Here is a 55959-nt window from a genome sequence, read left to right as displayed (position 1 = left end):
CGGTGATGTTCCGAAGCGTCCCGAAGACGGCGCGGACCCGGTCGGCCTCGGCGGAGGCCGACCGCGGGAGCGAGACGAGCAGCCCGTAGACGAGCGCGGCGTACGCGGCCGCGGCGACGCCGAACAGGACCCACGAGACGGTTCCGACGGTAGCGACGGCGGCGATTCCGCCCGCGATGATGACCACGTCGACCGCGATCAGGCCGCCGAGCAGCCGGCGCGACGGGCGGGCGAGCAGCCCGAGGTACAACAGGAGCAGCGGCGTCGTTATCAGCCAGTCGACGTAGCGGGCGACCGGGAGGTCGCCGCCCGGCGTCGGCACGGTGCCGAAGCCGAGCGCCATCGCGAGGTACGCGAGCGCCGCGACGCCGGTAACGCCGGCGAGCGTCCCGTAGTAGACCGCGTGCGACTCGCCGGTCTCCGAGGACCGGGAGTACCACGCCCACAGCGGGGGGACCGTGCCGGCGCCCATCGCGAGCAGCCCGATCCACGCCCAGACGGTGGTGTCGGCGAGCATCTCAGTTCACCCCCTCCCCGTCCGGGAAGTCGAAGGAGCCGTCCGCGTCCCCCGCGTCGGTCCCGCCCTCGGTCCCCCCGTCGGAGACCGCGGTGGCGGACGCGTCGGGGCCCGCGCCGTCGGACGGTCCGCCGGACGCGGCGCCGAGGCCGTCGTCGGCCGCGAACTCGAAGTCCTCGACCGCGTCGCGCAGCGCGAGCGCGCGGTCGGAAAGCGACTCGGCGGCGGTTTCGACCGCGCCGAGGGTCCGCTCCTGTTCGTCGACCGCGCCGGTCACGTCGCCGGCCGCGCTCGCGGTCTGTGCGCTGATCGCGGAGACGTCCTCCACGTGCCCGACCACCGCGTCCACGGAGTCGGCCTGCGTCTCGGTCGCTCGGGTGATCTCGGTCATGCTCGTGTCGGTCCGCTCGGAGGCCTCCGCGAGGCGTTCGAGCGCGTCGATCGACGTCTCGACGGTGTCGACGCCGGCGGAGATCCGCTGTTCGGTGCGTTCCATCGCCGCGGCGCCCGTCTCCGCGCGCTCCTGGACGGCGTGGATCCGCGCTTCGATCTCGCTCGCCGACTCCTGCGTCTCCTCGGCCAGCGCCTTGACCTCCTCGGCGACGACCGCGAAGCCGGCGCCGTCGGCGCCGGACCGGGCCGCCTCGATGGAGGCGTTCAGCGCGAGCAGGTTCGTCTGCTCGGCGATCTCCGAGATAGTGTCGACGACCTCGCCGATCTCCTCGACCTCCTCGGCGAGCGCCTCGACCTCCGCGGTCGTCTCCGCGGTCGTCTCCTCGACCGCGTCCATCTCCGCGAGCGCCTCCTCGGCGGCCTCGCGGCCCTCCTCGCCGACCGCGGCGGCGTGCTCCGCGGTCTCCGCCACGTCGGTGACGGTGGAGGCGACCTCCTCGGCCGACGACGCGAGGTTCTCGGCCTCGTCGGTCGCCGCCTGCAGGTCGTCGCGCTGGGTGCGCGCCCCCTCCGCGATCTCCTCGACCGCGTCGCTCACGGTCCCGGTCGTCGTCCGCAGGTTCTCCGTGCGGTCGTCGACGGTGCCGGCCACGTCGGCGGTGTCCTCGGCGACGGTCGCGACGGAGGCGACCGTCCCCTCGAGCTCGTCGGCCATCTCGTTGAACGCGGCGCCGACCCGCGCCATCGCCTCGTTGTCGCTGTCGGGGTCGACGCGCTGGGTCAGGTCGCCGTCGGCCAGCGCGCGCATCGCCGACTCGTACTCGGTCGCCTTGCGCTCGACCGTCTCGGCGCGTTCGGTCGCCTCTCGGCGGGCCCGCTCCGCCTCCTCGCGGGCGTCCTCGGCGTCGTCGATCTCGGACCGGAGCGACGTTCGCATGGCGTCGAACGCCCGGAACAGCCGCCCGATCTCGTCGGTGCGTCCCGTCTCTAACCGCACGTCGAGGTCCCCCTCGGCCATTCGCTCGGCCTTGGCCGTGAGCTGTCGCAGGGAGATAACCGTGTTCGATCCGACGGTGACGCCGATGAGCGCGAGCCCGATCACCGTCAACAGCGTCATCCCGATGAGTCCGGAGCGCACCTCTGCGCCCGCGGCCCCGACCTCGTCCGCGCGGAGGTAGACGATGACCCCGTATGAAACTGAGACCCCCATGACACCGATCAGCGACAGCGCGAGCTTCGCGCCGTAACTGGACCGGATGCCGGAGGACGATCCCTCTTGCATAGTGTAAGGGAAAACTGGGATCGTATCGACATAATAACTGTCTCCCGAATATTGCGTGTGATAACGCTGTGGTACCGATATCGGTCGTCGAAGCGAGGACGGCCGCAGTCGGGAGCAAAAGCGGCCTCAGCCGAGGAGCGAGGGCAACCTCAGCCGAGGAGGTACCGCGCCCACGGGTACCGCTCGACGAGGGGCCGACCGCCGACCTCGTACTCCTCGACGATCGCGTCGAGCCCGAGGATCCGCCCGGCGCCGAAGGCGGCGACCGAGAGGAACACGAGCATGTACGCGAAGTCGCCGTTGATGTAGCCGTGCGCGATGTCCCAGTTCCCGAGGTAGAACAGGAGCATCATGAACGCGCCCCAGAACGCGGCGAGCCGGGTAAGCAGGCCGACTATCACGCCAAGCCCGATGAGGACCTCTCCCCACGGCACCGCGACGTTCACGAAGTCGACGAACAGCGCGTTCTCACCCATCGCGGCGAACAGGCCGGCCGCCGGGCTCCCGTTCGCGGCGGGCGCGTTCTGAAGGTATCCCGCGGCGTTGAACTCGCCGCTGAGGACCTTTTCGAGGCCGCTCTGGAAGAAGGCGAGTCCGATCATCAGCCGCAGCGCCAGGATGAACCAGACGCTGAGGGTGTGGATCCGTCCCTCCACCGATACGCCACCGATCGTGCTTCGCAGCGCGACTTCTTTGGATGACATACGTCCCTGACTCTCGGAGGAGGGTTAAAAATGGATCAGCCTTCTCAGGCGGTGCGATCCGCTCGGAACCGGTACGTTGAGGGCGTCGCCGCCCGCGTGGGAGAACATGGCGAACGCCTTCGACAGGCTCGGGTACGGGACGTACAAGCTGGCCGACGGCGAGGAGTGCGTCTCCGGCGTCGCCCACGCGATCGAGACGGGGTACCGACACGTCGATACGGCGCAGGGGTACGACAACGAGGCGTCGGTGTCTGCGGGGATCGACAGCACCGACGTCGACCGCGACGAGCTGTTCGTCGCGACGAAGCTCTCGACGGACAACCTCTCGTACGACGACGCGACCGCGACCGCGCGGGTGAGCCGCGACCGGCTCGGCGTCGACTCGATCGACCTCCTGTACGTCCACTGGCCGATCAATACCTACGATCCCGAGGAGACCCTCCCCGCGCTCGACGACCTCGTCGACGACGGCGTCGTCGACCGGATCGGGCTCTCGAACTTCCGACCCGACCAGCTCGACGAGGCCATCGACCGGCTGGATCACGACGTGTTCGCGCATCAGGTGGAGTGCCACCCGCTGCTCCAACAGGAGGAGCTGCGTGAGTACGCGGTCGAGCACGACCACTGGCTCGTGGCCTACTCGCCGATCGCGCGCAACCGCGTCGCCGACGTGGACGTGTTAAAAGAGATCGCCGCGAACCACGACGCGAGCCCGGCGCAGGTGAGCCTCGCGTGGCTGCTCTCGAAGGAGCGCGTCGCTCCGATCCCGAAGGCGGCGGACGTCGATCACGTCGAAGCCAACTGGGCGGCCCGCGAGATCGACCTGACCGACGAGGAGATCGCGCGGATCGACGCGCTCGACCGCGGCGAGCGGGTCGTCGACTTCGAGGAGGCGTCGTGGAACCAGGCGTGAGCGCGCCGCGGAACCGGCGGTGATCCGGCGGTCCGGACGGTCTCGGGAGGCCGTGTATTCCGGGCGATCCCGAGGGGGCGCGTATTCCGGGCGATCCCGAGAGTCCGTATATAGCCGTACGGACCCGTACGGGTCGCTATACGGCCCTCATAGTCGATTTTACGTGCCGAGCCGTCGATCCCGTACCCGTGACCGACACCGAGACCGACTCCCCCGGACGGCCCGTCCTGCTGGCCGCGACGCCGAGCGCGGAGCGGGTGGAGCGGTGGCTCCGGACGCTGGCGCTCTTGGCCGGCGCGCTCGGCCTGCTGGTCGGGCTGTTCACGCTGGAGCTCGTCGTCCGGCTGTGACCGAGCGCGGGTTCGGGCGCCGCCCGGGCGGAACTGAACGCGCGGACGCACCGAACCGGACCGCAGACGCCGCGTCGACTCGGGTTTCACTTCCGCTTTCGGGCGCGTTTTTAAAAGGCGTCGGCACGACGAGTCGGGTATGAGCCAGTCCACGTTCGACGACGACGACCTGTTCGGCGAGGCCGCCGAGGAGACCCGTGCCGAGGTCCGAGAGCACCTGCAGGCCGCGCGCGCGGAGCTTCCCGACGCGGACGCCGTGTGGGAGACGGACGCGGACAACGTGCTCGGCGCCCTCAACGGGCTGAAGTCGGCGCTTGACGTCGGCGACGCGGTCGACAGCGTCCGCTCGGCGAAGAAGGCGTACGTGCTCGGCGAGCGCGCCGACGCCTTCGAGGACGCCGAGGATTTAAAAGCGGAGATCGAGGAGCTGGAGTCGCTCGTCGGCGACATCGAGGCCGCCGCAGAGGAGGTCGCCTCGCTCACCGGGACCGTCCCCGCGATCCGCGGCGCGCTGCAGGACGCGGCGGAGGCGAGCGAGGACGAGAGCGAGGAAGACGAGGAGTAGCGCCGCCTCGTTACCTCCGTTCTTTTAAACCGACTCCCGTTCGACGACCGCCGCCGCGAGCTCCGCGAGCGCGTCGCTCGCGAGGTCGAGCAGGATCTCGCCCCGCTCCGCGCCGCCCGCGCTCGGGTCGCCGACGACGCCGTTGTCGGTGAACTCGTCGGCGTCGTGCGCGAGGTTCACGCCCGAGACCCACTCGCCCCAGCGGTCCGCGGCGCCCTCGCGGGCGGCCTCGATCCGGTCTTCCCGAACGAGCGCCGGGTTCGTCGCGCGCAGCAGCGCCGTCTCCAGCGGGCCGGCGTGGCCCATGTCGCCCGCGTGCTCGCCGACCGCCTCGAACCAGGTGAACGCGACCGCGTAGCCGTCGTGAGCGTCGTCGCGGGAGAACCGGCGGGCGACCTCGGCGAGCGCCTCGACGTTGCCGCCGTGCCCGTTGACGAACACGACGCGGTCGATCCCGTGGTCCGGCAGCGATTCGGCCGCCTCGCGGACGTACGCCCGGAACGTCTCCGGGGAGACCCACATCGTCCCGTCGAACGCGCGGTGCTCCTCCGCGACGCCGACGGGGATCGGCGGGGCGACGGCGACCGCGGCGGGCTCTCGCTCGTCGCCTCCCCGCTCCACCGCCTCGTAGGCCGCCGCGCCGGCCTCCGCGACCGCGACCGCGTCGAGCGTGTCGGTCCCGAGGGGCGCGTGCGGGCCGTGCTGTTCGGTGCTGCCGACGGGGACGAACGCGACGTCGACGTCGGCGTCGCGCACGTCGGTCCAGGTTGCGTCCGCGAGTCGCATACGGGCCGGTCGGCGGGACGCGCCGTATAGGCGACGGTCCGCAATCGCGACTGCGAGGCGTAATCGACCGCGAGCGCAGAGCGTAATCGACCGCGTTCTACGCGAGCCCGGCGGAACGTGTGCTCCGCACGGGCGGGGGTATTAATCCGACGGGCGATGAGAAACCATCCATGAGCAACGACAACGAGGATCAAGCCCGGGCGTACGGGGTGACGTTCGGACCGTTGAAGCGGGCGCTCCGCGAGCACCGGTACCCGGTGACGGTCGGCGAGCTGATCGAGCAGTACGGGGGGTTCGAGCTGGAGACCGCGGCGGAGGACCGACGGCTGGAGGCGGCGCTTCAGGGGTGCGAGGCGACGACGTTCTCCGAGCCGTGGGAGGTCCGGGACGCGATCCTCGACAGGCTCGGCGACGACGCGGTGGTCGGGTATCGCGGCGAGCCGGCGGACGGGGAGGGCGACGACCGCGAGGCACCGGAGATCGACCGCGCGGGCAACTGGAGCCGGCTGTCGGAGTAGCCCGCCGCTCTCGGCGCCTCAGTCGTCGTCGCTCTCGGCGTTCTCGATCAGGCGCGCGGTGCGCTCCTGCGCGCGGTCGATGAACTCCTGCGGGAGCTCGTCGATCTCGCCGGCCTGCACGCCCCAGAGGTGCGCGTACAGCCCGCCGTTGTCCAACAGCTCCTCGTGGGTGCCGCGCTCGACGACCTCGCCGCCCTCCAACACGAGGATGGTGTCCGCGTCCTTGATCGTCGAGAGGCGGTGCGCGATCGCGAACGTGGTGCGGTCGGCGGTGAGCCGGTCCAGCGAGCGCTGGATCAGCATCTCCGTCTCGGTGTCCACGTCCGAGGTCGCCTCGTCGAGGATGAGGAGGTCGGGGTCCTTCAGCACCGCCCGCGCGATGGTGACGCGCTGGCGCTGGCCCCCCGAGAGCTTCACGCCGCGCTCGCCGACCATCGTGTCGTAGCCGTCGGGGAGGTTCTCGATGAACTCGTGGGCCTCCGCGGCCCGCGCGGCCTCGCGGACCTCCTCGTCGGTCGCCTCGAAGGTGCCGTAGGTGATGTTCTCGCGGACGGTGCCGTAGAACAGGTACGACGACTGGCCGACGTAGCCGATCGACCGGCGGAGCGACTTCAGCGTCACGTCGCGCACGTCCTGTCCGTCGATCCGGATGGACCCCTCGTCGACGTCGTACATCCGGAGCAGCAGCTTGAGCACCGTGGACTTCCCGGCGCCGGTCGGGCCGACTAAGGCGAGGGTCTCGCCGCCCTCGACCTCGAAGTCGATGTCGGAGACGATGGTCTCCTCGTCGTACCCGAAGCTCACGTCGTCGTAGACCACGTCGCCGTCGCCGACGACGAGGTCCTCGGCGTCGGGGTCCTCGGCGAGCCGCGAGGGCTCGTCCATCAGCCCGAAGATCCGCGCCGAGGAGGCGCGGGCGCGCTGGTACATGTTGATGATCTGCCCGAACTGCGCCATCGGCCAGATGAACCGCTGCGTGTAGAGGATGAAGACGACGAACATCCCGACCGAGAGGTCGCCGGTGAACGGGCCCGGCGGCGCGTCCTGGAACACCCACAGCCCGCCGACGATGAACGTGACCACGAAGCCGATACCGGCGAGCACGCGGAGCCCGGGGAAGAACTTGATCCGGGTCTTGATCGCGTCCCAGTTGGCGTCGAAGTAGTCCATCGACACGTCGTCGACGCGGTCGGACTCGTACGGCTCCGTGTTCGACGACTTGATCACCTGAATGCCCCCGAGGTTGTTCTCCAGCCGGGAGTTCATCTTCCCGACCGACGACCTGACCTCCGCGTACTTCGGCTGGATGGTCTTGATGAAGAGATAGGTGAACCCGCCGATGATCGGCACCGGCAGCAGCGCGACTAAGGCGAGTTGCCAGTTGATCCAGAAGAGCAGCACGCCGATGCCGACGACCATCACGGAGAGCCGGAACAGGGAGTTCATCCCGTCGTTCAGGAACCGTTCGAGGCGGTTCACGTCGTTCGAGAGGATGGACATCATCTCCCCCGTCTGCTTGTCGGAGAAGAACTCCATGTTGAGCCGCTGCATCTTGTCGTAGGTGTCGGTCCGCACGTCGTGCTGGATGTTCTGCGCGAAGGCGTTGAACCCCCAGTTGCGGATCCAGTGGAAGGCGGCCCCGATGCCGAACGCGCCGCCGATGACGGCGATGGTGAACCAGAACTGCTCGGTCTGTCCCGTCGGGAGCCACGCGTCGGGTAAGAGGACGAGCGGGATCTGCTCGCTGAAGGGCGCGTCCTCGTAGAACACGGCGTCGATGGCGATCCCGAGCATGAGCGGCGGGAGGAGGTCCAGGAGCCGCGCGAAGACGCTGGCGAGGATGCCGACGGTGACCTGCGGGAGGTAGTCGCGACCGTACGCGAGGAACAGCCGTTTCATCGGGTTCTCGATCTTGTCCCGCTGTTCCTCGAAGGGGTCGTCTTCCTCCCATTCGACGCTACTCATTAGCCTTTCTTATCGTATCGCGCGGCAAATAGGTTTCCTTCGAACCGAAATGCATCGGCGGAAATCTCCGGTAACGGGCGCCAGAACGGGAGATCGGAGGATCGAAACGGAGCAACTCCGGGGGGCGGGACGCGGTTTCGGACGCGGGTCACACCGCGCGGCGCTCCACGTCCGGGTCGACGCCGGCGGCGTCCAGATCCTCGCGGATGCGCCGCCGGAGGGGGTCGGGAACCCGCTCGCGGGGAACGGGGGCGGCCGTGGACGTGCCCGCGTCCGAGTCAGTCGCGTCCGAGTCAGTCGCGTCCGAGTCGAGGTCCGCGTCCGGCCCTGCGGTCGGCACCGTCCAGTAGAGGACGCGCTCCGCGTCGGCGTAGAACTCCACGGCGAACCGGTCGCCCCCGCCGTCGTAGTGGACGCGGGCCGCGTCGCCCTCGGCGCGCCACCCTTCCTGTCCGACCAGCGCGGCGATCGAGTCGTGCACGGTCGGGTTCGGGTCGGCGGACACATGTCGGTGTCGCCGGCGGCTCGTGGCGATCGGGAGCGTCGCTACTCGCCGGCCTCCCGGGCGCCCTCTCATCGATACCGGTTTACAAACCCCGCTCCCACACCCGTGTATGTCCCTTCGCGTCACGTTCCTCGGGACGGGCGGCGCCGTCCCCACCACCGAGCGCGCACCGAGCGCACTGTTCGTCAACCGCGAGGGCGACCGCCTCCTGTTCGACTGCGGAGAGGGCACGCAGCGCGGCATGATGCGGCACGGGACCGGGTTCGGGATCGACCACCTGTTCGTCTCGCACCTCCACGGCGACCACGTCCTCGGGATTCCGGGGCTGGTCCAGACGCTCGGGTTCAACGACCGGACGGAGCCCCTGACGATCCACTGCCCGCCGGGGACCGGAGACGACCTCCGCGACCTGGTGCACGCGGTCGGGCACGACCCCGCGTTCCGGATCCGGATCGAGGAGGTCTCGCCCGGCGAGGTCGCGCTCGACGCCGACGGCTACGAGGTCCGCGCGTTCGAGACGGTCCACCGGACCGTCTCGCAGGGATACGTCCTGGAGGAGGACGACCGCCCCGGCCGGTTCGACCGGCCGAAGGCCGAGGAACTCGGCGTCCCCGTCGGGCCGAAGTTCGGGCGGCTTCACGCGGGCGAGCCGGTGGAAGCAGAGGACGGGTCAGTCGTCGAGCCCGACCAGGTGGTCGGGCCGCCGCGGCCCGGCCGGAAGCTCGTCTACACCGCCGATACCCGCCCGCGGGAGGGGACCGTCGAGGCCGCGGCGGACGCCGACCTGCTCGTCCACGACGCCACCTTCGCCGACGACATGGCGGACCGCGCCCGCGACACTGCCCACTCGACCGGCCGGGAGGCCGGATCGGTCGCCGAGCGCGCCGGCGCGAAGCGGCTCGCGTTAGTGCACATCTCCTCGCGGTACGCCGCGGACGCCTCGCCGATCCGCCGCGAGGCGCGGGAGGCGTTCGACGGCGAGTGTCTCCTCCCCGACGACGGCGACCTGATCGAGGTGCCGTTCCCCGACGTCGAGGGGTGAGGGTCCCCTCCGGCGGGTCGACGAGCGAGGCTCGTCCCGAACAGCATCACCCGGAGGCCGATCACGGAGGAGCGACGGTCTCCCCGGCGTCAACGCTCCTGCCGAGGTTTTTTGTTTCTGGTCCCGAGACACGAGAGGGATCATGGCGTCACCGGAGACCGCCGACGGCGACTCGACAGACGGGGAGAGGCTCCGTGCGGTCCGGGAGCGGTTCGACCGGGTCGACCGCGAGATAACGCGGCGGATGAACCGGCTCGGGATCCCGGCGCTGCGCGTCGCGCTCGGTGTCGTCTTCGTCTGGTTCGGCGGGCTGAAGGTGATCGGCGGGAGCCCGGCCGCGGACCTCGTCGCCGCGACCGTGTACGTGGTTCCGGCGGAGGTGTTCGTCCCGATCTTGGGCGTCTGGGAGGTGCTCATCGGACTGTGCCTGCTGTACCGCCCGCTGATCCGGGTCGGCATCCTGCTCCTGTTCCTCCAGATGCCGGGGACCTTCCTCCCGGTGGTGTTGCTCCCGGACGTCGTGTTCGCCACGTTCCCCCACGAGCTGACCGTGGAGGGGCAGTACATCGTCAAGAACCTCGTGATCATCGGGGCGGCGCTGGTCGTCGGCGGGACCGTCCGCGGGGACGAGGAGGAAGGTGAGCAGGAAGAGGAAGGGAAGCAGGAGATGAAGGAAGGGAAGCAGGAAGAGGAAGGGCAGCAAAAGGAGAAAGAGGGGAAACAGGAGGAGGAACGGAAGCAGGAGAAAGAGAAGGAGGAGAGGTAGCCCGCGGGGCGAGCCGGTCGCCGGACCGCGGGCCGCCGCGGGTCGGGCGCCGGACCGCGCTCGCCGCGGGTCGGGAAACCTTGATGGGTCGCGGCGACGACCCACCGCGTATGTCCGCAGACTGCATCTTCTGTTCGATCGTCGACGGCGACATCCCGGCCCGGACCGTCCACGAGACCGACGACGTGCTGGCGTTCCTCGACGCCAGTCCGCTCGCGCGCGGGCACACCCTCGTGATCCCGAAGTCGCACGCGCAACACGTCGGCGACCTCGACGACGGCCTCGCGAACGACCTCTTCGCGGCCGTGACGGAGCTCACGCCGCGCGTGCAGGCCGCCGTCGACGCCGACGGCGCCAACGTCGGGATCAACGACGGCGAGGCGGCCGGACAGGAGGTCCCGCACGTCCACATTCACATCATCCCGCGGTTCGAGGGCGACGGCGGCGCGCCCCTCCACGCGGTCGGCGGCGACCGGCCCGACCTCTCCGACGACGAGCTGGACGCGATCGCGGCGGACGTGTCGGCCGCGCTCGACGGCTGACGGGCACGACCCCCGGAGGCCCCCGCTCTCGCCGGCCTTCGCGGCCCTTAAGAATCGGACGGCGGGAGGCGGGAGCATGCAGGCGACGACGCTCGCGCTCGTCGGGGCGACCGGCGGCGCGGGGACGACGCGAACCGCGGTCGAACTGGCGGCACTCGGCGCGCGGGACGGCCGCGACGTGGCGGTCGTCGACGCCGCGTTCACGACGCAGGGCCTCTCCGAGTACGTCTCCGGCCGGATCGGGACCGACCTCACGGCGCTCGTCACCGACGAGGCCGGCGCGTCGCTGTCGGCGGCGACCTATCCGATCGCCGCGGACCGCGGGGGCGCCACCGATGCCGACGACACCCCGGCCCTCCCGGGTCGCGTCGACGCGACCCCGGCCCGCGCACCCTTCGAGCGGGTCGCGCGGGCGAAGACCGCGGAGGCGGCCCGGAAGCTCGAACGGCGGATCGACGAGGCCGCGACGAACTACGACGCCGTGATCGTCGACGCCGCGCCGGTCGGCTCGAACGAGGCGGTCGCGGGGGTCACCGCCGCGGACCGGACGGCGGCGGTGTTCCCGGCGACGACGCACGGGCGCGACGCCCTCCAGCGGCTCCGCGGCCGCGTCGCCGACGTGGGCGCCGGGGTGGACCGGTCGATCGCGGTGGCACGGGGCGTCGACGGCGAGGACGGTGAGGCGGGAACGGAGAGCGACGCCGACGTCCGCCTCCCGCCGACCGATCCGGAGGTCGCGAGCGCGCCGACGGCGGCGACGGGGGAGGGAGAGTACGCGCGCGCCGTCGCGGCGGCGTTCGAGGACGCCTTCGACGCGACGGTCGGGATCGAGTTCGAGGAGCCCGGGCTGGTTGATCGCCTGACCCCCTGAGCGGGGCGGAGAGAAACGGAGAGGAAGCGAGGAGAAACGGCGGAAGAGCGCGCCGCTCAGCGGAGCCCGTCGGGCGATCCGAGCGCGCCGCCGAGCGCGTCATCCTCGCCGCGGGCGGATCCGGCCGAGCCGGTGGAGCCGCCGGAGCCGCCGAGCTGGGCGGAGCCGGCGACGTGGGCGTCAACTGCCTCGGCGACGGCGGCGGGCGGGTCGTGGGTCTCGACGTACGTCGCCAGCGCGAACTCCGCCTCGTCGCCGCCCGCGAGCGCGAGCGCCTCGCTGCGCGCGAGCCGGCCGTCCAGCCAGTCGCGGACCGCGCCCCGGCGGCTCGGCGCGAGGGGACAGACGCCCTCGACGCCGCAGCGGTGGAGCGCCTTCGCCCCCGTCATCGGCGTCACGCCGGCCTCGCGGGCGGCGTCGCCGACGCTCCGGCCGGCGGTGTAAGCGTCGACGAGCGTGGCCGTCGCCTCGGGCGTGCACGGGAGGTCGTCCGCGTGCTCCGCGAGCCGGTCGGCGAGCGGCGTCTCCGTGTCGTCCGCGACGGCGACCCCGCGGTCGCGCTGGCTCGCGGTCACTTCGAGGCCGTCCGCGATCTCCGACAGCGTCATGCGAACACCTCGCTTGTCCGAGTGGTTAAAACCACCGTACTGCAGCAGGGTAATCTCAAAAACCACCGATCGGTTACCGGTCGGTTCGAGCGCGCCGATCCGGCCAATCGACCCCGAATTCTCCCGGGTTTAAGTAAGGCATCGGGCCCGAGTTCGACGTGTGATGAGTGAGGCACGCTCGACCCAGACCCGTTCGCCCCGCGCCGAGACCGACGACGCCGCGACCGCGGACCGCGCCGCGACCGCGGACCGCGCCGAAACGACCGACCGAACCGAAACCGCCGACCGCGCCGCAGCGACCGACGCGGACGAGACCGCGGCCGTCGACGAGACCGCCGCCCGCGAGACCTGTCCCGAGTGCGGCGGTCGGACCCGCGTCGACAGCGCGGAGCGCGTCTGCACCGACTGCGGGCTCGTCGTCGAGGCCGACCGGATCGACCACGGTCCCGAGTGGCGGTCGTTCGCCGACGACGACACGAACCCCAAGCGCACCGGCGCGCCGCTGACGCGCTCGCGCCACGACCGCGGGCTCTCGACGGAGATCGGTCGGTCCACGAAGGTGAAGGGGCGCAAGCGCCGGCGGCTCGCCCGGATGCGGACCCAGCACAACCGCGCGCAGATCTCGACGAAGCGCGACCGCAACAAGGTGTACGCGTACACTGAGATCCGGCGGCTCACCGGCGCCTTGGGGCTTCCCGACAGCGTCCGGGACACGGCCTGCACGCTGTTCGACTCCGCGCAGGAGGAGAGCCTGCTCCGCGGCCGGTCGCTGGAGGGCTTCGCGGCCGCCTGCCTGTACGTCGCCTGCCGCACCGCCGACGTGGCCCGGACCGTCGGCGAGATCTGCGCCGAGGCGAAGGCGACGGAGGACGAGCATCAGGCCGCCTTCGACGCGATGAACCGGGAGCTCGGGCTACCGATCGCGCCGACCGGCCCGGCCGAATACCTCCCGCGGTTCGCCAGCGACCTCGACTGCGGCGCCGACGTGGAGCGCCGCGCCGGCGAGCTGGCCGAGCGCGCCGTCGAGGAGGGGATCGCGAACGGCCGCAACCCGGTCGGGGTCGCCGCCGCCTGCCTGTACACCGCGGCCCGCGAGCTTGGCGCGGAGTGCACCCAGCAGGAGGCCGCCGACGCCGCCGACGTGACGCCCGTGACCGTCCGCCGGACGTACGTGGACCTGACCGACGAGTGAGACCGGAGATCGACCCGACCGTGGAGTGATCGGAGCGATCGTCAGCTTCTGTACCGCGAGTCGAAACCGACGAGCGCGAGCTATCGGTCTACCGATCGGACCGTGAGGCGTCGAAACCGGCCGTCCACCGGCCTCTGACCGCGAGGTGGACCTGCGAGATGACGCCCAAGAGCGGCAGTTCGAGCAGCGGCCCGATCACGAGCGCCAGCGCGATCAACGGCTCGTTCGGGAACGCGACGACGGCGATGGCGAGCGCGGTGGGCGAGTTCCGCGAGAGGATTGTGTTGTTGAAACAGACCAACTCGCCGTACGAGAAGTCGAGCAGGCGGCCGGCGGCGAACCCGACCCCGAGGTTGATCGCGTAGAACAGCGCGACCGGGACCGCCATCAGCGCCAACAGGCGGGGGTTCTCGACGATCACCCCGCCCTGCGACGCGAACATCGCCCCGATAGCGAGCGCCAGAAAGACGATCTGGACCGGGCTCAGCCGCGGCAGGAATCGCTCCCTGAACCACGTCTCCCCCTTCGCCCGGGTGAGGCCCCGGCGGGCGACGCCGCCGAGAAGGAGCGGGACGACGAGGACGAGCAGGACGCTCTCCGCGAGGAGGGCGAGCGGCAGGTCGACGAGCGTCCCCGCGAAGGCGTAGAGGTACACCGGCAGCAACACCAGCTGGAGGACGAGGTTGTACGGCAGCAGGGAGGTCGCGAGCGGCACGTCGCCGTCGGCGAGGTCGGTGAACACGAGGTACCAGTCGGTACACGGCGTCACGAGGAGCATGATGAGCCCGACCCAGAGCGCGGGCTGATCGCGGAGGAAAACCGCGCCGAGCCCGACCGCGAGCAGCGGGCTCCACACGAAGTTGACGAGTAAGCTCGACCCCGCGACCCGGCGGTTCCCGAACGCCTCCCGCAGGCTGGACAGCGGGATCCCGACGAACGCGGCGAACAGCATGACCATCAGGAACGGGACGATGAGCCGGTCCGCGACGGGCGCGACGCCCTCGATCTGCCCGGCCGCGAGCCCGACCGCGACGGCGGCGAGGACGAGGGCCGACTGGTACTTCTCGACGGCGTCCATCGTCTCCGTCCTGCGTCGGCGGCGTGCTAAGCCTGTGGGTTCGCGTCGGCGGGGCGGCGAGTAGAAAACGGGAACGCAGCGCGAGAACGACGGCGAAGCCGCCGTTTCGTGACGGTCCGCGGGCGAGCGCGGCGGCGTCAGCGGGGGCCGCCGGTGGGGAACCCGACGGCGGCGACGCCGACGGCGACCGACCGTCGCCGAGGGGGCGACGACGGCCGGTGACCGACGGCGGGCGAGAGGGAGGGCGCGGAGGGCAGAGGGAGTGCCGCGACCGCCCGGCGGGCGTCACGCGTCTGGATCGAGGGGCGATTCCCGTTTCTACGTTAGCCGTGTATAGTCCGGATAAAGCGTACAATTCGTTCCGATCTGAGGAACCGCAACGCGCGTGCTGCGCTCACTCCCCGCCGAGCTTGTGCTGGAACGCGAAGAAGACGCGGCGGCCGGTCTCCGTGAGCCGGACGGTGTCCGATCGGCCCACGTCCTCCAGCTCGACGTAGCCGCGGTCGCGGAGGGGCGAGAGCACGTGCGTCTCCAGCGCGCGGTACTTCGCCGTCCGGCTCGCGCCCGCCTCGCGGAGGAACGCGAGGTCGCGCTCGCGCGCCCACTCGATCAGGTTCCACTTGTCGGTCGTCACGTTGTCGTCGTCGCGGTCGAGGAGCCGGCCGAGCACCGCGACCTGGTCGGTCGTCGGCGCGTCCATCGGGTATAAGGGGAGGTCGACGGTGCGCTCGACGCCCTCGGTGAGCGGCTCCTCGCGCACGTCGTGGCGGTGGCGCTCGGGCTCGACGCTGTAGGGGCGGGCGCCGACGATCATACACGCCATCGCGACGCCGACGGCGGCGATCCGCGGGCCGGTCGAGACGTTGGCGAACAGCCGGTCGCCGTCGTCCTCGCCGGCACCGTGGCGGGCGGCGACCGTCGTCGTCACGCCGAGCACGTCGTACACGTCGGCGAGCTCGACGGGGAGCGCGCGGACCGACGCGAACTCGGCGGCCGCGGTCCACGCGTCGCGCTGGTAGTCGGTGAGCCGGTCGAGGTCGACGCGGGTGTCGGCCGGGTCCGCGGCGTTAGCCGCCTCGAAGTCCACAGCCCCCCGGGCGGCCTCGCGACCGGGGGCGTCCGCGAGCAGGTAGACCACGTCCGCGCCGTGGCGGCGGAGGGGCTCGACGATCCGGTCGCGCTCGTGGCCGAGCGGCGCGACGTGAACGCGCCGTTCGGCGACGCTGGGGACCGATGTGTCCATACAGCCGTTCCCTCCGGCGATCGCTTAAAGGGTGCGTCGCGGGCGCGTTCATGCGGGAAGCGGGAGCGGTCCGGACGGCTCCTCCCGTCCAGACCGCTCCCCATTCCTCGGTACCGATCACGTGACGTGGGGACCCATAGCACGAAAACCGTTAAGCACGGCTGTCGCCTACGAGCGGGTATGAGCGCTGACCGGTCCGCCCTCCGGCGGGCCATCGAGCGCGGCGAACGGGACGGCGGCGAGATCGAGTTCAAGGAGCGGCTGACACGCGAGGTCCACCTGGCTGAGGGCCGGATGGAGTCGCTCGTGGCCCAGCTCCGCCACCGCGTGCTCTCCGGCGACGGGGAGGCGACCTACGTCCTCGGCGTCACCGACGACGGCGGCCTGGCCGGGATCTCCCCCGACGCCTTCTCCGAGACGATGGACGTGCTCTCGCTTCTGGCAGACGAGGCGGACGCCCACATCGCCGACGTGGAGACGTGGAGCGCCGGCTCCGACGGGAACGGGAGCGCCGCGGGGCTCGTCGGACTCGCCACCCTCCGCGACGGCGGGATGTTCGAGACGGACGACGACCACCTCGTGATCGGCACGGCCGGCCACGTCGACCACGGGAAGTCGACGCTCGTCGGCACGCTCGTCACCGGTCGGGCCGACGACGGGCAGGGCGGCACGCGCGGCTTCCTCGACGTCCAGCCGCACGAGGTCGAGCGGGGGCTCTCGGCCGACCTCTCGTACGCCGTCTACGGCTTCGAAGACGGCGGCGCCGAGCCGGTCCGGATGGACAACCCGCACCGCAAGTCCGACCGCGCGCGGATCGTCGAGGAGGCCGACCGGCTGGTCTCGTTCGTCGACACGGTCGGCCACGAGCCGTGGCTGCGGACGACGATCCGCGGGCTCGTCGGCCAGAAGCTCGACTACGGGCTCCTCGTCGTCGCCGCCGACGACGGCCCGACGAAGACCACCCGCGAGCACCTCGGGATCCTGCTGGCGACGGAGCTGCCGACGATCGTCGCGATCACGAAGGCGGACGCCGTGACCGACGAGCGGCTCGCCGCGGTCGAGCGCGAGGCCGAGTCGATGCTGCGGGACGCCGGCCAGACGCCGCTTTTGGTCGACCGTCACGGGATCGACACGGCGGTCGCGGAGGTCGGCGACGGCGTCGTTCCCCTGCTCCGGACCAGCGCGGTGACGAAGGCGGGGATCGAGACGCTCGACCGGCTGTTCGAGGCGCTCCCGAAGCGGGCGACGCCCGACCGAGAGGCGTTCCGGATGTACGTCGACCGCAGCTACAAAGTGACCGGCGTCGGCGCGGTGGCGTCCGGCACGGTCAACTCCGGCACGGTGGAGGCCGGCGACGAGCTCCTCCTCGGGCCGATGGCCGACGGCTCCTTCCGCGAGGTCGAGGTCAGGTCGATCGAGATGCACTACCACCGGGTCGACAAGGCGACGGCCGGCCGGATCGTCGGGATCGCATTGAAGGGCGTCGACGAGGCGGAGATCGAGCGGGGGATGGCCCTGGTGCCCCGCGGGAGCGACCCCCGGCCGGTCCGCGAGTTCGAGGCCGAGGTGATGGTGCTGAACCACCCCACGCGGATCCAAGAGGGGTACGAGCCCGTCGTCCACGTCGAGACCGTCTCCGAGGCGGCCGTCTTCGCCCCCGAGGGGGGGCGGCTCCTCCCCGGCGACACGGGACGGACCGCGGTCCGGTTCAAGTTCCGCCCGTACCTGATCGAGGAGGGCCAGCGGTTCGTCTTCCGCGAGGGGTCGAGCAAGGGGGTCGGAACCGTCCGGTCGATCGGGGGGGACGGCGGGAACGAGGGCGACGAGAATCAGGACACCGGGAACCGAGACGGCGGGAACGAGGGCGGCGTCCGCGACGGAATCGGCTCCGAGGAGTGACCCGGTCGGTCAGGCGCCGCCGTCGTCCGGGGCGTCGGCGACGGTGGCGACGCTCGTAGCGGCGTCCTTGTTCGGCGGCGCGACGAGGGGCTCGAACTCCTCGTAGCGGAACCGCCCGAGAGTCTCTCCAGAGATGGTCTTGAAGTGGCTGTACAGCGCGCCCTCGTCGAGGGCGGACTGCGTCATCCCCTCCGCCATCGTCATGTCGTACTTACACGGGACGAGGATCGACCGCTCTTCCTCCGGGTCGATCAGCTCGATGGCGACGTACATCACCCCGTCGATGGCGTCCCCGTACACGAGGTACTCGGAGAACGCCTCCTCGTCGTACGCCTCGACGAACGCGTCGGCGTAGTTGTTCGGGACCACGTGCATCAGCCCGAACCGGTCGTGCTCTTTCATGTCCCGGCTGACCGTGTCGGTGTGGGGGACCATGACGACGGTCGTCTCCCACCCGTCCTCGCGGCGTTCCTCCGCGAGCAGGTCGGTCTCTTCGAGCGTCTGCTCCCACGCGGTGATGTGCTCCTCGCCGAACCGCTGTCGCTGACGGACGAAGGCGTCCTCCTCGGGGTCCATTGCTGTGTGCGACTGGTCGGGGGAGGAAGATAACTCTTTTCGACCCGCTCAGGCGACGCCGAAGACCGTTTCCATCAGAAGCGAGCCCGCGAGCGTGACGACGCCCGCGAGGAACACCTTTCCGGCGACGCAGACCCGCTCCGGCGGCGCCGGGAGCCGGATCCATCGGACCGGCGGAACCGCACGCACGAGCCCCTCGAGCCGCGTGCCCCGCGCGCTCACCGCCGGTCCGTCGAGGTCGTCGACGGAGGTCGGCCACAGCCGCACCGTGGCGTAGCCGACGAGGAGCCATCCGGCGACGAACGCCAGGAACTTCCCGCGGACGAACCCGCCGCCGGTCGCGAGCCCGAGCGCCACCGCCCCGAGCGTCGCGGCGCCCGCCAGCGCCAGCGCGTACGCGAGCGCGTCGAGCCACGCGCGGGCGCGAAGCGAGAGCGACCGGGGAACACCCATCGCTAGCTGCGGTCGTCGAGCACGGCCGCCGTCTCTCGGTGCTCGTCGGCGTGGCGGTGACAGTAGCTCAGACGGCCGCTGTCGCTCACCTCGTAGTACTCGGGCTCGACGGGGTCGCCGTCGCCGTCCGGACCGACGCCGTCACAGACGCTCCCGAACTCGGCGTTGAGCCGGTCGAGCGCCTCGCGTTCCTCGTGGGCGCCCGCGGCGTCGGTGACCTCGGAGAGGACGCGCTCGACGTCGTCAGGCACCGCGAGGCCGCCGAACAGCTCGTCGTACGTCTCGTCGATCGTGGCGAAACGGGTCTCCAGCCCGAACCGCTCGCGGACCCGCTCCCGGATCGAGCGGTCGGCGCGCATGCGCTCGCGGATGATCTCGCGGAGCCCGTTGATCCCCGTCCAGATCTCGTCGTCGAGGCCCTCGTACTCGTCGGGCCGGATGCGGACCGGACACCGCGTGCTGAACGGACAGCCCGTCGGCGGGTACCGCGGGTTCGGCGGCGTCCCGTGGAGCGTGATCCGGTCGCGGCTCGCGGTGGGATCCGGCTTCGGGATCGCCGAGAGGAGCGCGTGGGTGTACGGGTTCGCTGGGTCCGTGAACAGCTCCTCGGTCGGCCCGATCTCCATGATGTTCCCGAGGTACATCACCGCGACCCGGTCGCAGATGTGCCGGACGACCGAGAGGTCGTGCGCGATGAACAGGTACGTCAGGTCGAACTCGTCTTGAAGGTCTTCGAGGAGATTGATGATCTCGGCCTGCACCGAGACGTCGAGCGCGCTCACCGGCTCGTCGAGCACGATGAACTCGGGGTTCAACGCGAGCGTCCGGGCGATACCGATCCGCTGGCGCTGTCCGCCCGAGAACTGGTGCGGGTACCGGTAGTAGTGCTCGGGCGAGAGCCCGACCTCGTCCAACAGGGACTTGACGCGCTTCCGGCGGTCGGCGGGCGTCTTCCAGTCGTGGACGTCGAGGGGCTCCCGGATGATCTCGCCGATCGTCATCCGGTCGTTGAGGCTGGAGTCCGGGTCTTGGAACACCATCTGGGCGTTCCGACGCCACTCGTAGAGCTGGTCGCCGCGAAGCTCCGTGATGTCGGTGCCGTCGAACAGGACCTCGCCGTCCGTCGCCTCCTCCAGTTGGATGAGGGTCCGACCGAGGGTGGTCTTCCCGCAGCCGGACTCGCCGACGAGCCCCAGCGTCTCGCCCCGCTTGATGTCGAAGCTGACGCCGTCGACGGCCTTGACGGGACGGTCGCTGAGCAGGCCGCCGGTGTCGTAGTACGTCTTCAGGTCCCGCACCTTCACCATCGTGTCGGACGCGGTCGTCGCCTCATCGCCGGTCGTCGTCGAAGCTGCGTTCTGGCTCATTCTCGATCACCTCGTCGGTCGCGTCCCCGATGACGCGCGACGGCTTCCTCGGTCGAGACGTCGTCGGGGTACAACAGGCACGCCGCCGTGTGGTCGTCCGTCTCCTCGTCGACCGGCGTCGGGACCGGGTGGACCGACTCGCACTCGTCGAACGCCTTGGGGCACCGGGGCGCGAACCGGCAGTACGTCGCCGGCTCGTTCGGCGTCGGAACGTTGCCGTCGATCGTCGACAGCTTGTCGCCGACCTGTCCGCCCGGGATCGAGTCGAGGAGCCCGTTCGTGTACGGGTGTTTCGGGTCCGCGAACAGCGGCTCCACGTCCGCGGACTCGACGATCTCGCCGGCGTACATCACGTTGACTCGGTCGGAGACGTCGGCGATCACGCCCATGTCGTGGGTGATGAACATTACCGCCACGTCCCGCGACTCCTGGATCTCCGCGATCAGGTCCAGGATCTGCGCCTGGATCGTCACGTCGAGCGCGGTGGTCGGCTCGTCGCAGATCAGCATGTCTGGCTCGCAGGCCAGCGCCATCGCGATGACGGCGCGCTGACGCATCCCCCCGGAGAACTGGTGCGGGTACTCGTTGACCCGCCGCCGGGCGTCCGGGATCCCGACCGCTTCGAGCAGCTCCGCGGCCTCCTGCGTCGCCGCCTTCCCGGAGAGCCCCTGGTGGAGCTCCAGCGCCTCCTCGATCTGGTTGCCGACGGTGTACACCGGGTTGAGGCTGGTCAGGGGGTCCTGGAACACCATCGCGATCCGGCCGCCCCGAATCTTGCGCTGGGCCTCACCTGAGAGCCGAGTGATCTCGACGAACCCGTCGCGGATCGACTCGGGCGAGCCGGCGTCGCCGTCGAGGACGAAGACGCACTCGTCGCCGTCCGTGAGCCCGACCTCGTCGGTGTAGCCGGCCGCGGCCACGTCGACCACGGGCACGTCGGCGGGGTCGGCGTAGCCGAACTCCTCGGGGGTCGCGTCGGTCCGGCCGAACACCTCCGCGGGGTCGTACCGCTCGGCGAGGTCCGCGACCGCGACCGTTCGCTTCGCGAACGTCCGGGCGAACTCGCGGACCGCGTCGAGGTCGCGGTAGCGGACGCTGCTCCCGCGGAGCACGCGCCCGGGCGACTCGATCAGCCCCATCAGCGAGCGGGCGGTGACGCTTTTCCCGCTCCCGCTCTCGCCGACGATGCCGACCGTCTGGCCGGAGTCGATCGAGAAGTCGATCCCGTCGACGGCGCGGATCGTCTCCTTGTCGGTGAAGAAGGCGGTCTGGAGGTTCCGAACGTCGATGAGGGGATCGTCGTCGCGAGCCCCGTCGGTCGCCGCGGCCGCGGACGCGGACCGCTCGTCGGCGGCCATCACGCACCACCTCCGGTGGCGGCGGCCTCGCTCTCGTCGACGTCGGCCTCCGGATCGATCGCGTCGCGGATCGCGTCACCGAGCGCGTTGAACGCGACGACGACCAAGACGATCGCGATGCCCGGGATCGTCGCGACGTGCCACGAGGAGGTGGAGACGTACGACTGCCCGCCGTCGATGAGCCGTCCCCACTCGGGGGTCGGCGGGTTGATCCCCAGTCCGAGGAAGGTCAGCGCGGCGGTCGAGATGATGACGCCGCCGATCAGCAGCGATCCGTAGATCAGGATGTAGCCGGCGATGTAGGGTGCCATGTGTTTGCGCATCGTCTGTAAGGGCGTCTGGCCGTAGCTCTTCGCGGCGTCGACCCACTCCTGTTCGGACACCTGCAGCGAGGGGCCGCGTATCGAGCGCCACATCCCCGGCCAGTAGGCGAACGCGAAGATGAGCGCCAACAGGAGGCCGCCGTCGAGCGGCTGTGCGATCGGGTGGTTCGCCTCCTGGAAGACGACGGAGACGAGCATGATGAGCAGCAGCGCCGGGACGGCCTGGATGGTGTCGCTCGCCATCACCGTCACGATGTCGGTGATCCCCTTGTAGTACGACGAGAGGAGCGAGAGGACGACCGCGATGAGCGCCCCGAGCCCGATCGCCGTGATCCCGATGACCAGCGAGGTCCGAGCGCCGTACGAGAGGTGCGTCATCATGTCTTGCCCCCTGTTCGTCGTCCCCAACGGCGCCCACCGGTTGTAGTCGTCGTAGCTCATCGGTCCGATCGTGTTCTGCCCGTCGGAGCGGCTGTCGAGGTTGGCGAACACGTGCGTGGTCGAGGTCACCTCGCCGTTCTCGTCGAGGTACTGGAACTCGTGAGAGTTGGGCTCGTAGATGTTGTGTTGCGCCTCGACCGGGCTCACGGCCGGGGCCCACAGCGCCATCACGACGAACAGGAAGACGATCGCGAAGCCGAACAGCCCCCAGTAGTTGTTCCGGAACCGGCGGACCGTGTCGTCTCGCGGCGTCCAGTCGGCGAGCCGGTAGTGGGTCCGGTAGACGTCGAAGCCGCGCCACAGCCAGACGAGGACCGTCGTCGCGTACGCGAAGACGAGCCCGGTCCGGATCGCCCACGCGGCAGCCGGCGAGAGGCCGAGGAACGTCCCCTCCCAGCCGCCCTCGGGCAGCCGGTGCCCCGCGTTCGGGATCAGTTCCCGGCTCGTGATCGACGGGAGCGAGGAGGCGAGCGCGTCGACGCCGCCGGTGATCGCGCCGATCAGCGCGGAGAACGCGCCGCCGACCGGGGTGTACGCGACGAGCCCCGCGGCGGCGACGACGACGAACGTCAGTTCGGCGCGTTTCGCCCACCGGTGACCCCGCCGGGAGAGGTCGAGGCCGAGGATGTCGACCGCGGCGTCCGGCACGCTCGCGGAGACGGGGACCGTGACCGCGAACGCCATCAGGACCGCCGTGATCGCAGTCGCGACGAACCCGGCCGCGGAGCCGAGCGTCCCCGCCACGTTGTCGCCGACGGAGGTCGGGATGCCCGCGAGGAGCTCGACGGTGAACCCGACGATCCCGAACGCCTGGCCGACGCCGGCGAACACGCGTCCGATCTCGAGCAGGAGCAGGAACACGAGCCCGGCGAGCCACACCATCGCCGGCCGCGGGTTCTCCCGGACGCGGTCGCGGAGCAGCTTGTCGTCGTCCGGTTCCTCGAGTCCGTCCGTGGAATCGCGCTGTCTCGTGCTCATTGGTCGTACCCCACGCGGGGATCGATGACGGTGTACAGGAAGTCTTGGAGGATGTTGAGTCCCAGAATGATCAGCGTGAAGAGGAACAGCAGGGCCCCGGCCATCGGCAGGTCACCCTGCGTGAGCGCCTGGAAGAAGATCCGCCCGAGCCCGTTGATGTTGAAGATCTGCTCGACGATCACGGAGCCGCCGATGAGCAGGAACGCCTCGCTCGTGATCACCGGCAGCAGGGGAATGAGGGCGTTCCGGAAGATGTGCTTCCAGACGATCACGCGGTCGGGGAGTCCCTTCGCCTTCGCGGTCTCGACGAAGTTCGAGTTGACCGTCTCTAACATTGCGGTCCGCCCGATCCGAAGCTCCGCCGCCATCGAGGCCGAGCCGAGGATGATCGCCGCCGGGAGGATGAGCTTGATGTCGATCGCGAGCGCGGTCCAGTCGCTGACGTACGGCACCGGAAGGAACAGGATGTCGGTGGTCGAGAACCACTCGAGGTTCGGGGTGCCGGTGATGCTGATGTTCCGAGACGCGAAGTCCGGACCGAACGCGTACCAGTCGAATCCGAAGGGCCCGCCGCCGTTGCGGGTCCGGCGGAGCACCGCCAGCGCGATCACGCACAGCCAGAAGTTCGGCAGCGCCTGCCAGATGATGCCGCCGAGGGAGGCCGTGTAGTCGCCGAGGGTGTTGGGGTTGAGCCCGGCGTAGAAGCCGAGCGGGATCCCGATGAAAAGCGGCAGGAGGATCGCCCAGAAGCCCAGCCAGAGCGTCGCCGGCGCGGCGTTGATGGCGATGTCGAGGATGTCCCGCTCGGCCTGGACCACCCACGACTGACCGAAGTTGAACGTGATGAAGTCGGTGATGAAGTCCACGTACTGTTCCCACAGCGGATCGTTGAGGCCCAGCCGCTCCCGGAGCTGCGCCCGGTCCGCGGCGCCCGCTTGGGGGCCGAGCCGCGCGGCGACCGGATCGATCGGTCCCGCCCGGAGCATGACGAACAGGAAGGTCAGTACGGCGAACAACACCGGGACGGTGAGCAGTAACCGCTTGACGAAATATTGCCAGCGGCTCATGGTATCTTACGGTCTCTTGGGGTCGTGGTGGGCATGGATCGACTCGATATGAGAGGGTTTCTCGTTCGGTAACTAAATGCTTCGATAACGGGAGGCCGAGCGGGTCTACTCGGCTTCTTCGTTGAGCGCGGTCTGCCAGTCGAGGTAGAACCCGTTGGTGTCGTTGGGCATCGTCGACGTCCGCGTGTTGAGCGGTTCGAGCTGGAACATCCCGTACGGAACGGCGGGCCAGCTCCAGATCCACCCGAGACTGTACATCTCGAGGTCACCGTCCTCCCCGCGGCCCTGCAGGACGGAGAACTGCGACGTCTCGAGCGACATGTTGATCCCGGTCCCGGAGATCAGGTCGCGGATGAGCTCGCCGGCCGTCTGGAACACCTCGCTCTCGTAGGTGGTGAGCGTGATGTCGACCGGGTTGTCGGACGAGATGCCCGCCTCTTCGAGGACGGACTGCGCGCCCTGCGGGTCGCTCTCCCCGCGGCTGTACGGGTAGTCGTCGAGGAAGTCGTTGTAGCCGTCGTTCCCGGTGGGCCAGATGGCCGGCGGGAGGAAGCTGTATGCCGGGGTGCCGCGGCCGGCGAACACCTCTTCGACGATCTGCTCTTTGTTCATCACGTACGCGATCGCCTGACGGACCGCGCGGTCCGTGTTCGCGGCGTTGAACGCGAAGTAGAACGTGCTGATCTCGGAGAGGCCGAGATAGTTGACTTCTTCCTCCAGTTCTCCCGCCGGACCGTACGTCCCGACGTCGCGGCCGCGGTCGTCGGCCTCGGCGTCGATGGCGTCCGCCTCGTAGGCGAACGTCGGCATCTCGAACCGGTCGGCGTTCTGCTCGAGGGCGTAGGTCCACGCCGCCTGGGAGTCCTCGATGATCTCCCAGTTGACGGCGTCGACGCTCGCGACCTCGCCGTAGTAGTCGTCGTTGCGGACGACCGTGACGTCCTCGTCGACGTTGAACACGTCGAGCTCGAAGGGACCGGTCCCGTTCGCGACTTCGGTCGAGAACTCCTGGTGGGTGACCTCGCCGTCGTACCCCTCGATGTCGCCGACGTACCCCTCGGGAATGACCGAGAAGCTGGAGTACGCGATGACGTCGAGCACGTCCGGGTTCGGACCGGTGAGCTGGATCTCGATGGTGTAGTCGTCGATGACTTCGACCGCCAGCGAGTCGGGGACGACGTTCCCATCGTCGTCCGTCTCGGCGTCGATGCCGAGCCCGACGGGCTGATTGAGGGTGAAGCCCGCGCGCTCGGAGTTCTCCGACTCGACGGTGCGGCGCCAGGAGTACTTCACGTCCTGGGCCGTCATCTCGGTGCCGTCGTGGAACTGGACGTCGTCGCGGAGCGTGAACGTCCACGTGGTGCCGTCCTCAGAGACCTCGAACTCCTCTAAGAGCTGGTTTTCGATCTCCGGGACGCCGTTGGGGAACGCCGTCAGGTTCTCGTAGATCTGGGTGATGACGATCGACGACGCCGTGTCGGTCGACATGATCGGGTCCAGCTCGTCGAAGGTGCTGTTGATCAGGTTGAGGTCGCTCTTCCCTTCGACGGTCGTCGTGTTGAGCTGCTGCCAGTGCTTGCCGAGCGCACCGGTCAGCGGCACGTCGACGTAGTCGTACCAGAACAGCTCGGTGAGGCCGTGATACAGCGGGATGAGCACGGCGTCGTCGCGGGCCGCCTCTTCCATCTCGATGTACGCCTCCTGACGGAGCTCCTCGTCTTCCGGGAGGGGGTTATCGACGGCGCGTTCCCAAGCGGCCTGCGCCTTGTCGGCGTTGGTGGGCCCCTGGTCTTCGCCGTCTTCGCCGTCCATTCCGTCTTCGCCGTCTTCGCCGTCCATTCCGTCTTCGCCGTCTTCGCCGTCACTGCCGTCGGAGGGCTCCTGATCGGAACAGCCGGCGAGGCTTACCGCCGCCCCGCCGCCGAGGAGGCCGAGGAGGCGCCGTCGCTTCGTGCTCTCAACTGCCTCACCATTTGCTGGATCGGGCATAGTGTACCGATTTTGGTAGGGTACACTAAAGTCTTCCTCAAAGTTCCTTACAGACTCAGGGAGAATCGCAACTTGAGTAAACAGTTAATTAGTTGTGCCGCTCCCGTCGGTAGCCTCCGACTCACCCTCGACTGCGACCAGCTCCATCAGCGGGTACCCGTCCCGCATCGCCATCCGGGTGCGGACCGTCACGCCCTCGTAGTCGATCCGCATCTCGACGTCCATCAGCGAGCCGGTGAGCTCCGTGTAGCCGTTCTCGTGGTCGATCGCGTCGGCGACGCGGTCGTCGCGGATCTCGACGGTCACCGACTCGCAGTACGGCTGGTTCTCGATCGCCTCCGCCATCGCCGCCTCCAGACTACGCGTGCTCGCCGGGCTGACCGGGGTCCCCGCGAACTGGTGGTACAGCGACCCGAACTTGATCCCGGCCTCGAAACACGCCTGCTGGGCGTCGGTTGCCATGGGCGGACCTCCGGCGGCGGCGGGGAAAGAACGTTCGGAGGCGGAGGGGCCGAGAGCGGCTCCCCCGACCGAACGGTCCGCGTCGCTCCCGAACGGAAGGCGTTAGGTCCGCCCGCCGGAACCGGGTGGTATGAACGCGCTTCGCGTGACGGGCGGCCGGGTGCTCCGACCCGACGGCCGCGTGACCGAGTCGGACGTGACGATCGACCGCGACGCCGGGACGATTGCCGCGGTGGGTGACGAGACGGTGAGCGGCGAGAGGGCGGACGACGCCGACGCGGACCTCCCGTCGACCGCCGACGAGACCCTCGACGCCGACGGCGGGCTCGTGATCCCGGGGCTCGTCAACGCCCACACGCACGTCGCGATGACGCTCCTCCGCGGGTACGCCGACGACAAGCCGCTCGACCCGTGGCTGCGCGAGGACATCTGGCCGGCCGAGGCCGAGCTCACGCCGAACGACATCGAGGCCGGCGCCGAGCTCGGCGTCCTAGAGATGATCCGGTCGGGGACGACCGCGTTCGCGGACATGTACTTCGCGATGGACCGCGTCGCGGACGTGGTCGATCGCGCGGGCGTGCGGGCCCGCCTCGGCCACGGCGTCGTCACCGTGGGCAAAGACGACGCGGACGCCCGCGCCGACGTCGAGGAGAGCCTGGCGGTCGCGAAAGAGCTCGACGGCGCCGCGGACGGGCGGATCCGGACCGCCTTCATGCCCCACTCGCTGACGACGGTCGGCGAGGCGTTCCTCGGCGAGGGCGTCGCCGAGGCCCGCGAGGCGGACATTCCGATCCACCTCCACGCCAACGAGACGACCGACGAGGTCGACCCGATCGTCGACGAGCGCGGGGAGCGACCGATCGCGTACGCCGAGGAGTTGGGCGCGCTCGGCGCGGACGACTTCTTCGCGCACGGCGTTCACCTCGACGGCTCGGAGATCGACCGGCTCGCCGACGCCGGGACCGCCGTCGTCCACTGCCCGGCCTCGAACATGAAGCTCGCGAGCGGGATGGCCCCGGTCCAGCGCCTCCGCGACGCGGGCGTCACGGTCGCGCTCGGCACGGACGGGGCGGCCTCGAACAACGACCTAGACGTGTTCGACGAGATGCGCGACGCCGCAATGCTCGGGAAGCTCGCCGCGGACGACGCGAGCGCGGTGCCCGCCGCGGCGGTCGTGGAGATGGCGACCGCCGGCGGCGCCGACGCCCTCGGGCTCCCCGGCGGGCGGATCGAGCCCGGCGCGGCCGCCGACCTCGCGGTCGTCGACCTCGACGCCCCGCACCTCACGCCGGTCCACGACCCCGTCTCGCACCTCGCGTACGCGGCGCGCGGGAGCGACGTGCGTCACACCGTCTGCGACGGCGAGGTCCTCATGCGCGACCGCGAGGTCCTGACGCTCGACGCCGACGCGGTCCGAGAACGGGCGGCGGCGGCCGCGAACGACCTCGTCGACCGGGTCGGCGAGTAGAGCTCCGGGGGGCGGGACGACCGCGGGCGACGGCGGGAGAGCGCGACGCGAATCGCCGGCCTGGTCGGTTTAAATGGTTCCGCACGGTTCGCAAGATCTGTTTATAAATAGTGCCGGACACCTCTCGTGTCCCCCTATAAATAGTGCCGGCGGCGAGAGGCCGTTCGACGTTCGGGCCGGACCGCCCTCAGAACCGTCGCAGCCGCTCTTCGAGACAGACGGTCGCGATCGACTTCGCGATGGCGGCGCCGCCCTCGATCGGGTCGAGCTTCGTCTCCCCCAGCCGCTCGGCGTACTCGATCGGCTCCTCGCGCACGTCGTAGCCGCGCATCAGCGGGCGGATCAGCAGCTCGGCGGAGAGGCCCGTGTTCTCGGTCCACCCGATGTCCTGCACGACCTCCCGGCGATACGCGCGCATCCCAGTCGTGGTGTCGTGGACGCGCTCGCCCATGAGGACGGACGCGAGCGCCGCGAACGCGTGGTTTCCGAACCGGTTGAACGCCGGCATCGCGTCCGCGCCGTGGTAGAGCCGGTCGCCGCTGACCACGTCGGCCCCGTCGTTGATCTCGGCGAGGAACTCGGGCAGCGCCTCCATCGGATAGGTGTCGTCGCAGTCGGTCGTGACGACGACCGGGCGGTCGGGCGTCAGGACGGCCTCTCGGACGGCGACGCCGTACCCCTGCGGCTCCTGTTCGATCACGGTCGCGCCGCGCTCGCGGGCGATCTCCGGCGTCCGGTCCGAGGAGCCGTCGACGCAGACGACCTCCGCCTTCCCGTCGGTGACGCGCTCGACGTCGTCGAGGACGGTCGCGATCGCCTCCTCCTCGTTGTACGTCCCCATGACGACGCTGAGGTCGTCGAAGGTGTACTCGTCGTCCGTGTCGGTACTCCCGTCGTCGTCCCGCGCGGTCGCGTCGACGTCGACGGAGTCGGCTCCGTCGGTCGCCTCGTCGTCGGGCGCCGTGATCGAACTCATTACCTCCGAGGTGCCGCCCCACCCACTTGAGTTTTTAGGTTTGCCTAAAGCGTTTGTTAGAGCCCCTCTCGAACGTCGTCGGCCACGCGAAGCGCGAGCGCGGCGATCGTCAGCGTGGGGTTCATCGCGCCGCCCGTGGGGAAGACGCTGCTCGAGGCGATCCAGCAGTTGTCCAGGTCGTGGGTCCGGCAGTCGGCGTCGACGACGCCGGCGTCGGGGTCGGCGCTCATCCGGGTCGTGCCCATGTGGTGGTAGGCAGGCCCGGTCGCGTCGGGGCCGGCGACCCATTCGATCTCCGCGCCCAGCTCCTCGAGGACCGACCGCTGGATCTCGTTGGCGCGCTCGATCGTCCGGAGGGCTCGCTCGTCGACGTTCCAGTGGATCTCGGGGACCGGGTTCCCGCGGTCATCGGTGCGGTCGGGATGGAGGGTCACGTAGCTGTCCGACCGGGGGAGCTGTTCGACCAGCCCGCCCATGGCGACGTGAGTGCCGTAGCCGTCGCGGAGCCGCCCTAAGAGGTCGTCGCCCCAGTCGTCGCCGGTGAGGGCCATCTCGACCGGCGAGGGGCCGGCGTAGTTGAGGAACTCCAGCTTGAACGGGCCGACCGCCTCGTCCGCCTCGTCGTAGAACTGGTCGCACGCGCTCGTGTAGAACCCGACGTGGTTCTGGCGGGTGGGCTCGTCGAGCGTGCCGCCGACGCCCGCGAACAGGTGGTCCATGAAGAACTTCCCGACCGTCCCGCTGGAGTTGGCGAGGCCGTCGGGGTACTCCGCCGAGTCTGACATGAGGAGGAGCCGCGGCGTCTCTACCCCGCCGCAGGCGACGACGAAGGCGTCGGCGGTCTGTCGGTGCTCCTCGCCGTCCGGGGTCGCGTACACCGCCGCGGTGACGCGGTCCGCGTCGTGTTCGAGCCGCTGGACGGGGGCGCGGTCGATGACGGTCGCGCCCCGCTCCTCCGCGCGCTCGACGTGGACCGTCGCGTCGTACTTCGCCCCGGCCGGACAGACGGGCTGGCAGGTGCCGTAGCCGACGCAGGCGGACCGACCGTCGTACGCCTCGGAGTTGCGCGCGTTCGGCACCGAGTGCATGTCGATCCCGAGCTCCTCGCACGCCTCGGCGAACAGCGAGTCGCTGTGGGAGGGCTCGAACGCGGGCATCGGGTGCGGCTCCTCGCGCGGCGGCGCGTAGGGGTTATCGGAGGCGCCCGCGACGCCCAGCTCGCGCTCCGCCTCGGCGTAGTACGGCCGGAGGTCGGCGTAGTCGATCGGCCAGTCCGGGCCGACCCCCCGCGCGCTCCCCGAGTTGAAGTCGTCCTCGTGGAGCCGCATCACCATCCCCTGCCAGTGGAGCGTCGACCCGCCGACCCCCTTCACGCGGGCGTGGTTCAGCGGGTAGAACCGCTCGCCGGAGTTGGCGTGCGCGTCGCGCTCGCCGCCCCCGTCCCACACGTCGGGGCGGTCGTAGCTCGGGCGGATCGACCGCTCCTGTCGCGCGAGGCGGTCCGCGGGGTCGAACCGGGGGCCCGCGTCGAGGACGACCACCTCGCGGTCGTCGGCCAGCCGGTCGGCGACGAGGGCGCCCGCCGGTCCCGCGCCCACCACGCAGACGTCCGCGTCCGGGACGGGAGCGCGGTCGACCCCGTCGTCGCCGCGGGTCGGGCCGGCGCTCTCCGCGCCGCTCATCGCAGCCCCCGCCGGTAGCTCTCGGTCCCGCCGGGGTGACCCTGCGGGTTCTCCAGCCCGACCAGCTCGCCGCCGGTCGGCGAGGCGTACAGCGCTAAGAGAAGCTCGTTGACCACGTAGTACCGCACCCGCTCGGCGAGGGTTCCGTCAGGGTCCTCGTCGGCGGTGTCGGCGCCGAGCTCGCGCAGGAGCCGGTCCCGGTCGCCCTCGGACAGCTCGGCGACCGGCGCCCCGTACCAGTCGCGGGCCGCCTCGTCGACCTCTCTCACGGTGGCTCGGACCCCGTCGGCGTGGGGCGACCCGTCCAGCCGGCCGTCGAGGAACTCGTCGACGAACGCCCCGACGCCGTCGACCTCCTGCGGGTAGAGGACGGTCGCGACCGCGGCCATCGACGCGCGGACGGCCGCGTCGTCGAGGGGGCGCTCGGTCCCCTCGTCGTCTTCTCCGCCGTCCTCCTCGCCGTCCGCGCCCCCCGCCGCGTCGGCGTCGCTCCCGCGGCCCGATCGGCGCGCGGCGAGGGCGACGCCGCCGGTCGCGCCGAGGGCCGCCAGCGCGGCCGCCGCGTCGCGCCGCGTCAGTTCCATGCCCGGTTTAGGCTTCCCTAAACTATTATATCCGTCGGACCCGGATCGCCGACCGAATCGCAACTGCTAACGGTCGGTGCCGCCTTCCCCCGCCAAGACCCTCCCGCACCGGATCATGAGCCTGACACAGCGGATCCGCGACCTCCTGACGGACGGCGACGGCCGACTACCCCTCGGGCTGACGCTGCTCTCGGCCGCCATCGCCGGGACGCTGGTGTTCCCGCTGGCGTGGCTGGTGATCGAGGCGGTCACCGTCGACCGGGCGCGGGCGACGGAGCTGCTGTTCAGTCCGGGAACCGCCGAGATCCTGGCGAACAGCCTGCTGCTGATGGGCGGCGTCACCGCGCTCTCGGTCCTGATCGGGGTTCCGCTGGCGTACCTGACGGCCCGGACCGACCTCCCGTTCCGCCGGTTCTGGTCGATCGCGGTCGCGCTCCCGCTCGTCGTTCCGAGCTACGTCGGCGCGTTCTCCTTCGTCTCGGCGTTCGGCCCCCGCGGCGAGTTCCACGACCTGCTCGCGCCGCTGGGGATCGAGCGGATTCCCGAGATCTACGGGCTCCCGGGAACGATCCTCGTCATCACCCTCTACACGTACCCGTACGTCTACCTGACCACCCGCGCCGCGCTCCTCTCGCTCGACACGACGCTCATCGAGGCGGCGCGGACGCTGAACCACGGGCGGATCGCGGCGTTCCGGCGCGTGACGCTCCCCGTGATCCGGCCGGCGATCGCCGCCGGCTCGCTGCTCGCGGCGCTGTACGCGGTGTCCGACTTCGGGACGCCGACGATCATGCGGCTCCCCGTCTTCACCCGCCAGATCTACGTCGAGTACAACTCCTTCGGCCGGGACTACGCCGCCCTCCTCTCGCTGCAGCTGCTCGCCGTGGTGCTCGTCGTGCTCGCGCTGGAGTGGCTCGTCCGCTCCGACCGCACCGCCCACGGCGACGACGCGGGCAACACCGACCGGCTCGTCGGGCTGGGGCGGTGGCGCTGGCCGGCGACGCTGCTGCCCGCGTCGGTGTCCGCGGTCGCGCTCCTCGTCCCCCTCTGGATCCTCTTCCTGTGGCTCGTCCGCACCGACGCGGGCCGCCGCCCGTCGATGGCGTTCGAGTGGGTCCAGGCGCTCAACTCGGTGTCCGTGGCCGGGGCGGCCGCGGTCGTCGCCGCGCTGGCGGCGCTCCCGGTCGCGTACTTCGCCGCGAACCACGACTCTCCGCTGTCGACACTGTTCGAGCGGACGACCTACGTCGGGTTCGCGGTCCCCGGGATCGTGTTGGCGCTCGCCTTGGTCTACTTCGGGTCCAGCTACCTCCCGTGGCTCTACCAGACGCTCCCGCTGCTGGTGTTCGCGTACGTCGTCCGGTTCCTGCCGCAGGTCGTCGGGTCGACGCGGACCTCGATCCTGGGGGTCGACCCGCGGCTGGTCGAGGCGAGCCGGGCGCTCGGCGAGTCGTCGGTGGGGTCGTTCCGGCGCGTGACCTTCCCCCTCGTCCGGTCCGGGATCGTCGCCGGCGCCGCCCTCGTGTTCCTCACGACGATGAAGGAGCTCCCGGTCACGCTCATCCTCCGCCCCTCCGGCTTCGAGACGATCGTCACGCAGATCTGGCGCGCACAGGAGTCCGGCCTCTACCAGTACGCCGTCGTCCCCACCCTCCTCCTGTTGTGCATCTCCGGGCTCTCGATGGTCGTCATGCTCGCGCAGGAGGGCGGCGAGGAGGGGCTCTGACGGCGCGGCTCCCGGGGAGCGGGAGCCGCGACGCGTTTCCACACCTACTTACCCGACACCGCCCCAGGGGTCGGGTATGGACCTCACCGATTCGACCGCGCTCGTCACCGGCGGCGCGGGGCTCGTCGGGAGCCACCTCGCGCGGGCGCTCCGCGACCGCGGCGCCGCGGTCCGCGTCGCGGACGACCTCTCGAAGGGGACCCGCGACCGCGTCCCGGACGGCGTCGACTTCGTCGAGGCCGACCTCACCGATCCGGAGGACGTCGCCGAGGCGGTCACCGGCGACCTCGACGTCGTCTTCCACTTCGCCGCGTACACCGACACGAACTACGACGACGACCGGGAGCTGTTCGAGGCCAACACGGCGATGACGTACAACGTTATCGAGCGCATGCGCGAGGTCGGCGTCGACCGGCTCGCATTCACCTCCTCCTCGACGGTGTACGGCGAGGCCCCGCGGCCGACGCCGGAGGATTACGGTCCCTTGGAGCCCATCTCCATCTACGGCTCCTCGAAGCTCGCCGACGAGGCGCTGATCTCGACGCACGCGCACTCCTATGACCTCACCGCGTGGGTGTTCCGGTTCGCGAACATCGTCGGCCCGCGCCAGCGCGGCAACGTGATCCCCGACTTCGTCCAGAAGCTCGACGCCGACCCGACCGAGCTGGAGATCCTCGGCGACGGCCGCCAGGAGAAGTCGTACATGCACGTCACCGAGTGCGTCGACGCCATCCAGCACGTGGTCGAGCACGCGGACGAGGACCTGAACGTCTACAACCTCGGGACGCGGACGACGACCTCCGTGACGCGGATCGCCGACATCGTCAGCGAGGAGCTCGGCGTCGACCCCGAGTACAGCTACACCGGCGGCGACCGCGGCTGGACCGGCGACGTGCCGCGGATGCGACTGTCGATCGAGCGGCTCGCCGACCTTGGCTGGGAGCCGTCGATCGAGAGCGACGAGGCTGTCCGCCGGAGCGCGCGCGAACTGATCGACGAGATTGTCTGAAACGGTCGACGAGTTCGTCTGAGACGGTCGACAAGATCGTCTGAAACGGTCCTTCGGACGCGCCGCCGCGGCAAGTCGTTCTCCGAACGTACCCCGTCGCGTCCGGGCCGTTTCCCGTCACGCCCGAGCCGCTCTCCGCTGCGCCCGAGCCGCAGATCGATCGCCGCCGGGCGTGGCTCGCCGGCGATCCCGGCCGATCGGCCGCCGGATCCCGCCCGCTTGCCGAATCGTGGAGAGGGCGCCGTTAACCCGGATAAAATCCGGATTAAACCGGCTTAACGGAGATGCCTTTTTATAGGGTAACGGCGCCACGGCCCGGACGCACATGAGCAAACGCACGATTGGCCTGCTGTTGATCGCGGTCGTCGCGCTCGGCGCGATGACCGGCGTCGCGGCCGCCGACGGACACCTCGAAGTGGCCGTCGAACAGGACGCGGACGGAACGTCGACGGTCACGGTAACCGAGAACGACAGCGCGGTGGAGAACGCCACGGTGCTCGTCGAGGTCGCCGACCCCGAGAACGAGTCGTACGCGGGCGCCGGCGAGTACGAGACCGACGCGAACGGCACCGTCGACCTCCCCGCCCCCGAGGAGGACGTGACCGTTGACGTGACCGCGAGCGACGGGAACGAGACCGCCTCGACCACGGCCGATCTCGAAGCCCCCGACGGGCTCGAGCTCACCGTGGAGAACACCGACGGCGAGCCGGTCGTCACGGTGACCAACAACGACACCGCGGTCGAGAACGCCTCGGTGAACGTCACCGCCGCCGACGCCGAGAACGAGTCGTACGTCGGCGCGGGCGACTACGAGACCGACGCGAACGGCACCGTCACCCTCGCCGCCGCGGAAGAGGACGTGACGGTCGACGTGACCGCCGAGTACGAGAACGACTCCGTCTCGACGACCGTCGACCTCGTGGCCCCCGAGGGGCTCGCGCTCGACGTGTCGAACACCGGCGGCGAGCCGGTCGTCACGGTGACCGACGACGGCGAGGGCGCGGAGAACGCCTCGGTGAACGTCACCACCGCCGACGGACAGAACGTCAGCTACGTCGGCGAGGGCGAGTACACGACCGACGAGAACGGCACCGTCACCCTCCCCGACGCCGAGGAGAACGTCACGGTCGACGTGACAGCCGAGTACGAGGGCGAGTCCGTCTCCGCGATCGTCGACCTGACCGCGGACGGCGAGGAGGCCGCGGACCAGCCCTTCGGCCAGCTCGTGCAGGACTTCATCGACCGCCTGGAGGACCGTGAGGGCGGCATCGGCGCCGCCGTCTCGGACTTCGTGACGGAGAACAACCCGGGGAACGCCCCGGACCACGCGGGGAGTCCGGGCGGCCCGGACGACGCGGGTAACGGGAGCGACGCGGGCAACGCGAGCGACGGCCCCGGTAACGCGCCCGACCACGCCGGTCAGGGCAACGGGAACGGCGGCGAGCAGGGACCGCCGGACCACGCCGGGCCGGGCGGTGACGACGACGCGAACGAGAGCGACGACGACCGTGGACCGCCGAGCGACGCCGGTCCGGACGGTGACGACGACGCCGACGAGGACGACGCCGAAGAAGACGACACCGAAGAAGACGACGAGGACGATGATGGCGACGAGGACGATGACGACGACGCCGGGAGCGGCCCGGGCAACGGCAACGGACAGGGCAACGGGCCCAACAACTGACGGCGCAGCGCGCGCCGATCCGGTTCGCGATCGCTGACGCTCTTTTTCGGGACGCACTCGGTGTCGGCAGGGTTTAGTGCGCCGTGAGCGAAGCGAGGCGTATGAGCGAGACTTCGTATCCGCCGGTGTCACAGCACCTCTCGGACGTCGAGACGGCCCGCGAGGAGGGGCGCCGGAAGATGGACTGGGCGCTCCAGCACATGCCGATCCTGAACGCCCTCCGCGAGGAGTTCGCCGACGAGCAGCCGCTCGCCGGCGAGACGATCGCGATGGCGATGCACGTCGAGGCGAAGACGGCGAACCTCGTCGAGCTGCTCGCCGAGGGCGGCGCCGAGGTCGCGATCACCGGCTGTAACCCGCTGTCGACGCACGACGACGTGTCCGCCGCGCTCGACGCCCACGAGTCGATCACCTCCTACGCGGTCCGCGGCGTCGACGACGACGAGTACTACGACGCGATGCACGCCTGCATCGCCCACGGGCCGACCATCACCGTCGACGACGGGATGGACATGGTGAAGCTGGTCCACGAGGAGTACCCGGACCTGATCGACTCCATCGTCGGCGGGGCCGAGGAGACGACGACCGGCGTCGACCGACTGCGCGCGATGGACGCTGACGGCGAGCTCCACTACCCCGTCTTCGCCGTGAACGACACGCCGATGAAGCAGCTGTTCGACAACGTCCACGGCACGGGCGAGTCGTCGCTCGCGACCATCGCGATGACGACGAACCTCTCGTGGGCCGGTAAGAACGTCGTCGTCGGCGGCTACGGCCAGTGCGGGAAGGGCGTCGCGAAGAAGGCCTCGGGCCAGAACGCGAACGTCATCGTCTGCGAGGTCGACCCCCGGAAGGCGCTGGAGGCCCACATGGAGGGGTACGAGGTGCTCCCGATGCGGGAGGCCGCGAAGAAGGGCGACGTGTTCATCACGACGACGGGCAACCGCGACGTGATCACCCGCGAGCACTTCGCGGAGATGCAGGACGGCGTGCTCCTCGCGAACGCCGGCCACTTCGACGTCGAGGTGAACCTCGACGACCTCGACGACCTGGCCGTGGACCGCTACGAGGTCCGCGACGGCGTCGAGGGCTACGAGATGGAAGACGGTCGCGTCCTCAACGTCATCGCCGAGGGGCGGCTCGTCAACCTCGCCGCCCCCATCGCGCTCGGCCATCCGGTCGAGGTGATGGACCAGAGCTTCGGGGTGCAGGCGGTCGTCGTCCGCGAACTGGCGGCGAACGGCGAGGAGTACGAGGCCGGCGTCCACGACGTGCCCGACGAGCTCGACCGCGAGGTCGCGGATATCAAGCTCGCCGCCGAGGGCGTCGAGTACGACGACCTCAGCGATGAACAGCGCGAGTACATGGACAGCTGGGAGCACGGGACGTAAGCGACGACTAGCCGACGACGCTCCACTACACGAACGGTCGGCGCGCGCCTCCGAGGCCGCATCGCGGCCGAGGAGCGTCGCGCGAGGGACGCGGCGACCGTAGGGAGCCGCGAGGCTGGGGAGGTGTGAGGTGCGGTTGCTGTGCGGGGCGGGACTCGAAGGGGCAGTCGCGAGGCGGGCGCAGGCGACGCAAGCACCGCAGCGAAGGAGCGACAGCGACTGAGCGAGGAGCGAAGCGAGCGTGCGCCCGCCTCGCGACTGGGGCTTCGGTGGTGGTCGTGTCGCCCAGCGATTTATAAGCAGTATCATCGTCAAGCCGAGCGGTTGGGGCTTCGGCTGTCTCGGTCGCGATCGGTCAGACGGTCCCGAGCGCCCCCCGATCGTCTCCGTCGTTCTCACACCCTTTTTGAGCGACAATCACGTACGGATCGCAGTGACAGTCACGAGCGTCCACGACCCGAGCCACCGCGAGGCCCTCTGGGAGCTTGAGGACGCGTTCGAGCGCGGCGACCTGATAAGCGTGTTCGGTCGCTGCACCGTCAGCTACGAGGGCCGCGCCGCCTCCGATCTGGGCGCCGGCGACCGCCTGCTCGTGTTGAAGCCGGACGGCGCCGCCCTCGTCCACACCGACGAGGGGCGCCAGCCCGTCAACTGGCAGCCGCCGGGGTCGGAACACCGCGCCGCGGTCCGCGAGGGGCGGCTTCGCGTCGTCTCGACGCGGACCAGCCCCGCCGAGACGCTGACGGTCCGCTTTTCCGACGTGCACCAGCTCTCCGCGATGGCCGTCACGGGCGGCCGCGACCTCACGCTCCACGGGAGCGAGGAGGACCTCCGGACCAGAATCTTGGAACGGCCGGAGCTCGTCGAGCCGGGGTTCGAACCGCGCGAGACCGAGCGCCCGTCCAGCGCCGGCCCGATGGACGTGTTCGGCGTCGACGCCGACGGGACCCCCGTGGTCGTCGAACTGAAACGGCGGCGGGTCGGTCCGGATGCGGTCGGCCAGCTCGCGCGGTACGTGCGGGCGCTCCGGGAGGAGCTGGGCGCGGAGGGCGGGGGCGGCGGTTCCGACGCCGGCGATTCGGACGAGAGCGATTCCAGGGATAGCGATTCCGACGCCGACGGCGGCGGCGCCCCGACCGTCCGGGGCGTCCTCGTCGCGCCCTCGGTCACCGACCGGGCCGCGGAGCGGCTCGCGGACCGCGGGTTCGACCACGTCGCGCTCGACCCGACGCCGGAGGAGTGATCGGGCGGCGCGAAGCGGCCGGTGACGTGAGGTGGCGCCCGAGCGAGTGGCGTGCCAACACGCGACTCGATCGGGTCGAGAGCCGGCGTTGACCCCCGAGAGGCCGACGACGACGCCTCGCTATCGAAGGCTTTATCGCCGCAGCGCGGGCTACATCGGACAAGTAGCCATGTCTGACAAACCCGCCTCTATGTATCGGACGATCGATAAGCCGTCGTACACCCGCCGCGAATACATCACGGGCATTCCCGGCTCGAAGATCGCCCAGCACAACATGGGCGACCTCTCCGCGGAGCCGGACGACTACCCCGTCCAGATCAGCCTCCGCGTCGAGGAGGAGCTCCAGATCCGACACGGCTCGCTCGAGAGCGCGCGCCTCTCGGCGAACCGCCACCTCATCAAGGAGCTCGGCGAGGGCAACTACAAGATGACGCTCCGCAAGTTCCCCCACCAGGTCATCCGGGAGAACAAGCAGGCGACCGGCGCCGGCGCGGACCGCGTCTCCGACGGGATGCGGCAGGCGTTCGGGAAGCCGGTCGGGACGGCCGCACGACTCAACAAGGACGACGTCGTCTTCACGGCCTACTGCGACGTCGACCAGGCCCCCGTCGTGAAGGAGGCGTTCCGCCGGGCGTACAACAAGCTCTCGCCGCCGTGCCGGATCACGGTCGAGCGCGGCGAGAAGCTGCTCGTCTCGTAGAGCCAACCGACCCCCGTCCGTTCGAGGCGGGCCCTTCTCCGCGCGATCGCGTCACTGAGCCGCGGCGCCGCGCGCACGGCTCCGGCGTCACGCGCCGAGCCGAACACCTGAAATACCTCGATCGCGTACCGAACGGCAGTGTCACAGCAGTTGGCCGAGGTCGAGACGCTGTTCCTCCACGAGGCGCGGAGCGACTACACCGTCGTCGCGAACCGCGACGGCAACCGGGTGCTCCGCGGGCGGCTCGAACTCAAGGAGACCTCCGCGGGGCCGCGACCGGGCAAGTTCCGGGTGATCCGCGACGGCGAGGACCACCCCCGCCAGCCCGACGAGTTCGTCGACCTCGCCCGCGCGGCCGGTCGGATCCGGATCTCCGAGCAGACCGCCCCCGAGAACCGGCAGCGACTGAAGGAGATGCTCGACGGCTACCAGCTGGAGGCGACGGCGGTCCGGACCTGCCGGCGCTGCGCGAGTGACGGGCGGTACGGCCCCATCACGAGCGAGAGCGCGATCGAGCACAACGGCGAGCTGATCTGCCGCGACTGCGCGCGCCGGGAGTTAGAGCGCGAGCTGTCGTACAAAGGCGAATTCACGGGCGCCGCCGAGGAGCGGCTCGAAGAGCTCCTCTACGAGTCCGGCGACTTAGACCGGATCGTCAACCTCCTGCAGGGCGGGCTCGACCCCGACCTCACGAAGTACGACGAGGTCTCCGCGAACGTCGACGACATCTCGCCGGTCCGGACCGAGGATCTCGACCTCCATCCGGATCTCTCCGCGCACCTCCAGGGGCGCTTCGAGGAGCTGCTGCCGGTCCAGAGCCTCTCCGTGCGGAACGGCCTCTTGGAGGGGAACGACCAGCTCGTCGTGAGCGCGACCGCGACCGGGAAGACGCTGGTCGGCGAGCTGACGGGGATCGACCGCGCGCTGAAGGGGGACGGGAAGCTCCTCTTTCTGGTCCCGCTCGTCGCGCTCGCCAACCAGAAGCACGAGGACTTCGAGGACCGCTACGGCGACCTGCTGAACGTCTCGATCCGCGTCGGCTCCTCGCGCGTGAACGACGACGGCAACCGGTTCGACCCGAACGCCGACGTGATCGTCGGCACCTACGAGGGGATCGACCACGCGCTCCGGACGGGCAAGGACTTAGGCGACGTGGGGACCGTCGTCATCGACGAGGTCCACACCCTGAAGGAGGGCGAGCGCGGCCACCGGCTCGACGGGCTCATCTCGCGGCTGAAGCACTACAGCGAGGAGCGGATGGAGACGCATTCGGGGTACGACGGCACCCAGTTCGTCTACCTCTCCGCGACCGTCGGCAACCCCGAGTGGCTCGCCGAGAAGCTCCGGGCGACGCTGATCGAGTTCGAGGAGCGCCCCGTCCCCATCGAGCGCCACGTCACCTTCGCGGACAGCCGGGAGAAGGCGCAGATCGCCGACAAGCTCGTGAAACGCGAGTTCGACACGAAGTCGTCGAAGGGGTACCGCGGGCAGACGATCATCTTCACGAACTCCCGGCGGCGGTGCCACGAGATCAGCCGGAAGCTCCGGTACGACTCCGCGCCGTACCACGCCGGCCTCGACTACAAGCGCCGGAAGAAGGTGGAACGGCAGTTCGGGAACCAGGACCTCTCCGCGGTCGTCACCACCGCGGCGCTGGCCGCCGGCGTCGACTTCCCCGCCTCGCAGGTGATCTTCGACTCGCTGGCGATGGGGATCGAGTGGCTCTCCGTCCAGGAGTTCTCCCAGATGCTCGGCCGGGCCGGACGACCGGACTACCACGACCGCGGCCGCGTCTACCTCCTCGTCGAGCCCGACGGCGTCTACCACAACTCCATGGACCGCACGGAGGACGAGGTCGCCTTCACGCTCCTGAAAGGCGAGATGGAGGACGTGGCGACCCACTACGACGAGACCGCCGCGGTCGAGGAGACCCTCGCGAACGTCGTCGTCGCGGGCAAGAAGGCCAAGCGGCTCAACGACCGAATGATCGGCGAGGTGCCGACGAAACACGCGGTCGGCAAACTGTTGGAGTGGGAGTTCATCGACGGCTTCGAGCCGACGCCGCTCGGTCGGGGGATCACGAGGCACTTCCTCGCACCTGACGAGGCGTTCTTCATGCTCGACGCGATCCGGAAGGGGACCGACCCCTACCAGATCGTCGCCGACCTCGAACTGCGCGACGACGAGGAGTGAGGACCAGAGGGGAAACCGGGGCGTACCCCGCCCGCGCAACGAAACGCTTTACCGGCCGATGCGGGTACGTATGGGTGCGGGGCCGTGGGGTAGTGGTATCCTCGCTGCCTTGGGTGCAGTGGACCTGAGTTCGACTCTCAGCGGCCCCATCCGTTATTCTTGGCCGTTACAGACAACCTGTTCGAGTTCTGCATGAAGATCGGGATGGTGTTTCCTGAGAACCTCTACGTCAGTTTGGAGTTCTTCGTGAATTCGATTTCGGATTCGTGATACGGCTTGATACTGATTCGGACCGGTGTTCTTCGATCGGAGATGTTCACGCTCGGTTTCAGTAAGGAGAGCACGTGTTCGTGCCATGGTTTGTGTACACATCTGTCTGGTAAGTGTACACTGCATCTGTCTGGTAACGGTTCGACGCTGTCCGATCGGTATAGTTTGCAAATATACAAATGTGAGTGGGAGGATATACAAACCGGATAACGAATCACGACAGATATGGAGTCACACAGGCAAGGGGGTCTCACCGAGCAAATTGTCATCACAGAGCTGAAAAAGCGTAATATTAGCGTGTCAACGCCAGTAGGCGACAACGAACGATACGATCTCGTCTTGGAAAAGCCGGATGGCGATCTGTTGCGTGCACAGATCAAAACAGGGCGGGTGAAAGACGGAGTCGTCCGATTCAAGGGGGTAAGCCAGCACACGAACTCGTCTGGGCACGTGTACAAGCAGTACGGCGACGATGTCGACTGTTTTCTCGTACACTCCAACGAAACAGAGGAAACCTATTTCGTCGATTCTGAAGAGGTTGGGACCTCGATGCACTTGCGTATCGATCCGCCTGCTCAGAAAACCAGTCAGATCAATTGGGCCGAAGAGTACCACCTCGAGCAACAATGGCCGCCCACCGACCACAACAAAAGAGACTCGACAGTTACTGCGGTTATCGACGCGCTCGAAAGCGTAGAAGGCACTGTATATATTGATCCGACCAGAGAAGGCGATCAGGTCTTATTGTTTGTCGACGCAGACGACGAAACACATCGAATTGGAGCCGAGACCGGATGGATTGTGAATGGCCGAGTTCGGTTCACGCCGAGCGAAGCCGCAGAGTACCATCTGATATACTGTGATGAGTTAGACGATTTGCTGTCTGTACATTCTGATGAATTTAACGAGTCCATCTCCTTCCGAGTAGACAGCGAGAATACTCGAGAGGGCACAAATCCAGTAGACAAGTATACGTTCGAGAATAACTGGCCTCCATCCATTGTTGGGACTTCACCAGCAGATCCAACACCGGAACTGACCCGGTTCATCAGTAGACTGGAAGACAAACAGATGGCGTATAACCGTGTAGAATACGACGGTAAAAGGGAGGTAGAAGTGTATTGTGGAGGATCTTATTGGCGATGTTAAGTTAAGAACGAGGCGGTCGGTGTTTCGAATGGTCTATGTCCGAATCCAACCGCCTCGGCGGCTCTACTGATTGGATCGACTTGGAGTTTGTGGAGCGTGAGCGGACACCCCACGAGATCATTGAAACCGGTATTCAACTCCATCTTGCTGGACTATCACTTTCGAATACCAAACAGTATCTTGAAAGGTTGGGTGTCGAGCGGAGTCGAACAGCAATTCACAACTGGATTCAAAAGGCCGATTTACAGCCAGTTGACGGTACGAGCCCGAATCGCGTTGCGGTCGATGAGACTGCGATTCAGATCGATTCGGACAGATACTGGCTGTATGCCGCCGTCGATCCTCGGACAAATGAATTCCTTCACGTTGACGTATTTCCCGTCCAAAATCAACAATTTACGCTGGTGTTTCTCCGCGATCTCAGAGAGAAACACCACGTTGAGGACGCGCTATTTCTCGTTGATGCTGGCGGACACCTCACAGCAGCACTCTCACGAACCTCACTTCGATTTCAAATCACTCGCCATGGAAATCGGAATGCCGTTGAACGTGTCTTTCGAGAAATAAAACGACGAACTTCTTCATTTTCAAATACGTTTAGAAATGCGGAGCCGACGGCGGCAGAATCATGGCTCCGAGCCTTCGCCGTCTGCTGGAACCGATGCTTAAGTTAACACGACCGGGCACGAACGGTCAGGTCGCGCCTCCTCGTCCGTCGCCTCACTCCCCGATCACGCCCCGTCGCGGAACTCGTCGAGCGTCGTCGGCATCGCGCCGCGCACCTCCGCGACGAGTCCGTCGGGGTCGAGCCCGAGCACGTCGGCGGCGGCCCGCCCGACCCGATCGGTCGCGGGCCGGGGGGCGTACACGCCGAGGCGCCACTGGTTGCGCTGGGCGGTCCGGAGCGCCGAGACCAGCGGCGACTGCCGCTCCAGCCGGCGCACCTCGCCGTTGACGGTGACCCGCGCGGTCGACTCGCGCATCGACGGCTCCGGGGGCACGTCGAGGATCACGTGCTGGCGGGCGACGCCGGCCTCCGCCGCGATCTCGCGTTCCAGCGCGACCTCGGCGTCGCGGTCGGCCTCGTGGACGCGCTCGGGCGCGTCGTCGTACTCGGCCCACACCGCGAGCTTGTAGAGGTCGCGCTCGTCGTAGCGTCGGGAGATCTCGGCCGTCTCCGGGCAGCTCCGGATCGCGGCGAGGAAGTCGTGGTCGTCCATCCGGCGAAGCTCGGCCGCGGTCGTCGGGGTCGCGTCGAGCAGGTCGCTCGCGGCGCGGCGCAACATTGCCTTCGAGATGCGCGCGACGTGATGGGTGTACACGACCGGGTTCATCAGCGCGCGTGCCAACAGCAGGCTCTCGGCCGTCTGGACGTTCCCCTCGTCCAAGACCAGCTCCTCCTCGCCGGTGCCCACGTCGACGAACGTCAGCTCGCGGACGAACCGCTCGGTGTCGATGGTGCCGTACGGGACCCCGGTGTGGTAGGCGTCGCGCACGAGGTAGTCCATCCGGTCCACGTCGAGCTCGCCCGAGACGAGCCCGCCGTAGGGCCCCTCGCCCGCGACCAGCCCGGCGATCCGGTCGGGGTCGAGGTCGTGGTCGCGGAGCACCTCCCCGACCGCGCCGGTCGCGAGCAGCTCGTCCACGTCGTCGTGGTACTTCCCCGTGCGGCGGTGCGTGAGCGACTCGAGGTTGTGGCTGAAGGGGCCGTGGCCCACGTCGTGGAGCATGGCCGCGGCCTCGATCCGGTCCGCGCGCTTGCCCTCGATCCCGAGGTGGTCGAGGGCGCGGCTGGCGAGGTGGTAGACGCCGAGCGAGTGCTCGAACCGGGTGTGGTTCGCGGAGGGGTAGACGAGCTGGACCGTCCCGAGCTGTTTGACGTGTCGCAGCCGCTGGACGGCGGGGGTGTCGAGGAGGTCGGCGGCGACACCGTCGATCTCGATGTGGTCGTGGACGGTGTCCTTGACCGTGATCATGCGTCGGGGTTCGGCGGCATCGGATAAAAACGGCGTGCGTCGGCGGGGGAGGCGGTCTGCATCCGAGACCGGAAACGGCCGGCACGATTTATAGGTCCGGTGTCCGAACGGTCGACCATGTACGACGTACTCGTCGGCATCGACAACGCGGAGGACAGCCGGGCGGTCGCGCAGGCGGAGGCGATCGCGGACATTCCGACGGAGGAGGGGGCGGTGACCGCGCACCTGTGTCACGTGTTCCAGGAGAACCCGGAAGGGGCCTCAGTCCACCAGATCTCGGCGGTGCGGCGCGCCCGCGAGGCGCTCGAAGACGCCGGGATCGACTGCGTCCACTACGAGGCGAGCGGCGAGCCCGCGGACGAGCTGCTCGCGGCCGCAGCCGATGTCGACGCGGACGCGATCTGCGTCTCCGGCCGGAAGCGACGCCCGACCGGCAAGGCCGTCTTCGGGAGCGTGACCCAAGACGTGATTCTGGGGACCGACCGGCCGGTGTTCGCGGTTCCGGCGCCGCGAGGCGAGTGAGGCCACGGCTGCACGTCGCCGAACGACTCGCGGCCGCGCGCCGGTCGAGCCGCTACGCCCGCGCGCCGATCCCGCGGAGCCCGAGCACGTCGCGCGCCGCCTCGCCGACCGCGTCGACGTGTTCGGCCGGGCAGTAGACCCCGAGCGTCCAGCGGCGGCGCTCGGCGCTGCGCAGGCCCGCCACCAGCTCGGAGGCGTCCTCCAGCCGCTGGGGGACGCCGTCGACGACGACGGTCGACCCGGACTCCTTTAAGCCGGGGCGAGAGGGCACGTCGACGACGACCTCCTCGCGGTCGAGCCCGACCGCCTCGGCGATCTCGCGTTCCGCCGCGCGCTCCTCCGCGTGTCCGGCGTCGACGGTGCCCGCCGGCACGTCCTCCAACCCGACCCACACCGCCCGCTTGTAGAGGTCGCGCCGCTCGATCCGCTTGCCGAGGGCGGGGACCTCGTTCCGGAGCGCGACGAGGAGGTCGTGGTCGGCCATCCGGCGGAAGTCGGCCGCGTCGGTGTCGGTCTCGTCGAGGTAGCGCTCGGAGGCGCGTTCGAGCATCGCGCCGGCGACCCGCGAGACGTGGTGGCGATAGACGACGGCGTTCATCAGCGACCGGGCGACGAGCAGGCTCTCGGCGGTGGGGACGTTGCCCTCCGCAAGCACCAGCTCGGCGTCCCCGGGATCCGAGGAGCCGACACCGCCCGATTCTCCGTCCCCGGCGAGCCGGAGCTCGTTGACGAGTCTGCCGGTGTCGACCGTGCCGTACGGGACCCCGGTGTGGTGGGCGTCGCGCACGAGGTAGTCCATCCGGTCCACGTCGAGCTCGCCCGAGACGAGCGCGCCCAGCCCCCCCTCGCCCGCGATCAGGGAGGCGACGCGCTCCGGGTCCAGTCCGTTGCGTTCGAGGACCTGACAGACCTCGCGGTCCGCGTCGGTCAGGAGCCACGCGATGTCGTCGTGGTCGCGCCCGGTCGCGCGCCGGATGATCCCCTCGGTCTGGTGGCCGTAGGGGCCGTGGCCAACGTCGTGGAGGAGCGCCGCCGCGCGGACGTGGGCGGCGGTGTCGTCGTCGAGCCCGAGCCCGTCGATCGCGCCGCGCGCGAGGTGGTAGACGCCGAGCGAGTGCTCGAACCGGGTGTGGTTCGCGGAGGGATACACCAGCCGGACGGTGGACAGCTGTTTGATGTGGCGCAGCCGCTGGAAGGCGGGCGTGTCGACCAGCTCGGTCGCGAGGTCGCCGAGCCGGACGTGGCCGTGGACGCTGTCCTTGATCGCCTTCATTACCCGGTGGTGGGCCGCCCGGGAATTGGTCGTTTCGGCTCGGGGTCCGGAGGGGTGCCTGGGCGGCGATACTCGCCGATCGGGCCGTCGTCCGCGCTACTCGTCGACGATCTCGACGCCGAGCCGCTCTTCGAGGGCGCGGACGACGGAGCCGCCGACGCCCGCGGTCGCGGCCCGGCCGTCTTCGACCGCGAACAGGTCGTCCTCGTCGACGTCGAGCTCCTCGGCGAGCTCCTCGACCGTGACCCCGGCGTCCTGCCGCGCCGCCGCCACGTCGTCGCCGTAGCCGGAGACGAGGTACGGGAGCCGGTCGGACTCGTAGTTGGTCCCGCCCTCCTCCCAGTGCTTCGAGTCGCCGGTCGCGGAGTCGTACATCTTCGCCTGCTTGCGGGCGAGCTCCTTCTTCCGGCTCTCGGAACCGCTCGACCCCGCGCTGGCGCCGCCGGAACTCCCGCCGGAGCTCCCGCCACCGCCCGATCCGCCGCGGGAGCCGCCGCTCGGTGCGTTGCCAGCGTCGTCGTGGGGGCGGCAGTCGGAACAGACGAGGAGCTTCGCCCCGGCGACCGTCGCCCGCTTGAGGTCCGTGGTCTCGCGCCCGCAGAGCTCGCAGGCGTCGCCGTCGTCGCCGCCGCCGCCACCGCCCGTCGAATACTTCGCCATACCGGAGTAGTGGACCCCGACCGTTAAAAGGTCGTGGAGGGGCGTCGGTCAATCCGGCGGGTCGGTCGGCGTCGTTCGCTCTCCGGCTCTCTGACCCGATGACGCGATTGACACCGGGAGTGGGTATAGCAAATTGGCTGATCGGTTGTTTATAAGTTGGATTTGGGTGTTGCTGACAGGTGTTTATAAGTGATCGATGTGCCCGCGGTGAAGGCCTCCAAAGCCCCAGCCGCGAGGGGAGCTTACGCTCGCTGCGCTCCTCGGTCGCTCGTTTCACTCGCTCTCTGCGGTGCTTAGCGTCGCCTAAGCTCCCCTCGCGGCTGCCCCTTTGAGTCCCACCCACACCGCAACCGCAGCCTCACGCCTCCCCAGCCTCGTCGCTGGCGCCTTATAAGGCGCCAGCGACTCCCTCGCACGCGCTCCTCACGGCCACCGGTGGCGGCCGTTCGGAGGCGCGCGCCACCGCGTCGTCATTTATAAGCGATCGTCGTCGCTCTTGGCTGTTTAAATACCGTCTCGCCGCTACCGATCTGCAATACCCACTCCCGACATCAATCACCGCTGTTCCTGTACTGATCGCGATCGGACCGTCACAGATCGTCGGCCGGGGAGGTCACCGGTCTCGGGTTCCGACGCCCTCGGCCGCGAGTCAGATCCCGTAGGCGACCCGCTCTCCCACGTCGAGGCCGTTCGCGAGCGCGGCGTGGAGCCGCCCCTCGCCGGCGACCCAGTCGCCGAGGAGGTACAGTCCCTCCCGGCGGGCGGAGTCGATCGGCCCGTGAGCGACCCCTCCTTCCGGCTGCGCGTAGCGCCAGCCTTGGTGATCGGTCCACGCCGGGTCCGCGAGCCGGTCGTCGCCGACGATCTCGGCGGCGTGGTCCGCCAGCGCCGCGACGTTCGCGGCCGGGTCCGCGTCGTAGCGCTCGACCGACCACTCGTGGTTCGCCTGCACGACGAGCAGGCTCTCGCCCGCCGGGACGTGGCCGGGCTTGCACTCCTCCCGGGAGATCCACCCGACGGCGTGCTCCTTGTCGGCGTTGACGAGCCCGTAGTAGGGCACGTCCAGCGCGAATGGGTAGCGGAGCACCGCGGTCCAGACCGTGCGGAACGCCACGTCGCCGACCGCGTCGACGAGCGCCTCCCTGACGGGCGAGTCCCACTCCGCGTCCCGGAGGAGTTCGGCGGTCTGGGGCGCCGGGGGGTTCAACAGGAGGGCGTCGAACGGCCCCCGCGTCTCGCCGTCCGCGTCGTCGACCTCCCACCGGTCGCCGACCCGGCGGACCGTCTCGATCCGCGTCCGGCGGCGGACCGTCGCGTCGGTCCGCCCGAACAGCCGCTTCGCGACCTGGGTGAGCCCCCGTCGGTAGCTCCACTTGTGCTCGTCCGCGTCGCGCCCGGGCGAAACCGCGCCGTCGGCGTCGAAGACGTGGATCGGCTCGGTCACGTCGACGAGCCCCTCGTCGTCGAGCGTCTCCGTGATCAGCTCGACGACGCGCTCGTCGTCCGCCTTCAGGTAGTTCGCGCCGTAGTCGTACGTCAGCTCCTCGTGGCGGCGGGTCGCCGCGCGGCCGCACAGCCCGCCGGACTTCTCGAAGACCGTCACGTCCGCGTCCGGGACCGCGCCGTCGACGGTGAACGCCGCGGCCGCCGCACCCGCGCCCGCGCCGACGATACCGATGTGTGTCACGATCGCGAGAAGGGGTCGCAGTCACTTAATCCGTCGCTCGGCTCGGGGCGGGTCGTCGGTGCCGAGCGCCTCAGCCGTCGGCGGCGCCGACCCGGCTCAGTCGTCGTCGGGACCGACGACCAGCACGGGCGCCGAGGCGCCGCGCTGGACCCGGGTCGGGAGCCGCTCGGGGTGGACGAACCGGTCCAGCCCCGTGCGGCGCGCGGAGCCGACGACGATCAGGTCGGCGCCGTGCGCCGCGGCGAAGTCGAGCACCTCCTCGTGGGCGGTGCCGTAGCGGAACCACTTCTCGACGTCGACCCCGGCGTCCGCCCCGCGCTCCGCGGCGTCCTCGACCAGGCGCTCACCGGTCCGTTCGCGCCGCTCGACGACCACGTCCCACTCCTCGGCGACGTCGACGACGTACAGCGCGTCGACCGCCGCGCCGTGGGCCGCCGCGAGGTCGATCCCCGTTTCGACCGCGGCCCGCCCGGCGTCGTCGTCGCGAGTGACGACGAGGACGCGCTCGAAGCGGCCGGCGGCGGGCGACGCGTCAGCGTGCTGCTCGGAGGAGTGCGGCTCTGTGGCGTGCGGTTCGGTGGTCGTGTCGGCGGACATGGTTGCGTGCTCCCGGCGACCCGGTACCGGATCGCCGCGTTCTCGATACCACGTTGTGCGGGCCGCCTCTTAACGATTTTCGACAGTATAGACGATTATCATTATTCATCCGCAAACAAGGGATCTCTGTCAAGGGAACATCGGTTTAGATCGACAAACGATTTCCGCGACGCCGATATCGTGATCTATCGTGATCGAAATTTCCGGCCGTCCGAGACCGGTTCGGCCCCGCGCGTGGAGGCAAGAACCTCCCCGACGGCGCGTTTTATTCCCGCGTGCCGACAGCGTCGGAACACGAACCGCCGGTCCGGCGGCCGGGCCGGTCCCCGAGGCTCACATGACCCACGACACGACCGGACCCGCGATCGACGGTGACGATGGCTGACGACGGCGACGGCCCGACGAGGGGCTCCGGCGACGGCGACGGCGACGGCGAGGGATCGCCGGGGAGCTCCGATAGCGAGGACGGGGGCGTCGACTACGCCGGACGGGCCGCAGAGGTCCTCGGCTTCTCCCGCTGGTGGCAGATCGTCGCCGCGGCGGGGATGATGGCGGCGGTGAGCCCCTACCAGTACGTCTGGTCGTCGATCGAACAGCCGCTGGCCGAGAGCCTCGACATCGCCCTGCCGGCGCTCGGCGCGGTGTTCTCCTTCTACGTGGTCTTCCAGTCGCTCTCGCAGTTCCCCGCCGGGAAGTGGCGCGACAGCCGCGGGCCGGGCGCGCTCACGTTCCTCGCGGCCCTGCTCGCCGGGGGCGGGTACGTCGGGCTCGCGTACGCGACGACCCTCTGGCAGCTGTACCTGCTGTACTCGCTCGGAGCGATCGGCGTGGGGATCGTGTACACGGTCGCGGTCAACACCGCCGTCAAGTGGTTCCCCGACCGGACCGGCCTCACCACCGGAATCGGGACGATGGCGTTCGCCGGCGGGAGCGCGCTCGTGGTCCCGTACGTCCGCGCGAACGCGACCGTCGCCGCCTACAGCGACGTGCTCCGGAACGTGGGGCTCGCCATCCTCGTCGTGACGCTCGTCGGAGCGTACCTCCTGCGGGACCCGCCGGACGACTGGCTCGGGCTGGAGGACCGAGAGGAGGAGGGAGCGAACGGAGGGGGAGACGACGACCTCGCGGCGTCGCTCCGCGGCCGCGCGTACACGACCCGCGAGATGCTCTCGACGTGGCAGTTCTGGCTGCTGTACGCGATGTTCATCGCGACGGCCGGCGCCGACCTCGTCGTCATCGCGAACGTGGTCCGGTTCGCGGAGCAGTTCGGGCTGGCGGCGGTCGTCGCGACCGCGTCGGCGACCTTGCTTCCGGTCGCCGCCGGCGTCTCGCGGATGGTCCTCGGCGAGGCCTCGGACCGGTTCGCTCGCAAGCGGGTGATGGCCGTCTCGTTCGTGCTCGCCGGAGCCTTCCGGCTGGCGCTCATCGGGGCCGGGTCCTCGGGCTCCGGGATCGCGTTCGTCGGGCTGGTGATGGCCGCGATGTTCTTCTCCTCGCCGCTGTACGTCTACTTCCCCGCGCTGCTGGCCGACTACTACGGCGCCGCCAACTCCTCCGGCAACTATGCGGTCCTCTACACCGCCAAGGTCGGCGGCGGCGTGTTCGCCGGCACCGTGACCGGCTACCTCGTCGCGACCGCCGGCTGGGTCCCGACGTTCGCGCTCGGCGGGGGGCTCGCGATCGCGGCGGGGCTGGCCGCGCTCCTGCTCCGACCGCCGAGCGGCTCCGGGCTGGAGACGGAAGGGGCGACCGCGGCGGAGTAGGCGGCGGACCGCCGGCTCGGGCGGCCTCTTACGCCTCAGCCATCGCGCGTTCGACCCGGCGCTTCAGGTCGTCGAGCCGGTCGCCGACGGCGCCGACCGTCGCCAGCACGGGATACGTCGCGGAGAGGTCCTGATAGAGGTACGTCGGGACGTCGAGGTCGTCCCCGATCGCAAGCTCGCGATCGCGGGAGGCGAGCTCCCGCTGCCGGCGCGCGGCGATCCGGTCGCAGTCGTCGAGGAGGGCCTCGGTCCGTGCCCGGTAGGCGTCGAGGGTCCCGAACCCGTCCCGAGAGAAGTCCGTCCGCGCGGTCGACGCGACCTCGCTCCGGATCGGGGCGAGCCGGGAGGCGGCCCGCTCGACCGACTCCGCCTCCGCCTCGACGGTGTCGCCGAACCGCTCGCGCTCCTCGACCGCGGTCTCGGCCGCGTCGATCAGGGACCGCTTGCACTCGGCGTGGAACCGCGACCCGCGGGTGAGCGCGTACGCGATCTCCGGGCCGAACTCCTCGGCGACGCTGCGCTCGTAGGTGTCGTCGTACTCGGCCTCGTAGTGCGGGACGGACATCACCGTCTCACGGTAGGCGTCCCTGACCGCGACGAGCCCCGATCCCGCGGGCGGCCCCGAGCCGCGGGACCCGGCGGCCGCGGCGGCTCCGACCGCCCCGAACTCACCGGCGATCCCGGCTCGGCCGGCGTCGGCGACCGGTCCCGCCCCGCCGTCGGTCCGGATCGGCTCCGACGGGACGGACGCGACGCGCCCCCGAAAGGCGCGGAACGCCTCGCGCTCGTCGGCGATGCGCCGGCGCTCGACCCGGAGCGCCTCCCGCGCGTCGTCCAGTAGCCCGCCGTCCCGGTCCGCCGGCTCGGTCGTCGTTCCCATACCGTATCGGTCGCGGGTGGCGCTCGTAAACGCTTATAATAGGGGTACCGGACGCGTGGGACCGGTATAGTGGGATCAATAGGGCTCCGGAGACGCCGCCGACCGGAGCTAGGCGACCCCTCTCGCGAGCGACCCGAGCAGCGGGAGCCCGAGGGCGCCCGCGGCGGTGACGTAGACGGCGGGGCGCATCCCGGCGACGAGCGGGGCCGCGGACCCAAGCGCGACGGTGAAGGTGACGAGCGCGAGGGCGCCCGCCGCGAGCGCGTACGCGACGCCGCGGCGGAACGACGGGGCCACGAGCGCCGCCGCCGCGCCGGCCGCGACGAGCCCGAGCCAGTGGACCGACGCGAGGGCGACGCCGCCGATCAGCGCGACCGCGAGGGCGACGGCGTGGGGCCGGGATTCCGTCCGGATCCGGGCGAGCGCGGCGCCGGGCTCGCTCACGACGAGTCACCCCTGAACGCGACCGTCTCGCCGGTCCCGTCGCCGGCGGTCCTGTCGCCACCCTCGCCGGCGCTCGGCCCCTCGCCGAGAGACATCGGCTTCTGGTCGTTCTCCAGCCACGCCCGGAGCTGGTCGTCGTAGTGCTCGGAGAAGTAGTCGCCGGAGTTCCCGCCGGGGATCACCGCCGTGGCGTCGGTCCCCGGGCGGACGACCATCCGCCAGCTCGACCCCACCGCGGAGTCGACTCGGTAGTTCATCACCGTAGCTCGGGAGCCGTCGGCCGGGAGCGCCTCGTAGTTTAAGAAGGGCGCCTCGCCGCCCAGCGGGTGAGTCACCGACCGCGTCGTGTTCCAGTCGCCGTACGTCTCCCAGCCGGCCTCGCGGATCTCGGCGGCCGCCTCCTCCAGCGCCGCGACCATGGTCTCCGCCCGCGAGCGCTCGGCGAACACCGGATCGTCGCCGGAGAGCGTCGCGAGCACCCAGTCGTTCGGGTGGTACGTCTCGTCGAGGTCGACCCCGTCGAACGTCGGCCCGAAGGCGAGCCGACGGAACCGGTCGAGCCACCGGGCGAACACGAGCGCGGCGCGGGACTCTCGGTCCATCCGGTACTCCCAGCCGTCGAGGGCCTCGGCCGCCGAGACGGCCGGGCCCGACACGCCGCCGTCGGCGTCCGATTCCGCCTCGCCGCCTCCCGCCGCCTCGACCGCCGCGAGCAGGTCGGGGACGAGCTGGGCCGCGCGCCCGTCGCGAACGTCCCGCTGGAGGTCGCGGTGGAAGGCCGGGTCGGTCGGCCCCTCGGACTCGACCGCGTCGTCGAGGCGGTCGGCGATCCGCACGCCGCGGTAGGGGGTCGCGTACGCGACGCCGACGTAGTGGCGCGGGTCGTCGGTCACGCGCTGGTTCGCGGTCGAGAGCACGTCCGGATCGATCGCGTGCGGCTTCTCCTCGAAGGGGACGAACCCGTCCCACGAGGACCGGCCGAACGGCTCGAACCCCGACCACTCTCCCTCGCCGGCGGAGCCGTCGAAGATCCGGTCGCCGGCGACCGCCTCCCCGTCGATCTCGCGGATCGGGAGCTTCCCGGTCGCGTAGTACATCGTCCGCCCGTCGGCGTCGGCGTACACCAGGTTCTGGGTCGGCAGGTCGAACGAGCGGGCGGCCGCGAGCGCGTCGTCGAACCCCTCGCTGCGCCCCAGCTCGTCGATGGCGACCGTGGTCCGGGTCGCGGTGTGGCCGGTCCAGGCGACGCCGACCTGCCGCCCCTCGCGCTCGATCAGCGGGCCGTGGACCGTCCGTTTGACCTCGATCTCGCGGTCCTCGCCCCCGGAGACGGGGATCGGCCGGGTCTCGGTCTCGAACTCGCGCCACTCGCCGTCGTAGCGGTAGCGCTCGCCCGCCTCGTCGATGTCGTAGCGGTAGCAGTCGAGCACGTCGGCGCCGACGTTGGTGAACGACCACGTCCCGCGGTCGTTGGCGCCCGCGATGACGAACGGGACGCCCGGGAACGTCGCCCCGCGGACGGACCGCTCCGGGGTCTCGACGTGCTGTTCGTACCACAGCGGCGGGGCCGAAAGCGACAGGTGCGGATCGTACGCGAGGATCGGCGTCCCGCTCGCGGTGTGGTCGCCCGAGACGACCCAGCTGTTCGAGCCGACCCCGGTCGGGGACTCGAAGCCGGAGAGCCACGTCGTTAGGTCGGCGTCGACGGGGTCGGCAGCGACCTGCTCCTGACGGGGAGCGACATCCCGCTCCGCGTCGTCGTCGCCGAGCTGCCGCTCGTCGCCGTCGAGGATCGTCGCGTCGTGGTCGAGGCGCCGCGGGAACAGGTCGGCCGCGCGGCCCTCGCCGAGCCGGTCGGCGACGACCGCCCGGCGGAGCTCGGAGAAGTCCCCGGTGAGCGTCCACGAGATCTGCTTTTCCATCAGCATCGAGTCGACCGGGGTCCACGGCCGCGGCTCGTGGCCGACCAGCGCGAACTCGACGGGGAGCGGTTCGGCCTCGATCGCGGCGTTGACGCCGTCGGCGAACGCCTCGATCGGCGGCCCGGCGGGGGTCTCGCTCACGAGGTCCCACGTGGCCTCGGCGGCCTCGGCGAACCCCATGGCGAGGTGGAACTCGTCGCTCTCGACGGTCGACGCGCCGACCGCCTCCGAGAGCCGCCCGCGCATGACCCGCCGCTGGAGGTCCATCGCGAAGAGCCGGTCGAACGCCTGCAGGTAGCCGACGGCGAAGTACGCCGCGCGCTCGTCGTCGGCCGCGACGTGCGGGACGCCGTACCCGTCCACCCGCACGTCCGCGTCGCCGTGCGGGCTCTCGACGGTCTCGGGGAGGGACCGGTCGGCCGCCGCCCACGCGTCGCCCGAGAGTGGCGCGAACGAGTCGAGCAGGTCGGACGCGGCGGAGACCGCGATCCCCCCGGTGCCGGCGGCCAGCGCGGCGGCGAGGACGGCCCGGCGCGTGGTGTCGTTCGTCACCTCGTGACCGAGTCGTCGATTCCTAATCATTATTCCGGTGGATTCCGCGGCCGACGGGAAACGCACATCCGTGCGCCGCCCCTGCGATCCGGTAATGGAGGTCGCGCTGATCACGGTCGGCGACGAACTGCTCGCGGGCGACACGGTGAACACGAACGCCAACTGGCTCGCCGCCGAGCTGAGCGACCGCGGCGTCGCCGTGACGCGGATTCTCTCCGTGCCCGACGACCGCGCCGTCGTCGCGGAGCACGTCGGAGCGTACGCCGACGCGTTCGACGCCGTGATCGTCACGGGCGGGATCGGCGGGACGCCCGACGACGTGACGATGGAGGCGGTCGCCGACGCGTTCGACCGCGATCTGGCCCCGACCGACCTGACCCGCGAGGCGGTCGAGCGGCGGCTGGCCGAGATCCGCGAGCGGATCCCCGACAGCGACGTCGACGTTGACGTCGAGGCGGAGGCCGCGATCCCGACCGGGAGCCGCCCGCTCTTAAATGATCCCGGGCTCGCGCCGGGCTGCGTGATCGAGGGCGTGTACGTCATGCCGGGGATCCCCGAGGAGCTGCGGGCGATGTTCGAGTCCGTCGCCGACGAGTTCGCGGGCGACCGGCGGTCGCGGTTCCTCTACACCGTCGAGCCCGAGTCGGACATCGTCCCCGCGCTGGAGGCGGCGGGCGAGCGCTTCGACGTCGCCGTCGGCTGTTACCCCGACCGCGAGGCGGAGCACAACCGCCTGAAGGTGACCGCGACCGACGAGCGCGCGCTCGACGAGGCGACGGCGTGGCTGCTGGCGAACGTCGACGCCAGCGAGACGCCGGTCCATCGCGACTGGGGCGACGAGTGACGGTGCGGGGT

Annotated in this window: 51 protein-coding genes and 1 tRNA gene (1 of these 52 only partly in view); 24 read left to right on the top strand and 28 right to left on the bottom strand. The window is 70.0% G+C overall.

What is annotated here, in order from left to right; genetic code table 11:
• The 3 genes from JIN95_RS15430 to JIN95_RS15420 all read right to left on the bottom strand — a co-directional run.
• Positions 1 to 517, bottom strand: the 5' portion of a protein-coding gene (locus JIN95_RS15430) for a bacteriorhodopsin (RefSeq protein ID WP_200532037.1). Its footprint begins 266 nt before the window's first position; 517 of the gene's 783 nt are visible here — the first part of the coding sequence; the start codon lies at positions 515 to 517; its stop codon lies off the left edge, out of view.
• 1 nt (position 518) lies between these two features.
• Positions 519 to 2192, bottom strand: coding sequence for a methyl-accepting chemotaxis protein (locus tag JIN95_RS15425; RefSeq protein WP_095635622.1), 1674 nt, complete (start codon positions 2190 to 2192; stop codon positions 519 to 521).
• A 149-nt stretch (positions 2193 to 2341) separates the two neighbouring features.
• Entirely contained in the window at positions 2342 to 2896 is a 555-nt protein-coding gene (locus JIN95_RS15420) for a DoxX family protein (RefSeq protein ID WP_200532036.1), read from the bottom strand.
• A 106-nt stretch (positions 2897 to 3002) separates the two neighbouring features.
• On the opposite strand from JIN95_RS15420, the gene JIN95_RS15415 reads away from it, so the two are divergent.
• The 3 genes from JIN95_RS15415 to JIN95_RS15405 all read left to right on the top strand — a co-directional run bounded on the left by JIN95_RS15415 (position 3003) and on the right by JIN95_RS15405 (position 4724).
• Positions 3003 to 3809, top strand: coding sequence for an aldo/keto reductase (locus tag JIN95_RS15415; protein ID WP_095635624.1), 807 nt, complete (start codon positions 3003 to 3005; stop codon positions 3807 to 3809).
• 188 nt (positions 3810 to 3997) lie between these two features.
• A complete protein-coding gene (locus tag JIN95_RS15410; RefSeq protein ID WP_158224018.1) occupies positions 3998 to 4159 on the top strand; it encodes a hypothetical protein in 162 nt (53 codons plus the stop codon).
• 139 nt (positions 4160 to 4298) lie between these two features.
• Positions 4299 to 4724, top strand: coding sequence for a DUF5790 family protein (locus tag JIN95_RS15405; RefSeq protein ID WP_095635625.1), 426 nt, complete (start codon positions 4299 to 4301; stop codon positions 4722 to 4724).
• A 24-nt stretch (positions 4725 to 4748) separates the two neighbouring features.
• Here JIN95_RS15405 and JIN95_RS15400 read toward each other — a convergent pair whose 3' ends face one another.
• A complete protein-coding gene (locus tag JIN95_RS15400; RefSeq protein WP_095635626.1) occupies positions 4749 to 5510 on the bottom strand; it encodes a creatininase family protein in 762 nt (253 codons plus the stop codon).
• Between the two features lie 170 nt (positions 5511 to 5680).
• On the opposite strand from JIN95_RS15400, the gene JIN95_RS15395 reads away from it, so the two are divergent.
• Positions 5681 to 6028 carry a hypothetical protein gene (locus tag JIN95_RS15395; RefSeq protein WP_095635627.1) on the top strand — a complete coding sequence of 116 codons (348 nt, stop codon included), beginning with the start codon at positions 5681 to 5683 and terminating at the stop codon, positions 6026 to 6028.
• 18 nt (positions 6029 to 6046) lie between these two features.
• Here the strand turns inward: JIN95_RS15395 and JIN95_RS15390 are convergent, their stop codons facing one another.
• The gene (locus tag JIN95_RS15390) at positions 6047 to 7993 is read right to left on the bottom strand and encodes an ABC transporter ATP-binding protein (RefSeq protein ID WP_200532035.1); all 1947 of its coding nucleotides are present in this window, start codon (positions 7991 to 7993) and stop codon (positions 6047 to 6049) included.
• 148 nt (positions 7994 to 8141) lie between these two features.
• Complete coding sequence (locus JIN95_RS15385) at positions 8142 to 8474, bottom strand: hypothetical protein (RefSeq protein ID WP_200532034.1); 333 nt, start codon at positions 8472 to 8474, stop codon at positions 8142 to 8144.
• A 133-nt stretch (positions 8475 to 8607) separates the two neighbouring features.
• Between JIN95_RS15385 and rnz the strand changes: the two genes are divergently transcribed.
• The 4 genes from rnz to JIN95_RS15365 all read left to right on the top strand — a co-directional run bounded on the left by rnz (position 8608) and on the right by JIN95_RS15365 (position 11719).
• A complete protein-coding gene (gene rnz, locus JIN95_RS15380) occupies positions 8608 to 9540 on the top strand; it encodes a ribonuclease Z (RefSeq protein ID WP_095635629.1) in 933 nt (310 codons plus the stop codon).
• Positions 9541 to 9682: 142 nt separating this feature from the next.
• Positions 9683 to 10306: a DoxX family protein gene (locus JIN95_RS15375; RefSeq protein ID WP_234699223.1), complete on the top strand. Its 624-nt coding sequence runs from the start codon at positions 9683 to 9685 to the stop codon at positions 10304 to 10306.
• 110 nt (positions 10307 to 10416) lie between these two features.
• Entirely contained in the window at positions 10417 to 10848 is a 432-nt protein-coding gene (locus JIN95_RS15370; RefSeq protein WP_200532033.1) for an HIT family protein, read from the top strand.
• A gap of 76 nt (positions 10849 to 10924) precedes the next feature.
• Positions 10925 to 11719, top strand: a complete 795-nt coding sequence (locus JIN95_RS15365; protein WP_095635632.1) for an AAA family ATPase — start codon at positions 10925 to 10927, stop codon at positions 11717 to 11719.
• A 56-nt stretch (positions 11720 to 11775) separates the two neighbouring features.
• On the opposite strand, the gene JIN95_RS15360 is transcribed toward JIN95_RS15365, so the two are convergent.
• Complete coding sequence (locus tag JIN95_RS15360; RefSeq protein WP_200532032.1) at positions 11776 to 12327, bottom strand: hypothetical protein; 552 nt, start codon at positions 12325 to 12327, stop codon at positions 11776 to 11778.
• 163 nt (positions 12328 to 12490) lie between these two features.
• Here JIN95_RS15360 and JIN95_RS15355 point away from each other — a divergent pair, with 163 nt between their 5' ends.
• Positions 12491 to 13519 (top strand): transcription initiation factor IIB family protein, encoded by a 1029-nt coding sequence (locus tag JIN95_RS15355; RefSeq protein WP_200532031.1) that lies wholly within the window; start codon positions 12491 to 12493, stop codon positions 13517 to 13519.
• Positions 13520 to 13607: 88 nt separating this feature from the next.
• Here JIN95_RS15355 and JIN95_RS15350 read toward each other — a convergent pair whose 3' ends face one another.
• Positions 13608 to 14597, bottom strand: coding sequence for an arsenic resistance protein (locus tag JIN95_RS15350; protein WP_200532030.1), 990 nt, complete (start codon positions 14595 to 14597; stop codon positions 13608 to 13610).
• Between the two features lie 394 nt (positions 14598 to 14991).
• The gene (locus JIN95_RS15345) at positions 14992 to 15840 is read right to left on the bottom strand and encodes a DUF6293 family protein (protein WP_095635636.1); all 849 of its coding nucleotides are present in this window, start codon (positions 15838 to 15840) and stop codon (positions 14992 to 14994) included.
• Between the two features lie 180 nt (positions 15841 to 16020).
• Between JIN95_RS15345 and JIN95_RS15340 the strand changes: the two genes are divergently transcribed.
• Entirely contained in the window at positions 16021 to 17739 is a 1719-nt protein-coding gene (locus JIN95_RS15340; RefSeq protein ID WP_234699222.1) for a GTP-binding protein, read from the top strand.
• Between the two features lie 9 nt (positions 17740 to 17748).
• Here the strand turns inward: JIN95_RS15340 and JIN95_RS15335 are convergent, their stop codons facing one another.
• The 8 genes from JIN95_RS15335 to JIN95_RS15300 form a co-directional block, all read right to left on the bottom strand.
• On the bottom strand, positions 17749 to 18315 hold the full coding sequence (locus JIN95_RS15335; RefSeq protein ID WP_095635637.1) for a hypothetical protein: 567 nt from the start codon (positions 18313 to 18315) through the stop codon (positions 17749 to 17751).
• Between the two features lie 48 nt (positions 18316 to 18363).
• A complete protein-coding gene (locus tag JIN95_RS15330) occupies positions 18364 to 18768 on the bottom strand; it encodes a hypothetical protein (protein WP_200532029.1) in 405 nt (134 codons plus the stop codon).
• A 2-nt stretch (positions 18769 to 18770) separates the two neighbouring features.
• Positions 18771 to 20135 (bottom strand): ABC transporter ATP-binding protein, encoded by a 1365-nt coding sequence (locus JIN95_RS15325; RefSeq protein WP_200532028.1) that lies wholly within the window; start codon positions 20133 to 20135, stop codon positions 18771 to 18773.
• Positions 20132 to 21493, bottom strand: coding sequence for an ABC transporter ATP-binding protein (locus JIN95_RS15320; RefSeq protein WP_095635640.1), 1362 nt, complete (start codon positions 21491 to 21493; stop codon positions 20132 to 20134). Before JIN95_RS15320 ends, JIN95_RS15325 begins: the two co-directional genes overlap by 4 nt.
• Positions 21493 to 23235, bottom strand: a complete 1743-nt coding sequence (locus JIN95_RS15315; protein ID WP_200532027.1) for an ABC transporter permease — start codon at positions 23233 to 23235, stop codon at positions 21493 to 21495. Before JIN95_RS15315 ends, JIN95_RS15320 begins: the two co-directional genes overlap by 1 nt.
• Entirely contained in the window at positions 23232 to 24302 is a 1071-nt protein-coding gene (locus tag JIN95_RS15310) for an ABC transporter permease (protein WP_200532026.1), read from the bottom strand. Before JIN95_RS15310 ends, JIN95_RS15315 begins: the two co-directional genes overlap by 4 nt.
• A 105-nt stretch (positions 24303 to 24407) precedes the next feature.
• Complete coding sequence (locus JIN95_RS15305) at positions 24408 to 26291, bottom strand: ABC transporter substrate-binding protein (protein WP_234699221.1); 1884 nt, start codon at positions 26289 to 26291, stop codon at positions 24408 to 24410.
• 84 nt (positions 26292 to 26375) lie between these two features.
• On the bottom strand, positions 26376 to 26753 hold the full coding sequence (locus JIN95_RS15300) for a dihydroneopterin aldolase family protein (RefSeq protein ID WP_095635644.1): 378 nt from the start codon (positions 26751 to 26753) through the stop codon (positions 26376 to 26378).
• Positions 26754 to 26883: 130 nt separating this feature from the next.
• Here JIN95_RS15300 and JIN95_RS15295 point away from each other — a divergent pair, with 130 nt between their 5' ends.
• Complete coding sequence (locus JIN95_RS15295; protein WP_200532025.1) at positions 26884 to 28221, top strand: amidohydrolase; 1338 nt, start codon at positions 26884 to 26886, stop codon at positions 28219 to 28221.
• 187 nt (positions 28222 to 28408) lie between these two features.
• Here the strand turns inward: JIN95_RS15295 and JIN95_RS15290 are convergent, their stop codons facing one another.
• From JIN95_RS15290 to JIN95_RS15280, 3 genes are all read right to left on the bottom strand, one after another.
• Complete coding sequence (locus JIN95_RS15290; protein ID WP_233138663.1) at positions 28409 to 29062, bottom strand: dolichyl-phosphate hexose transferase; 654 nt, start codon at positions 29060 to 29062, stop codon at positions 28409 to 28411.
• A gap of 191 nt (positions 29063 to 29253) precedes the next feature.
• Entirely contained in the window at positions 29254 to 30879 is a 1626-nt protein-coding gene (locus JIN95_RS15285; protein ID WP_200532023.1) for a GMC family oxidoreductase, read from the bottom strand.
• Positions 30876 to 31463: a gluconate 2-dehydrogenase subunit 3 family protein gene (locus JIN95_RS15280; RefSeq protein WP_200532022.1), complete on the bottom strand. Its 588-nt coding sequence runs from the start codon at positions 31461 to 31463 to the stop codon at positions 30876 to 30878. Before JIN95_RS15280 ends, JIN95_RS15285 begins: the two co-directional genes overlap by 4 nt.
• A gap of 115 nt (positions 31464 to 31578) precedes the next feature.
• Here JIN95_RS15280 and JIN95_RS15275 point away from each other — a divergent pair, with 115 nt between their 5' ends.
• The 10 genes from JIN95_RS15275 to JIN95_RS15230 all read left to right on the top strand — a co-directional run bounded on the left by JIN95_RS15275 (position 31579) and on the right by JIN95_RS15230 (position 43502).
• On the top strand, positions 31579 to 33189 hold the full coding sequence (locus JIN95_RS15275; RefSeq protein ID WP_095635649.1) for an iron ABC transporter permease: 1611 nt from the start codon (positions 31579 to 31581) through the stop codon (positions 33187 to 33189).
• A 76-nt stretch (positions 33190 to 33265) separates the two neighbouring features.
• Complete coding sequence (locus JIN95_RS15270) at positions 33266 to 34198, top strand: NAD-dependent epimerase/dehydratase family protein (RefSeq protein WP_095635650.1); 933 nt, start codon at positions 33266 to 33268, stop codon at positions 34196 to 34198.
• A gap of 325 nt (positions 34199 to 34523) precedes the next feature.
• On the top strand, positions 34524 to 35882 hold the full coding sequence (locus JIN95_RS15265; protein ID WP_200532021.1) for a DNA primase: 1359 nt from the start codon (positions 34524 to 34526) through the stop codon (positions 35880 to 35882).
• A 101-nt stretch (positions 35883 to 35983) separates the two neighbouring features.
• Positions 35984 to 37273: an adenosylhomocysteinase gene (locus tag JIN95_RS15260; RefSeq protein ID WP_200532020.1), complete on the top strand. Its 1290-nt coding sequence runs from the start codon at positions 35984 to 35986 to the stop codon at positions 37271 to 37273.
• 433 nt (positions 37274 to 37706) lie between these two features.
• Complete coding sequence (gene nucS, locus JIN95_RS15255; protein WP_200532019.1) at positions 37707 to 38516, top strand: endonuclease NucS; 810 nt, start codon at positions 37707 to 37709, stop codon at positions 38514 to 38516.
• A 169-nt stretch (positions 38517 to 38685) separates the two neighbouring features.
• Positions 38686 to 39216, top strand: a complete 531-nt coding sequence (locus JIN95_RS15250; protein ID WP_095635653.1) for a 50S ribosomal protein L16 — start codon at positions 38686 to 38688, stop codon at positions 39214 to 39216.
• Between the two features lie 138 nt (positions 39217 to 39354).
• Complete coding sequence (locus JIN95_RS15245) at positions 39355 to 41409, top strand: DEAD/DEAH box helicase (RefSeq protein WP_200532018.1); 2055 nt, start codon at positions 39355 to 39357, stop codon at positions 41407 to 41409.
• A gap of 78 nt (positions 41410 to 41487) precedes the next feature.
• Positions 41488 to 41558 (top strand) — tRNA-Pro (locus JIN95_RS15240).
• A 346-nt stretch (positions 41559 to 41904) separates the two neighbouring features.
• Positions 41905 to 42828, top strand: a complete 924-nt coding sequence (locus JIN95_RS15235; RefSeq protein WP_200532017.1) for a group I intron-associated PD-(D/E)XK endonuclease — start codon at positions 41905 to 41907, stop codon at positions 42826 to 42828.
• 35 nt (positions 42829 to 42863) lie between these two features.
• Positions 42864 to 43502: an IS6 family transposase gene (locus JIN95_RS15230; protein ID WP_200530785.1), complete on the top strand. Its 639-nt coding sequence runs from the start codon at positions 42864 to 42866 to the stop codon at positions 43500 to 43502.
• A 57-nt stretch (positions 43503 to 43559) separates the two neighbouring features.
• On the opposite strand, the gene JIN95_RS15225 is transcribed toward JIN95_RS15230, so the two are convergent.
• On the bottom strand, positions 43560 to 44804 hold the full coding sequence (locus tag JIN95_RS15225; protein WP_095637164.1) for an HD domain-containing protein: 1245 nt from the start codon (positions 44802 to 44804) through the stop codon (positions 43560 to 43562).
• A gap of 117 nt (positions 44805 to 44921) precedes the next feature.
• Here JIN95_RS15225 and JIN95_RS15220 point away from each other — a divergent pair, with 117 nt between their 5' ends.
• Complete coding sequence (locus JIN95_RS15220; RefSeq protein WP_200532016.1) at positions 44922 to 45326, top strand: universal stress protein; 405 nt, start codon at positions 44922 to 44924, stop codon at positions 45324 to 45326.
• A gap of 52 nt (positions 45327 to 45378) precedes the next feature.
• On the opposite strand, the gene JIN95_RS15215 is transcribed toward JIN95_RS15220, so the two are convergent.
• From JIN95_RS15215 to JIN95_RS15200, 4 genes are all read right to left on the bottom strand, one after another.
• Entirely contained in the window at positions 45379 to 46599 is a 1221-nt protein-coding gene (locus JIN95_RS15215) for an HD domain-containing protein (protein ID WP_200532015.1), read from the bottom strand.
• 96 nt (positions 46600 to 46695) lie between these two features.
• Positions 46696 to 47259, bottom strand: a complete 564-nt coding sequence (locus JIN95_RS15210; protein ID WP_200532014.1) for a transcriptional regulator — start codon at positions 47257 to 47259, stop codon at positions 46696 to 46698.
• Positions 47260 to 47908: 649 nt separating this feature from the next.
• Entirely contained in the window at positions 47909 to 48946 is a 1038-nt protein-coding gene (locus JIN95_RS15205) for an NAD(P)-binding protein (protein ID WP_200532013.1), read from the bottom strand.
• A gap of 96 nt (positions 48947 to 49042) precedes the next feature.
• On the bottom strand, positions 49043 to 49543 hold the full coding sequence (locus JIN95_RS15200) for a universal stress protein (RefSeq protein WP_095637169.1): 501 nt from the start codon (positions 49541 to 49543) through the stop codon (positions 49043 to 49045).
• A gap of 377 nt (positions 49544 to 49920) precedes the next feature.
• On the opposite strand from JIN95_RS15200, the gene JIN95_RS15195 reads away from it, so the two are divergent.
• Entirely contained in the window at positions 49921 to 51306 is a 1386-nt protein-coding gene (locus tag JIN95_RS15195; RefSeq protein WP_200532012.1) for an MFS transporter, read from the top strand.
• A gap of 28 nt (positions 51307 to 51334) precedes the next feature.
• Here the strand turns inward: JIN95_RS15195 and JIN95_RS15190 are convergent, their stop codons facing one another.
• The 3 genes from JIN95_RS15190 to JIN95_RS15180 all read right to left on the bottom strand — a co-directional run bounded on the left by JIN95_RS15190 (position 51335) and on the right by JIN95_RS15180 (position 55104).
• Positions 51335 to 52186 (bottom strand): hypothetical protein, encoded by an 852-nt coding sequence (locus tag JIN95_RS15190; RefSeq protein ID WP_095637171.1) that lies wholly within the window; start codon positions 52184 to 52186, stop codon positions 51335 to 51337.
• 108 nt (positions 52187 to 52294) lie between these two features.
• Positions 52295 to 52630 carry a hypothetical protein gene (locus tag JIN95_RS15185; protein WP_200532011.1) on the bottom strand — a complete coding sequence of 112 codons (336 nt, stop codon included), beginning with the start codon at positions 52628 to 52630 and terminating at the stop codon, positions 52295 to 52297.
• A complete protein-coding gene (locus JIN95_RS15180; RefSeq protein WP_200532010.1) occupies positions 52627 to 55104 on the bottom strand; it encodes a penicillin acylase family protein in 2478 nt (825 codons plus the stop codon). Before JIN95_RS15180 ends, JIN95_RS15185 begins: the two co-directional genes overlap by 4 nt.
• A gap of 94 nt (positions 55105 to 55198) precedes the next feature.
• On the opposite strand from JIN95_RS15180, the gene JIN95_RS15175 reads away from it, so the two are divergent.
• Positions 55199 to 55948 carry a competence/damage-inducible protein A gene (locus JIN95_RS15175; RefSeq protein ID WP_095637174.1) on the top strand — a complete coding sequence of 250 codons (750 nt, stop codon included), beginning with the start codon at positions 55199 to 55201 and terminating at the stop codon, positions 55946 to 55948.
• Positions 55949 to 55959: the final 11 nt, after the last annotated feature.

It is taken from the genome of Halorubrum sp. LN27, from assembly GCF_016635065.1.
GTDB classification, from domain to species: Archaea; Halobacteriota; Halobacteria; order Halobacteriales; family Haloferacaceae; genus Halorubrum; species Halorubrum salipaludis.
This window is presented reverse-complemented; position numbering and strand designations above follow the sequence as displayed.

What these genes read in the sequence shown, in the direction of transcription:
- JIN95_RS15405 (WP_095635625.1), top strand. Translation starts at nt 4,299, where the DNA reads ATGAGCCAGTCCACGTTCGACGACGACGACCTGTTCGGCGAGGCCGCC.
- JIN95_RS15415 (WP_095635624.1), top strand. Translation starts at nt 3,003, where the DNA reads ATGGCGAACGCCTTCGACAGGCTCGGGTACGGGACGTACAAGCTGGCC.
- JIN95_RS15425 (WP_095635622.1), bottom strand. Translation starts at nt 2,192, where the DNA reads ATGCAAGAGGGATCGTCCTCCGGCATCCGGTCCAGTTACGGCGCGAAG.
- JIN95_RS15195 (WP_200532012.1), top strand. Translation starts at nt 49,921, where the DNA reads ATGGCTGACGACGGCGACGGCCCGACGAGGGGCTCCGGCGACGGCGAC.
- JIN95_RS15225 (WP_095637164.1), bottom strand. Translation starts at nt 44,804, where the DNA reads ATGATCACGGTCAAGGACACCGTCCACGACCACATCGAGATCGACGGT.
- JIN95_RS15300 (WP_095635644.1), bottom strand. Translation starts at nt 26,753, where the DNA reads ATGGCAACCGACGCCCAGCAGGCGTGTTTCGAGGCCGGGATCAAGTTC.
- JIN95_RS15200 (WP_095637169.1), bottom strand. Translation starts at nt 49,543, where the DNA reads ATGTCCGCCGACACGACCACCGAACCGCACGCCACAGAGCCGCACTCC.
- JIN95_RS15340 (WP_234699222.1), top strand. Translation starts at nt 16,021, where the DNA reads ATGAGCGCTGACCGGTCCGCCCTCCGGCGGGCCATCGAGCGCGGCGAA.
- JIN95_RS15270 (WP_095635650.1), top strand. Translation starts at nt 33,266, where the DNA reads ATGGACCTCACCGATTCGACCGCGCTCGTCACCGGCGGCGCGGGGCTC.
- JIN95_RS15365 (WP_095635632.1), top strand. Translation starts at nt 10,925, where the DNA reads ATGCAGGCGACGACGCTCGCGCTCGTCGGGGCGACCGGCGGCGCGGGG.
- JIN95_RS15190 (WP_095637171.1), bottom strand. Translation starts at nt 52,186, where the DNA reads ATGGGAACGACGACCGAGCCGGCGGACCGGGACGGCGGGCTACTGGAC.
- JIN95_RS15215 (WP_200532015.1), bottom strand. Translation starts at nt 46,599, where the DNA reads ATGAAGGCGATCAAGGACAGCGTCCACGGCCACGTCCGGCTCGGCGAC.
- JIN95_RS15285 (WP_200532023.1), bottom strand. Translation starts at nt 30,879, where the DNA reads ATGAGCGGCGCGGAGAGCGCCGGCCCGACCCGCGGCGACGACGGGGTC.
- JIN95_RS15395 (WP_095635627.1), top strand. Translation starts at nt 5,681, where the DNA reads ATGAGCAACGACAACGAGGATCAAGCCCGGGCGTACGGGGTGACGTTC.
- JIN95_RS15305 (WP_234699221.1), bottom strand. Translation starts at nt 26,291, where the DNA reads ATGCCCGATCCAGCAAATGGTGAGGCAGTTGAGAGCACGAAGCGACGG.
- JIN95_RS15355 (WP_200532031.1), top strand. Translation starts at nt 12,491, where the DNA reads ATGAGTGAGGCACGCTCGACCCAGACCCGTTCGCCCCGCGCCGAGACC.
- JIN95_RS15230 (WP_200530785.1), top strand. Translation starts at nt 42,864, where the DNA reads ATGTCCGAATCCAACCGCCTCGGCGGCTCTACTGATTGGATCGACTTG.
- JIN95_RS15375 (WP_234699223.1), top strand. Translation starts at nt 9,683, where the DNA reads ATGGCGTCACCGGAGACCGCCGACGGCGACTCGACAGACGGGGAGAGG.
- rnz (WP_095635629.1), top strand. Translation starts at nt 8,608, where the DNA reads ATGTCCCTTCGCGTCACGTTCCTCGGGACGGGCGGCGCCGTCCCCACC.
- JIN95_RS15320 (WP_095635640.1), bottom strand. Translation starts at nt 21,493, where the DNA reads ATGGCCGCCGACGAGCGGTCCGCGTCCGCGGCCGCGGCGACCGACGGG.
- JIN95_RS15265 (WP_200532021.1), top strand. Translation starts at nt 34,524, where the DNA reads ATGAGCAAACGCACGATTGGCCTGCTGTTGATCGCGGTCGTCGCGCTC.
- JIN95_RS15175 (WP_095637174.1), top strand. Translation starts at nt 55,199, where the DNA reads ATGGAGGTCGCGCTGATCACGGTCGGCGACGAACTGCTCGCGGGCGAC.
- JIN95_RS15400 (WP_095635626.1), bottom strand. Translation starts at nt 5,510, where the DNA reads ATGCGACTCGCGGACGCAACCTGGACCGACGTGCGCGACGCCGACGTC.
- JIN95_RS15260 (WP_200532020.1), top strand. Translation starts at nt 35,984, where the DNA reads ATGAGCGAGACTTCGTATCCGCCGGTGTCACAGCACCTCTCGGACGTC.
- JIN95_RS15335 (WP_095635637.1), bottom strand. Translation starts at nt 18,315, where the DNA reads ATGGACCCCGAGGAGGACGCCTTCGTCCGTCAGCGACAGCGGTTCGGC.
- JIN95_RS15315 (WP_200532027.1), bottom strand. Translation starts at nt 23,235, where the DNA reads ATGAGCACGAGACAGCGCGATTCCACGGACGGACTCGAGGAACCGGAC.
- JIN95_RS15420 (WP_200532036.1), bottom strand. Translation starts at nt 2,896, where the DNA reads ATGTCATCCAAAGAAGTCGCGCTGCGAAGCACGATCGGTGGCGTATCG.
- JIN95_RS15220 (WP_200532016.1), top strand. Translation starts at nt 44,922, where the DNA reads ATGTACGACGTACTCGTCGGCATCGACAACGCGGAGGACAGCCGGGCG.
- JIN95_RS15235 (WP_200532017.1), top strand. Translation starts at nt 41,905, where the DNA reads ATGGAGTCACACAGGCAAGGGGGTCTCACCGAGCAAATTGTCATCACA.
- JIN95_RS15325 (WP_200532028.1), bottom strand. Translation starts at nt 20,135, where the DNA reads ATGAGCCAGAACGCAGCTTCGACGACGACCGGCGATGAGGCGACGACC.
- JIN95_RS15360 (WP_200532032.1), bottom strand. Translation starts at nt 12,327, where the DNA reads ATGACGCTGTCGGAGATCGCGGACGGCCTCGAAGTGACCGCGAGCCAG.
- JIN95_RS15290 (WP_233138663.1), bottom strand. Translation starts at nt 29,062, where the DNA reads ATGGGGACGTACAACGAGGAGGAGGCGATCGCGACCGTCCTCGACGAC.
- JIN95_RS15280 (WP_200532022.1), bottom strand. Translation starts at nt 31,463, where the DNA reads ATGGAACTGACGCGGCGCGACGCGGCGGCCGCGCTGGCGGCCCTCGGC.
- JIN95_RS15250 (WP_095635653.1), top strand. Translation starts at nt 38,686, where the DNA reads ATGTCTGACAAACCCGCCTCTATGTATCGGACGATCGATAAGCCGTCG.
- JIN95_RS15295 (WP_200532025.1), top strand. Translation starts at nt 26,884, where the DNA reads ATGAACGCGCTTCGCGTGACGGGCGGCCGGGTGCTCCGACCCGACGGC.
- JIN95_RS15345 (WP_095635636.1), bottom strand. Translation starts at nt 15,840, where the DNA reads ATGGACACATCGGTCCCCAGCGTCGCCGAACGGCGCGTTCACGTCGCG.
- JIN95_RS15210 (WP_200532014.1), bottom strand. Translation starts at nt 47,259, where the DNA reads ATGGCGAAGTATTCGACGGGCGGTGGCGGCGGCGGCGACGACGGCGAC.
- JIN95_RS15350 (WP_200532030.1), bottom strand. Translation starts at nt 14,597, where the DNA reads ATGGACGCCGTCGAGAAGTACCAGTCGGCCCTCGTCCTCGCCGCCGTC.
- JIN95_RS15370 (WP_200532033.1), top strand. Translation starts at nt 10,417, where the DNA reads ATGTCCGCAGACTGCATCTTCTGTTCGATCGTCGACGGCGACATCCCG.
- JIN95_RS15310 (WP_200532026.1), bottom strand. Translation starts at nt 24,302, where the DNA reads ATGAGCCGCTGGCAATATTTCGTCAAGCGGTTACTGCTCACCGTCCCG.
- JIN95_RS15330 (WP_200532029.1), bottom strand. Translation starts at nt 18,768, where the DNA reads ATGGGTGTTCCCCGGTCGCTCTCGCTTCGCGCCCGCGCGTGGCTCGAC.
- JIN95_RS15275 (WP_095635649.1), top strand. Translation starts at nt 31,579, where the DNA reads ATGAGCCTGACACAGCGGATCCGCGACCTCCTGACGGACGGCGACGGC.
- JIN95_RS15390 (WP_200532035.1), bottom strand. Translation starts at nt 7,993, where the DNA reads ATGAGTAGCGTCGAATGGGAGGAAGACGACCCCTTCGAGGAACAGCGG.